53 protein-coding genes and 1 tRNA gene (2 of these 54 only partly in view) are annotated in these 57,671 nt (G+C 24.8%); 15 read left to right on the forward strand and 39 right to left on the reverse strand.

Annotation, left to right across the window (positions count from 1 at the left end; genetic code table 11):
- The 3 genes in view from abc-f to ACZ5OA_RS06820 are tightly spaced (each overlapping or abutting the next) and all read left to right on the forward strand, a layout consistent with a single transcriptional unit that may run on beyond the window.
- Nucleotides 1-1,082 carry the 3' portion of a ribosomal protection-like ABC-F family protein gene (gene abc-f / locus ACZ5OA_RS06810; RefSeq protein WP_464907117.1) on the forward strand. 850 nt of this gene lie to the left of the window's left edge, so only the last 1,082 of its 1,932 coding nucleotides appear in the window; its start codon lies beyond the left edge, outside the window; it ends in the stop codon at nt 1,080-1,082.
- Nucleotides 1,072-1,899, forward strand: a complete 828-nt coding sequence (locus ACZ5OA_RS06815) for a YihY family inner membrane protein (protein ID WP_464907118.1) — start codon at nt 1,072-1,074, stop codon at nt 1,897-1,899. The genes abc-f and ACZ5OA_RS06815 overlap by 11 nt, the downstream gene beginning before the upstream one ends.
- Nucleotides 1,880-3,094, forward strand: a complete 1,215-nt coding sequence (locus ACZ5OA_RS06820; RefSeq protein WP_464907119.1) for a YcaO-like family protein — start codon at nt 1,880-1,882, stop codon at nt 3,092-3,094. Before ACZ5OA_RS06815 ends, ACZ5OA_RS06820 begins: the two co-directional genes overlap by 20 nt.
- Nucleotides 3,095-3,099: 5 nt before the next feature.
- On the opposite strand, the gene ACZ5OA_RS06825 is transcribed toward ACZ5OA_RS06820, so the two are convergent.
- The 4 genes from ACZ5OA_RS06825 to ACZ5OA_RS06840 form a co-directional block, all read right to left on the reverse strand.
- Nucleotides 3,100-4,041 (reverse strand): LPP20 family lipoprotein, encoded by a 942-nt coding sequence (locus ACZ5OA_RS06825; RefSeq protein ID WP_464907120.1) that lies wholly within the window; start codon nt 4,039-4,041, stop codon nt 3,100-3,102.
- Nucleotides 4,042-4,045: 4 nt separating this feature from the next.
- Nucleotides 4,046-5,092, reverse strand: coding sequence for a CsgG/HfaB family protein (locus tag ACZ5OA_RS06830; RefSeq protein ID WP_464907121.1), 1,047 nt, complete (start codon nt 5,090-5,092; stop codon nt 4,046-4,048).
- Nucleotides 5,093-5,167: 75 nt separating this feature from the next.
- Complete coding sequence (nspC, locus tag ACZ5OA_RS06835) at nt 5,168-6,271, reverse strand: carboxynorspermidine decarboxylase (protein ID WP_464907122.1); 1,104 nt, start codon at nt 6,269-6,271, stop codon at nt 5,168-5,170.
- Complete coding sequence (locus ACZ5OA_RS06840; RefSeq protein WP_464907123.1) at nt 6,268-6,753, reverse strand: DNA-deoxyinosine glycosylase; 486 nt, start codon at nt 6,751-6,753, stop codon at nt 6,268-6,270. Before ACZ5OA_RS06840 ends, nspC begins: the two co-directional genes overlap by 4 nt.
- A gap of 58 nt (nt 6,754-6,811) precedes the next feature.
- Here ACZ5OA_RS06840 and moaC point away from each other — a divergent pair, with 58 nt between their 5' ends.
- Both moaC and ACZ5OA_RS06850 read left to right on the forward strand, forming a co-directional pair.
- Nucleotides 6,812-7,276 (forward strand): cyclic pyranopterin monophosphate synthase MoaC, encoded by a 465-nt coding sequence (gene moaC, locus ACZ5OA_RS06845; protein WP_464907124.1) that lies wholly within the window; start codon nt 6,812-6,814, stop codon nt 7,274-7,276.
- 5 nt (nt 7,277-7,281) lie between these two features.
- On the forward strand, nt 7,282-7,806 hold the full coding sequence (locus ACZ5OA_RS06850; RefSeq protein WP_464907125.1) for an NTP transferase domain-containing protein: 525 nt from the start codon (nt 7,282-7,284) through the stop codon (nt 7,804-7,806).
- Between the two features lie 19 nt (nt 7,807-7,825).
- Here the strand turns inward: ACZ5OA_RS06850 and feoB are convergent, their stop codons facing one another.
- The 5 genes from feoB to flgL form a co-directional block, all read right to left on the reverse strand.
- A complete protein-coding gene (feoB, locus tag ACZ5OA_RS06855) occupies nt 7,826-9,835 on the reverse strand; it encodes a ferrous iron transport protein B (RefSeq protein WP_464907126.1) in 2,010 nt (669 codons plus the stop codon).
- A complete protein-coding gene (locus ACZ5OA_RS06860; RefSeq protein WP_464907127.1) occupies nt 9,835-10,584 on the reverse strand; it encodes a FeoA domain-containing protein in 750 nt (249 codons plus the stop codon). The genes feoB and ACZ5OA_RS06860 overlap by 1 nt, the downstream gene beginning before the upstream one ends.
- 125 nt (nt 10,585-10,709) lie before the next feature.
- Nucleotides 10,710-11,585, reverse strand: coding sequence for an OmpA family protein (locus tag ACZ5OA_RS06865; RefSeq protein WP_464907128.1), 876 nt, complete (start codon nt 11,583-11,585; stop codon nt 10,710-10,712).
- A 17-nt stretch (nt 11,586-11,602) separates the two neighbouring features.
- Entirely contained in the window at nt 11,603-13,708 is a 2,106-nt protein-coding gene (locus tag ACZ5OA_RS06870; protein ID WP_464908333.1) for an FtsK/SpoIIIE family DNA translocase, read from the reverse strand.
- Between the two features lie 87 nt (nt 13,709-13,795).
- The gene (gene flgL / locus ACZ5OA_RS06875; protein WP_464907129.1) at nt 13,796-16,303 is read right to left on the reverse strand and encodes a flagellar hook-associated protein FlgL; all 2,508 of its coding nucleotides are present in this window, start codon (nt 16,301-16,303) and stop codon (nt 13,796-13,798) included.
- Between the two features lie 161 nt (nt 16,304-16,464).
- Here flgL and ACZ5OA_RS06880 point away from each other — a divergent pair, with 161 nt between their 5' ends.
- Nucleotides 16,465-16,740 (forward strand): HU family DNA-binding protein, encoded by a 276-nt coding sequence (locus ACZ5OA_RS06880; RefSeq protein WP_464907130.1) that lies wholly within the window; start codon nt 16,465-16,467, stop codon nt 16,738-16,740.
- 80 nt (nt 16,741-16,820) lie between these two features.
- A tRNA-Leu gene (locus ACZ5OA_RS06885) sits at nt 16,821-16,905 on the forward strand.
- A 2-nt stretch (nt 16,906-16,907) separates the two neighbouring features.
- Here ACZ5OA_RS06885 and ACZ5OA_RS06890 read toward each other — a convergent pair.
- The 23 genes from ACZ5OA_RS06890 to ACZ5OA_RS07000 all read right to left on the reverse strand — a co-directional run bounded on the left by ACZ5OA_RS06890 (nt 16,908) and on the right by ACZ5OA_RS07000 (nt 43,914).
- A complete protein-coding gene (locus ACZ5OA_RS06890; RefSeq protein WP_464907131.1) occupies nt 16,908-18,527 on the reverse strand; it encodes an ABC1 kinase family protein in 1,620 nt (539 codons plus the stop codon).
- Nucleotides 18,514-18,798: a phasin family protein gene (locus tag ACZ5OA_RS06895; RefSeq protein ID WP_464907132.1), complete on the reverse strand. Its 285-nt coding sequence runs from the start codon at nt 18,796-18,798 to the stop codon at nt 18,514-18,516. The genes ACZ5OA_RS06890 and ACZ5OA_RS06895 overlap by 14 nt, the downstream gene beginning before the upstream one ends.
- Nucleotides 18,799-18,812: 14 nt before the next feature.
- The gene (locus ACZ5OA_RS06900) at nt 18,813-19,088 is read right to left on the reverse strand and encodes a peptide-methionine (S)-S-oxide reductase (RefSeq protein ID WP_464907133.1); all 276 of its coding nucleotides are present in this window, start codon (nt 19,086-19,088) and stop codon (nt 18,813-18,815) included.
- Between the two features lie 18 nt (nt 19,089-19,106).
- A complete protein-coding gene (locus ACZ5OA_RS06905) occupies nt 19,107-21,776 on the reverse strand; it encodes a restriction endonuclease (RefSeq protein WP_464907134.1) in 2,670 nt (889 codons plus the stop codon).
- Nucleotides 21,777-21,868: 92 nt separating this feature from the next.
- Nucleotides 21,869-22,930, reverse strand: a complete 1,062-nt coding sequence (locus ACZ5OA_RS06910; RefSeq protein WP_464907135.1) for a Fic family protein — start codon at nt 22,928-22,930, stop codon at nt 21,869-21,871.
- 9 nt (nt 22,931-22,939) lie between these two features.
- Nucleotides 22,940-24,916, reverse strand: a complete 1,977-nt coding sequence (locus ACZ5OA_RS06915; protein ID WP_464907136.1) for a site-specific DNA-methyltransferase — start codon at nt 24,914-24,916, stop codon at nt 22,940-22,942.
- 15 nt (nt 24,917-24,931) lie between these two features.
- Nucleotides 24,932-28,183, reverse strand: a complete 3,252-nt coding sequence (locus tag ACZ5OA_RS06920; RefSeq protein WP_464908334.1) for a YobI family P-loop NTPase — start codon at nt 28,181-28,183, stop codon at nt 24,932-24,934.
- Nucleotides 28,167-28,559, reverse strand: a complete 393-nt coding sequence (locus ACZ5OA_RS06925; RefSeq protein WP_464907137.1) for a YobI family P-loop NTPase — start codon at nt 28,557-28,559, stop codon at nt 28,167-28,169. Before ACZ5OA_RS06925 ends, ACZ5OA_RS06920 begins: the two co-directional genes overlap by 17 nt.
- Nucleotides 28,552-29,280: an RloB family protein gene (locus ACZ5OA_RS06930; protein WP_464907138.1), complete on the reverse strand. Its 729-nt coding sequence runs from the start codon at nt 29,278-29,280 to the stop codon at nt 28,552-28,554. The genes ACZ5OA_RS06925 and ACZ5OA_RS06930 overlap by 8 nt, the downstream gene beginning before the upstream one ends.
- A gap of 9 nt (nt 29,281-29,289) precedes the next feature.
- Complete coding sequence (locus tag ACZ5OA_RS06935) at nt 29,290-30,558, reverse strand: AAA family ATPase (protein ID WP_464907139.1); 1,269 nt, start codon at nt 30,556-30,558, stop codon at nt 29,290-29,292.
- A gap of 111 nt (nt 30,559-30,669) precedes the next feature.
- Nucleotides 30,670-31,359: a lysophospholipid acyltransferase family protein gene (locus ACZ5OA_RS06940; RefSeq protein ID WP_464907140.1), complete on the reverse strand. Its 690-nt coding sequence runs from the start codon at nt 31,357-31,359 to the stop codon at nt 30,670-30,672.
- Nucleotides 31,349-32,338, reverse strand: coding sequence for a hypothetical protein (locus tag ACZ5OA_RS06945; RefSeq protein ID WP_464907141.1), 990 nt, complete (start codon nt 32,336-32,338; stop codon nt 31,349-31,351). Before ACZ5OA_RS06945 ends, ACZ5OA_RS06940 begins: the two co-directional genes overlap by 11 nt.
- Nucleotides 32,335-33,432: a peptidoglycan DD-metalloendopeptidase family protein gene (locus tag ACZ5OA_RS06950; protein ID WP_464907142.1), complete on the reverse strand. Its 1,098-nt coding sequence runs from the start codon at nt 33,430-33,432 to the stop codon at nt 32,335-32,337. Before ACZ5OA_RS06950 ends, ACZ5OA_RS06945 begins: the two co-directional genes overlap by 4 nt.
- On the reverse strand, nt 33,433-34,107 hold the full coding sequence (gene purQ, locus ACZ5OA_RS06955; RefSeq protein WP_464907143.1) for a phosphoribosylformylglycinamidine synthase subunit PurQ: 675 nt from the start codon (nt 34,105-34,107) through the stop codon (nt 33,433-33,435). It lies immediately after the preceding gene.
- Nucleotides 34,104-34,346: a phosphoribosylformylglycinamidine synthase subunit PurS gene (purS, locus tag ACZ5OA_RS06960; RefSeq protein ID WP_464907144.1), complete on the reverse strand. Its 243-nt coding sequence runs from the start codon at nt 34,344-34,346 to the stop codon at nt 34,104-34,106. Before purS ends, purQ begins: the two co-directional genes overlap by 4 nt.
- Nucleotides 34,343-35,050 (reverse strand): phosphoribosylaminoimidazolesuccinocarboxamide synthase, encoded by a 708-nt coding sequence (gene purC, locus ACZ5OA_RS06965; RefSeq protein ID WP_464907145.1) that lies wholly within the window; start codon nt 35,048-35,050, stop codon nt 34,343-34,345. Before purC ends, purS begins: the two co-directional genes overlap by 4 nt.
- Nucleotides 35,051-36,313, reverse strand: a complete 1,263-nt coding sequence (locus ACZ5OA_RS06970) for a S41 family peptidase (RefSeq protein WP_464907146.1) — start codon at nt 36,311-36,313, stop codon at nt 35,051-35,053.
- A 75-nt stretch (nt 36,314-36,388) separates the two neighbouring features.
- Entirely contained in the window at nt 36,389-37,465 is a 1,077-nt protein-coding gene (locus ACZ5OA_RS06975; protein ID WP_464907147.1) for a hypothetical protein, read from the reverse strand.
- Nucleotides 37,462-38,106, reverse strand: coding sequence for a uracil-DNA glycosylase (locus tag ACZ5OA_RS06980; protein ID WP_464907148.1), 645 nt, complete (start codon nt 38,104-38,106; stop codon nt 37,462-37,464). The genes ACZ5OA_RS06975 and ACZ5OA_RS06980 overlap by 4 nt, the downstream gene beginning before the upstream one ends.
- Entirely contained in the window at nt 38,072-39,643 is a 1,572-nt protein-coding gene (locus ACZ5OA_RS06985; RefSeq protein WP_464907149.1) for a mechanosensitive ion channel family protein, read from the reverse strand. The genes ACZ5OA_RS06980 and ACZ5OA_RS06985 overlap by 35 nt, the downstream gene beginning before the upstream one ends.
- Before the next feature lie 8 nt (nt 39,644-39,651).
- The gene (locus tag ACZ5OA_RS06990; RefSeq protein ID WP_464907150.1) at nt 39,652-41,520 is read right to left on the reverse strand and encodes a hypothetical protein; all 1,869 of its coding nucleotides are present in this window, start codon (nt 41,518-41,520) and stop codon (nt 39,652-39,654) included.
- Nucleotides 41,521-41,557: 37 nt separating this feature from the next.
- Entirely contained in the window at nt 41,558-42,661 is a 1,104-nt protein-coding gene (gene metX, locus ACZ5OA_RS06995) for a homoserine O-acetyltransferase MetX (RefSeq protein WP_464907151.1), read from the reverse strand.
- Complete coding sequence (locus ACZ5OA_RS07000) at nt 42,658-43,914, reverse strand: O-acetylhomoserine aminocarboxypropyltransferase/cysteine synthase family protein (protein ID WP_464907152.1); 1,257 nt, start codon at nt 43,912-43,914, stop codon at nt 42,658-42,660. Before ACZ5OA_RS07000 ends, metX begins: the two co-directional genes overlap by 4 nt.
- A 69-nt stretch (nt 43,915-43,983) precedes the next feature.
- Here ACZ5OA_RS07000 and cmoA point away from each other — a divergent pair, with 69 nt between their 5' ends.
- Complete coding sequence (gene cmoA, locus ACZ5OA_RS07005; protein ID WP_464907153.1) at nt 43,984-44,694, forward strand: carboxy-S-adenosyl-L-methionine synthase CmoA; 711 nt, start codon at nt 43,984-43,986, stop codon at nt 44,692-44,694.
- Here cmoA and ACZ5OA_RS07010 read toward each other — a convergent pair.
- The 3 genes from ACZ5OA_RS07010 to ACZ5OA_RS07020 are packed head-to-tail and all read right to left on the reverse strand — an operon-like array spanning nt 44,680 to nt 49,008.
- A complete protein-coding gene (locus tag ACZ5OA_RS07010; protein WP_464907154.1) occupies nt 44,680-46,401 on the reverse strand; it encodes an EAL domain-containing protein in 1,722 nt (573 codons plus the stop codon). The two genes, cmoA and ACZ5OA_RS07010, sit on opposite strands and share 15 nt — an antisense overlap.
- Nucleotides 46,402-46,411: 10 nt before the next feature.
- Nucleotides 46,412-48,559 carry a flagellar biosynthesis protein FlhA gene (gene flhA, locus ACZ5OA_RS07015; RefSeq protein ID WP_464907155.1) on the reverse strand — a complete coding sequence of 716 codons (2,148 nt, stop codon included), beginning with the start codon at nt 48,557-48,559 and terminating at the stop codon, nt 46,412-46,414.
- Nucleotides 48,560-48,594: 35 nt separating this feature from the next.
- On the reverse strand, nt 48,595-49,008 hold the full coding sequence (locus ACZ5OA_RS07020; protein ID WP_464907156.1) for an RrF2 family transcriptional regulator: 414 nt from the start codon (nt 49,006-49,008) through the stop codon (nt 48,595-48,597).
- A 149-nt stretch (nt 49,009-49,157) separates the two neighbouring features.
- On the opposite strand from ACZ5OA_RS07020, the gene rpsO reads away from it, so the two are divergent.
- Entirely contained in the window at nt 49,158-49,433 is a 276-nt protein-coding gene (gene rpsO / locus ACZ5OA_RS07025; protein WP_464907157.1) for a 30S ribosomal protein S15, read from the forward strand.
- 13 nt (nt 49,434-49,446) lie between these two features.
- On the opposite strand, the gene ACZ5OA_RS07030 is transcribed toward rpsO, so the two are convergent.
- Together ACZ5OA_RS07030 and hisD are read right to left on the reverse strand one after the other, a co-directional pair.
- Nucleotides 49,447-49,842, reverse strand: a complete 396-nt coding sequence (locus tag ACZ5OA_RS07030; protein WP_464907158.1) for a hypothetical protein — start codon at nt 49,840-49,842, stop codon at nt 49,447-49,449.
- Entirely contained in the window at nt 49,839-51,128 is a 1,290-nt protein-coding gene (gene hisD, locus ACZ5OA_RS07035) for a histidinol dehydrogenase (protein ID WP_464907159.1), read from the reverse strand. Before hisD ends, ACZ5OA_RS07030 begins: the two co-directional genes overlap by 4 nt.
- Before the next feature lie 88 nt (nt 51,129-51,216).
- Between hisD and ACZ5OA_RS07040 the strand changes: the two genes are divergently transcribed.
- Genes ACZ5OA_RS07040 through modA form a run of 3 tightly spaced genes read left to right on the forward strand, consistent with a single transcriptional unit; the run spans nt 51,217 to nt 53,500 of the window.
- Nucleotides 51,217-51,831 carry a tetratricopeptide repeat protein gene (locus ACZ5OA_RS07040; protein ID WP_464907160.1) on the forward strand — a complete coding sequence of 205 codons (615 nt, stop codon included), beginning with the start codon at nt 51,217-51,219 and terminating at the stop codon, nt 51,829-51,831.
- Complete coding sequence (locus tag ACZ5OA_RS07045) at nt 51,828-52,745, forward strand: cytochrome-c peroxidase (RefSeq protein WP_464907161.1); 918 nt, start codon at nt 51,828-51,830, stop codon at nt 52,743-52,745. The genes ACZ5OA_RS07040 and ACZ5OA_RS07045 overlap by 4 nt, the downstream gene beginning before the upstream one ends.
- Nucleotides 52,742-53,500: a molybdate ABC transporter substrate-binding protein gene (modA, locus tag ACZ5OA_RS07050; RefSeq protein ID WP_464907162.1), complete on the forward strand. Its 759-nt coding sequence runs from the start codon at nt 52,742-52,744 to the stop codon at nt 53,498-53,500. Before ACZ5OA_RS07045 ends, modA begins: the two co-directional genes overlap by 4 nt.
- On the opposite strand, the gene ACZ5OA_RS07055 is transcribed toward modA, so the two are convergent.
- The gene (locus ACZ5OA_RS07055) at nt 53,493-55,208 is read right to left on the reverse strand and encodes an HD domain-containing phosphohydrolase (RefSeq protein WP_464907163.1); all 1,716 of its coding nucleotides are present in this window, start codon (nt 55,206-55,208) and stop codon (nt 53,493-53,495) included. The genes modA and ACZ5OA_RS07055 overlap by 8 nt on opposite strands.
- A gap of 58 nt (nt 55,209-55,266) precedes the next feature.
- Here ACZ5OA_RS07055 and ACZ5OA_RS07060 point away from each other — a divergent pair, with 58 nt between their 5' ends.
- The 3 genes from ACZ5OA_RS07060 to ACZ5OA_RS07070 are packed head-to-tail and all read left to right on the forward strand — an operon-like array spanning nt 55,267 to nt 56,904.
- Complete coding sequence (locus ACZ5OA_RS07060; protein WP_464907164.1) at nt 55,267-55,989, forward strand: ABC transporter permease; 723 nt, start codon at nt 55,267-55,269, stop codon at nt 55,987-55,989.
- Nucleotides 55,979-56,449 (forward strand): hypothetical protein, encoded by a 471-nt coding sequence (locus ACZ5OA_RS07065; protein ID WP_464907165.1) that lies wholly within the window; start codon nt 55,979-55,981, stop codon nt 56,447-56,449. Before ACZ5OA_RS07060 ends, ACZ5OA_RS07065 begins: the two co-directional genes overlap by 11 nt.
- Before the next feature lie 2 nt (nt 56,450-56,451).
- Nucleotides 56,452-56,904, forward strand: coding sequence for a YaiI/YqxD family protein (locus tag ACZ5OA_RS07070; RefSeq protein ID WP_464907166.1), 453 nt, complete (start codon nt 56,452-56,454; stop codon nt 56,902-56,904).
- A 155-nt stretch (nt 56,905-57,059) separates the two neighbouring features.
- On the opposite strand, the gene gpmA is transcribed toward ACZ5OA_RS07070, so the two are convergent.
- A protein-coding gene (gene gpmA, locus ACZ5OA_RS07075) for a 2,3-diphosphoglycerate-dependent phosphoglycerate mutase (protein ID WP_464907167.1) crosses the window boundary here: on the reverse strand, nt 57,060-57,671 show its 3' portion. Its footprint extends 81 nt past the window's final position; 612 of the gene's 693 nt are visible here — the last part of the coding sequence; its start codon lies off the right edge, out of view — the gene reads right to left on this strand; it ends in the stop codon at nt 57,060-57,062.

Raw genomic sequence — 57,671 nt, forward strand, 5'->3', positions numbered from 1 at the left:
ACGAAGGACGAAAAGCTAGAGTTTTAGAGATGAGAGAACAGGCCCAAAAAAATCCTTCAATCATCAGAAAAATGTCTCTTGAATTGCAAAGAGAAATGATGAAAACTGATGCGCAAAAAATAAACAAACAAAAACTGCTTTTTGAACTTGAAAATATATCTAAAACATTAGGAAATAAAGTTTTAATCAAAAATTTTAGCACAAGAATTTTACAAAAAGATAAAATTGCAATAGTTGGTAAAAATGGAGCCGGTAAATCAACACTTCTAAAAATTATGATAGGTGAAATGGATATTGATGCTGGGAAAATTAAAAAAGGTGATATTAAAATTGGCTATTTTGACCAAAACAGAAAAATGCTTGATGATGATAAAAATTTAATTGAAACTTTTTGTCCAATGGGTGGAGATAGAATTGAAGTTCGTGGTAGAAATATGCATGTTTATGGATACCTGAAACAATTTTTATTTCCAAAAGAATTTTTAGATAAAAAAATTGGAATTTTAAGTGGTGGTGAAAAAAGTAGAGTTGCCCTTGCGTTAATGTTTACAAAAGATTATGATGTTATGATTTTAGATGAACCTACAAATGACTTGGATATTCCAACCATCAATATTTTAGAAGAGTATTTAATTGACTTCAAAGGTGCAGTAATTTTCGTAAGTCACGATAGATATTTTGTTGATAAATTAGCTCAAAAACTTTTTATTTTCAAAGGAAATGGAGTTATTGAAGAGAGTTACACTCAATATAGTGAGTATTTAGAAATTGAAAAAACTATAAAAGAGATTTCAAACTTTGAGAATGAAGTTGAAATTAAAAAAGAAGAACCAAAAAAAGAGAAAAAACAAACAAAATTATCTTATAAAGAAAAAAGAGAATATGAAACTTTACCAGATGAAATTGATGAAATTGAAAAACAAATAACTAAATTAAATGAGTGTCTTGCAAATCCTGAGTGTTACGAAAAAAAAGGAATTCTTAAAACAAGTGAAGAGCTTGATAAGCTTAAAAATTTACTTGAAGAAAAGGTTGAAAAATATTTAGAACTTGAAGAAAAGGTTGAAAATTTTGAAAAATAATGAATTAAAAAATCTATTTTTAAAATTAAAAAATAGAACACCAAGTTTAACAGAAGAAATAACAATCCAAGCAAGTAGCTTAAGTTTTTATACAATATTTTCTATTGTTCCAATTTTACTAATAATTTTATCTTTACTTGCATCAAATCCTATGTTTAATGAATATTATCAAAAAATAGAAAGTTTTATTCTCTCAAACATACTCCCAACAAATCAAGAAACAATAAAAATTTATATAAATTCATTTGTCCAAAATTCAAAATCTATGGGAATTACAGGAGGAATTTATATTTTCCTAACAAGTATTCTGTTTTTTCAAAACTTTGAAACTATTATGATAAAAATTTTTAATTCACAAAAAAGAGATTTATGGAATAAAATAACTATCTATTGGACAACAATGACACTATTCCCTATCCTTTTTTCATTTAGTATCTATATTTCAGTAAAAATTCAATATATTCTTAATCAATCAACTTATACTCAAAATATAAATATATTAGCACTTATTCCATTTTTTACAATTTTTGTAATGTTTTGGCTTGCTTATAATTTGGGTGCAAATAAAGAATTAAATATTAAAGCTATCGCAATTTCTTCATTTATAAGCGCAACTATATTCTCTATAGCAAAAAGTCTATTTGTTTATTATGTTATTTACAATAAAAATTATACATCTTTATATGGCTCATTTAGCATTGTTTTATTCGTTTTTGTATGGATTTATGTAAGTTGGATAATTTTTATAAGTGGAGCTCATTTATGTGAGTTTTTGGATGTTTATTTTAAAGAAAAAAATGAAAAATCTATTAGCTAAATTTAATATAGAACCACAAATAATAGATGAATATTTTTTTAACAATATATATTCTATAACTCTAAAAGCTAAAAATTTACCATTTTTTAGTAATGGAAAAGGTTGGAGCACGGAAGAAGCCCTGCTTGGAGCTTATGGAGAAATGTGTGAAAGACTTCTTACTAAAAACTATTTCGAAGATTATTATTTAGATAATCTTTATCCTGATGCTAAAAATTGCAATTTTTTAGATGAAAAATTAAAAAAATTTTATCAAATTGATAACTTAACTAAAGAAGATTTAATAGACTTTTCTTCTTCAAGTGAAGAAATTTTTTCTATTCCATTTAAAAAACTTAATTCAAATAAAGTAATCTACTTCCCAATTAATTTAATTCAAAATCTTTATGCAAGTAATGGAATGGCCTTTTATCCAAATAAAACAAAAGCCTTTGAAAATGCACTAAGTGAAATTATTGAAAGATTTGTTAAATTTGAAGTTATAAAAAATGGATACTCACTTCCTAAAATAGAACATAAACTAAATTCAGAAAATATTCAAATCTATGATGCTTCTTTAAATAGAAAATATCCTGTAATGGCTGCTAGTTATATAAAAGATAATAATATTCTTTTATCATTTGGATGTGATATAAATCAAGAAAAAGCAATAGAAAAAGCATATTTTGAGCTTATGCAAGGAAGAAAAAATTTTAAAGATATTGGAGAGTTTAGTAATAACTTAGATGAAGTTAATGATCCGTTCAATTTAGAAACTCATTTCATATCATCAAATGGATTAATTCACAATAATTTTTTAAAAAACTCAAACTTTGAAATTAAAAAATGGGAATTTAAAAACTATTTAGTTTTTGATAAAGAAATATATTATAAAAAGTATAATTATCAAAATTTTTATGCTTATCAGGTAATAATTCCTTCTATTTCCGAGATTTATCCACTTGATGACTTGATTTATAATAATAAAAATCAAGGTAAATTTTATAGAAACTTAGTTTTAAATTATAAAAATTATGATAAATATGAAATAATAGAATCTTTTGAAAGTTTAAATCCTTATATAGATTTAGGAAAGTTCATAGGAGTTATTTTCAAAACTCCTATAACTATTGAAAAATTTATACAAAATTTAGAAAATAATAGCTTAAATTTAGAATTTGATGAAACATATAAAAAAATAACTCAACTTATTTAGAATAACTATTTTAAATTTAAAAATTTTTCAAGAGATAACTCTTTAATATCATTAAATAAATATCCATTTATACTTGAATTTTGTGATGTAATAACCTTAAAAAAATTACTTCCTATTATGCTATTTTTATATTTTATATTCATATAAATTTGATATGTAACTAATCTCATATATGAAGAAGAATTTCTTTTACTTACACTTACTTCTATTTTAATATCACTTCTTCCTATTTTAATACCTTTGTTTGTTAAATATTTTTTGATATCCTCAGAAATTATATTATTATTTGAAATTATTTGTATATGAAGAGTGTTTTTTAAACTATATAATCTATTTTTAACCTTATTTATAAAAGATAAATAATTTTTTTCATTAAACTTATCATTCATTACTTTTAAAATATAAATATAATTTTCCTCTTCTTTTACTTTACTATATAACTTTTTTAGTTCAATAAATTGATTTAACAAATTCTCACGAGAAACAATATAATATTCATTATTATACTCTTTAAATCTATTATCAAGTTGATTTTTTAAATTTTCATATAATTTATTAATATCAACTTTCACTAATACAAAAAATTTATCAAAGCTCTGTTTTTCCGCTTTTTCTACATCATAATTTGATACTTCAAATTTTTTAACAGTTGCTTTTATATTATTTACACTGTTTTTACTATATAAACCTCCTCCAAATGATTTACTTTTAGTTTCAAAATTAGAAGAAATAGTAACACTATATCTTGATATAAAATTTGATAAAGCATTTAAAATAGCTTCTTTTTTGTTTATACCACTACCACTAACATATACAATTCTTTGAGTACTTTGTGGTGGATTCAAATACCAAGTAGGAATAGGTTTTGGCTTTGATTGTATATAAACTCTATTTTCTGCACAACCTACTAACAAGAGCAAAAAGAAAAAAGGAATAATCTTTTTCATTATTTTAGATTTGTCCTTTTAATTTTTGTCTTTTTTGAATAGAATTTTCTATTCTTTCGATTGCATGATCCACTAATTCACTTGGGTTTTCTCCAGTATCAGTAATAATTTTATCTGCCAATCTATATGCTGCTTGTGCCTCTTTTAATTTACCTAAAGCTTCTTCTACTACGCCTAAATCATATGCAATTTCATAAGATTGTTCTCTTGTTTGTTCGTTTAATTTTTTTAAAATATATTCTGCTTTATCTATTCTTCCATGTTCAATATAAGTTAAAACATTTTCAAACATTTTTTCTTGTATATCATTTAAATCAATACTTTTTACTGAATCCATTAATTCTACTTGCATAGTAACATAATGAGGTGCCACTCTATTTACATATTCAGTAGCAGCTTCATCTGCTAAGTTATTAAGAGCTTCATTTGCTCCTTTAAATTTTTTTGATAGTGGAAGTCCAAATAATGAAACACCTGTATCTTTACAACTATCACCTTTATAATTCTTTGTAATATCAATTGCATCTACTACTTGAGCACTATTTACATCAATTGCATTAATTGAAGCATTAAATGTAGCACTTGCAGTTTGACAAGTTATATAAACTGTTTTATAATATAAACATCCTTTTTTACCCCAACTAGCACATCTTTCTTCTGGTTTTTGATAACTTCCGCTTGCTGTACTTGTTTTAACATTACCTGCAATAAGAACTTTTGCTCCAGCTAATTTACCAAATTTAGCTGCTTTATCCCCTACTAAATCACTTGATTGAAATTTCAATTCTTTTAAAACACTACCTATTCTATCTCTATTAATGATTTTAAAATAAGACTTGTTTTTAATTCTTACATTTGCTAATTTTGTTTCTAATCTACCACTAAAATTAACATTATCATGTTTAAAAGGAAGAATTGCAATATCTTTCTTTTTTGTTAATGTATCAACCTCTGCTGGAAGTTGTGCTTTTATTGTAACCTTTTTAGCACTACATCCTAAAAATGAAACTCCTATAATACCCGTTAATACAACTAAAGCATATTTTTTCATACTTTCTCCTATTTTGTTTTTTTAAATCTAATTCTACTTATTTTTCTTTAAAAAATCAATAAAATATTTAATTTTTTACGATAACCTATTTTTATAATCTTCAAAACTAAATTCTCTAACAATCCATAATTTTCCGTTTTTTCTTTTATACCCAATTGAAGGCATTCTAACTCCATTAAAATGAGTATTTTTTACCATTGTGTAATGTATCATATCTTCAAAAATTATTTTATCCCCTATTTTTAACTCTTCATCAAAACTATAATCTCCAATAATATCACCACTTAAACAAGTGTTCCCACCAAATCTGTAAGTATATTTTTTTTCATTTGGCTCCCCTGCTCCTCTAACTTCTGCTCGATATGGCATAGCGAGAACATCAGGCATATGTGCTTCTGCACTTGTATCAAGAATTGCTATTTTCATACCATTATCCACAATATCAAGCACACTCGCAACCAAATATCCAGTTTGCCATCCTACTGCTTCCCCAGGTTCGAGAATAACCTCAACGCCATATTTTTCTTTAAATTTTTTAATTATCTTAATTAATTCATCTACATCATAATCCGCTCTTGTGATGTGATGACCTCCACCGAAATTTACCCATTTCATTTGATAAAGATATTTACCAAATTTTTCTTCTACTCCCTCTAAAACTTTAATTAAAGGTTTTGTATCTTGCTCGCAAAGTGTATGAAAATGAAGTCCATCAACTCCATCTAACAAATCTTCTCTAAAATTTTTGATAGTTACTCCCATTCGACTAAAAGCCGCACACGGGTCATAAAGTGCTACGGGAGATGAGCTAACTTCGGGATTTATTCTAATTCCAATTTCTGCCTTTCCTAAAACTCTATCTTTAAATTTCGTTAATTGATTGAATGAATTAAAAATAACTTTATCAGAAATTTCGGCTATTTCATCTATTTCATCATCTTTATATACAGGTGAATAAACATCTACTTCCCAACCTTTCATATTTGCAAGTTTTGCTTCCCAAAGACCACTACAAGTTGCACCACTCAAATATTTTTCAACTAAATCAAAAGTGGACCACATTGCAAAACCTTTAAGGGCTACCAAAATTTTACAATCTGCTTCTTTTTGTACTCTATCTAAAATTCTTAAATTTCTTTCTAATAACTCTTCTTCACAAATATAGATAGGTGTTTTCATAAAGTTCCTTTATTTTTTAATATATTAACATATTCTTTAAGTTTATCCTCATATTTCATTTTTGCATAAGCTGGCGAAGGACTTGGAAGATAAACATTTGGAAAATTTATATTTAATTTTTTAAACAAATTTTGGGCTGTTTTAGAGGTAAAAGCAATTAATCTAATATTTGGATACTCTTTTAAAAGAGATTCAATATCATTTAATTCTATATCTTTTAGAGATGAATCAAGTGAATTTATTCTATTTGCTTCTTTTACCATATCCCACAAAGCAATTTTATATTTTTTTAATAAACTTATTTTTTCATCAATTGTTATTGGTCTTTTTTCTTTAAAAGTATCTGCTAAAAGTGGAAAAAACTGATTTCTAGGATGTGAATAATAAAAGTTATTTTCAAATGATTTAATTGATGGAAAAGTTCCTAATATTAGAATATTACTATCTTTATCAATTAATGGTTTGAAAGGATGATACTCCATAATGAACCTTTTTTGATATAATTCTATCAAATTTATTTAAAATTAAAAAAGGAAAAAAATGCTAACACACATAAATGAAAAAAATAATCCCAAAATGGTAAATGTAGGAAATAAAGATATTACAAAAAGAATTGCCAAAGTAAGCGGTAAAATTTTTATGAAAAAAGAAACCAAAGAAAAAATTTTAAATGATAATCTTAAAAAAGGTGCAGTTCTTCAAACTGCTATAATTGCAGCAATTATGGGAAGTAAAAAAACAAGTGAACTTATTCCAATGTGTCATAACATTTTAATAGATGGAGTTGATGTTGATGTTAAAGAGATTGAAAATGGATTTGAGTTATTTGTAACTGCATCAACCGCTGCAAAAACTGGAATTGAAATGGAAGCAATTGTGGGTTGTTCGATAGGACTTTCAACAATTTACGATATGGCAAAAGCAATCGATAGAGAAATGGTAATAAGCGACATTAAACTACTTCATAAAAGTGGTGGAAAAAGCGGTACATTTGAAAGAAAGTGAAACTTGTGAAAGAAAATAAAATAGTTTGTGTAATTTTAGCTGGAGGAAAAAGTAGTCGTTTTAAGAGTGATAAATCTCGCCTTAGAATCGGCTCAAAAACGCTAACTCATTATCAATATAAAAAATATTCTAAAATATTTAAAAAAGTTTATATCTCTTCTAAAAAAGATAAATGGGGGCTAAAAAATATAGTTTATGATAAATATAAACTTTATGCCCCTATTTTCGCACTTATAAAACTAATTCAAAAATTTAATTATGTTTTTGTAGTGCCTGTTGATGTTCCACTTTTAAGTCAAAATTCAATAAAAAAATTACTAAAAACAAAAACAATAACTTGTAATTCCCCTTTTATTGGAGTTTATTCCAGAAAAGATTTGAAATTTTTAGTGCAAAATGTTAAAAAAAACAAACTTTCCCCTAAATTTGGTAAAAAATGTATAGAAATAAATGAAAAAGAACTAATTAATTTAAACTATAAAAATGAATATAATAAATATAGATTTGAGATTAAAAAAGAGCTTAAATAAGCTTAAAAACCAAAAGGCTTTAAGCTAAGATATGATAAGCAATAAATGCAGCTATCCAAGCAAAAACATTTGGATAAATTGTATAGAATGTTCTCCAAGCCCATTGTGGCACTTCTGCATAAAATGTTCCCATAGCTGCTAAACAAGGAGAATAAAACATAACTATTATTATCATCGCCACTGCCGTTGCAAATGAAATATTATTTTTCAATGTATTAGAAAGTGTCGCTTTACCATCTCCATGATATAAAACGGCCATCGTTGAAACTACTGTTTCTTTTGCCGCAAGTCCTGCTATCAAAGATACTGTCTCTTTCCAACCCATTCCAATAGGTCTAAGAATTGGCTCGATTGTTTTACCTATATCAGATAAATAACTATGTTCTAAAATATAACTTTGTTGATTTGCTACTGGTATTTTTTCTAGTTCTTTTTGATTTACAGGGTAACTGCTTAAAAACCATATAGCAAAAGCCGCAATGGCGATAAATGTTCCAGCTTTTTTAAGATACATTTTTGTTTTAATCCATAAATCAAATAAAATACCTTTAAGTGAAGGAAATCTATATTTTGGCATTTCCATTACAAATGGTTCCGGTTCACCTTTGAAAAGTGTTATTCTTAAAACTTTTGCTACAATAAGTCCCATCATCGCTCCACCAACATAAATTGTAAACATTACATCACCTTGCACTGCTGGTGCAAAAAATGCTCCTACTAAAAGCACATAAATAGGAAGTCTCGCTCCACAACTCATAAATCCTAAAACTAACATTGTGATAAGTCTATCTTTTGGATTTTTCAGTGTTCTTGCAGCCATATAAGCAGGAACTGTACATCCAAATCCACTAACTAACGGCACAAAGCTTTTCCCTTGAAGTCCAAAATGTTTCAAAACTCCATCCATAACATAACTTGCTCTTGCCATATAACCAGTTTGTTCAAGTAAATTAATTCCTAAAAACAGAATTAAAATATTTGGTAAAAACATAACAACTGCACCAATAGCGGGAATAACCCCATTAACTAATGCATTTTTTATAAAACCATTAGGAAGCAATCCTCCCACAAAATTACCAAAAATTTCAAATCCAGTACCAATATAATTCATAGGAATATTACCTAAAACAAATGTTGTTTGAAAAATAGCCCACATAAAAAATAAAAATATAGGAAATCCTAAAATTGGATGAATTAAAACATTATCTATTTTTTCTGTTAATGTCTCTTTTTTGGCTGTTTTTGCTATCTGTCTTGTTACACCTTTTGCTAAGGCATATCTTTCATCTGCAAATATTGTTTTTGTATCATCTTCATTTGCTTCAATTTTTAAATTATTTTTTATTTCTTTTAATTTTGGCATAAGCTCCACATACCAAGGTTTTTCATGAATAATTTTGTAAATATCTTCATCTTCTTCAATAAGTCTAATAGCCATAAATCTTTTGTCAAATTTTTCACACTTTATAAATTCAATTAAATCAACTACTGATTCTTCTACAAATTCACTATATTGAATATTTGGCAATTTTTTAGTTTCATAAGTATCAATTACTGACTCAAAAAGCTTTTCAAATCCAAATTTTTCTTTTGCTGATACATTTGCTGCATTTATGTTTGTTAAAGTTGAAAATTTTTTAGCATCTATTTCACCACCATTTTTACTAACTTCATCATACATATTAAAAGCACAAACCATTGGTTTATTCATATCTGCAATACTAAGACTAAAAGCTAAACCTCTTTCAAGTTGATTTGCATCTACAACATTTAAAATTACATCATACTTTTCTTCGAGTAAATATTTTTTAGATACTTCTTCTTCTGGTGTATAAGTATTAAGTGAATAAAATCCAGGTAAATCTATCATTTTAAAATTATAATCACCTCTTTTAAATTCAACTTCTTTTTTATCCACAGTAACACCTGAGAAATTTCCTACATGTAAAGTCGCTCCTGAGATTGAGTTAGTTAAATGACTTTTACCAACATTTGGCTGACCAACAAGTGCTATTTTTATCTCTTTCATTATTTTGTCTCCACTAATATCATTTTTGCTTCGTCTTCTCTTAAAGCAATTCTACTTTTATTGACTTCCACTTCAAAAGTATTTTTTGCCATTGTATATTTCAAAATTCTTATTTTTTCACCTTTTACAATTCCAAGTGAAAAAAGTCTACTTTTTAAAGGCTCAGTAGCAGTTATTTTTTTGATAACTCCAACTTGCCCTATTTTCATTTCACTTACATTCATTCTCACTCCTTTTGTAAAAAGTAATTTTTCTATTTTTTTACCATTTTTTATTTCAGACAATTTAACACTTATATCAATTCTTTCTAAATCTTGCAATGATGGAATTATTACTTTTTTTTTCAGATCATAATATCTATCATATTTATCTATAATCCCAAGTTCTCTTTTTAAAGATTCTGGAGTTATTTCAAGTGGTAATATTTGACATAACTCATAAAATTTAGGACTATAATGATTCTTTAATCTTGCCATTTTTACAATACCACTATTTGGTTTAAATTTTTCTAATAAAATTTTTTTGACAAGTTTATTAATTCCAACCTCAATATTTTTATCTTCAAATTTTGCCCAATTAATCCAATGAGTTTTTATATTTTGTGTTGTTATAAGCTTGGCTAAAAGTTCATTAACTCCATTTTTTTCACTAATAGGTAAATTATAACTTTTTGCATCGGGTTCTTTTTGAACTAAATAAGCAAGTTTTGACAATAAAAATATATTCTGTTGTATATTTAATACTTCCATGTGCGACCTTTTTAAATAAGTCGTTAATTATAACATAAAAAAATACATTTGTCGATATAATTGACGACTTTTTTATATTTGTCGCTAATTATATCTAAAAAAAGAAAATAAGAGAATAAAAACTCTTATTTTACTATACAATTTATATATTTACTTTTGTCTATTACAACAACTCTTCTATTTAACCTTCTACCTTCTTTTGTTTGATTTGAAGCTATAGGATAATTTTCTCCATATCCTGCCATATCAATTTTTTTAGGATTTATTTTAAATTTATGAATTAATATTTCTCTTAATGCGTTTGCTCTTCTTACAGATAATTTTTGATTATACTCATAAGTACCTATCTCATCGGTAAAACCTTCTATCTCGATTTTCAATTTTTTATTATTTTTTATAATATTTGCAATTTTTTTAATTTCAGGATAATATTTTTTATCTATTTTATAACTATCAAATTTAAAATTAAATCTAAATATTTTTAAAATAGGACACCCTTTAAAATCAACTTTTACACCTCTTGGAGTATTTGGACATTTATCTAAATAGTTAGGAACACCATCTTTATCACTATCAATCGGACATCCTTTAAAATCAACTTTTACACCTTTCGGAGTATTTGGACATTTATCAAATAAATCAATTATTTTATCTCCGTCACTGTCTATAGCACATCCATTCTTATCAACTTTTGCACCTTTTGGAGTGTTTGGACATTTATCAAATAAATCAATTACCTTATCATGATCGCTATCTATAGCACATCCATTTTTATCAACTTTTGCACCTTTTGGAGTATTTGGACATTTATCTAAATAATCAGGGACTTTATCTTTGTCAGTATCTTTTTTATAATCAATCCATCCGACAACTTTTTCATTATTTGTCATTTGAACTACTGATGTAGGTTGATTTGGAAAAGCATTATATGTATCTTCTCCACATCCGGATAAAAATAAAACTACTCCAATACTAACAACTCCTATAATCGTTTTTTTCATATTTATTCCTTTACAATTTAATTTTTTAAAATTTCTCTTTGACCTTTTGAATTTGGCTGAGACAAAAATCCACTTGCTTCTAATTGTTCTATAATATTTGCTGCTCTATTATACCCAATTTGTAATCTTCTTTGCAAGTAACTTATTGATGTTTTGTTCTCATTAATTATAATTTGCTTAGCATCTTCATATAATTCATCTTTATTCTCTATTTCTTCACTTATATCAGTCTCTACTGATTCAGCTAAAAAATGTTCATCATAGTTAGCACTTCTTTGTGCTTTTAAAAACTCAACTATTGTTTCTATCTCTTCTTCTGTTGTAAAAGGTGCATGTAACCTAACTAATGTTGAGCTTCCAGGAGGAGTAAAAAGCATATCCCCTCGCCCAAGTAAGCTTTCAGCTCCAAATGTATCAAGCACTACTTTACTATCAATTTTCTGTCCAACTTTATAACTGATTCTACTCGGTAGATTTGCTTTAATCAAACCTGTTACGACATCAACACTAGGTCTTTGAGTAGCTACAATTAAATGAATTCCACTAGCTCTTGCCATTTGAGCAAGTCTTGCAATAGAATATTCTACATCTTTACCACCAGTCATCATCAAATCAGCTAACTCGTCAATAATCACAACAATATATGGCATTTTATTTTCTGGAAATTTTATATTATAATTTTCTATATTTTTCACTTTTCCATCACTCATAAGCTTATATCTTCTCTCCATCTCTTTTACCATATTTCCAAGTCCTGCAATTGCTTTTTTGGATTCAGTAATCACAGGTGTTAATAAATGAGGAATATCATTATAAATAGAAAATTCAAGCATTTTAGGATCAATCATCATAAGTTTCAAATCATCAGGTGAATTTCTATATAAAAGAGATAAAATCATAGCATTAATCCCTACACTTTTCCCACTTCCCGTAGTTCCAGCAATTAAAAGATGAGGAAGCTTAGCAAGGTCAGTAACAAATGGTTTACCTACTATATCTTTTCCAAGAGCTATTAAAAGAGGTGCTTTTGAGTTTTTAAACAAATCAGTTTCAAGTATTTCCCTAAGATAAATAGTTTCTATTTCATTGTTTGGTATCTCTATTCCAACTACATCTTTTCCAGGGACAGGTGCCTGTATTCTAATAGTGCTAGCTTTCAAAGCCATTGCCAAATCATCTTGAAGATTTAAAATTTTACTCACTTTAATATGAGCTAATGGTTTAAATTCAAAAGTTGTAACAACTGGCCCCGTATAAGTTCTAACTACATCTCCTTCAATTTTAAAATTTCTAAGTTTATTGAGTAAAAGATGTACTTTTTTATCTATTTCCGCTTCGTTTATATGTTTTCCTCTTTTAGGTGGGACTTTTAGAAACTTTAAACTTGGAAGCTTAAAATCTTTTGGTTTTACTATTTGACCTTTTTCTATATCTTTTAGTAATTCTTTATTTTCATCTAATTCAGAAACAATTTGAACTTTTTTATCTGTTTTATCTGTTTTTTTTAATGTTTCTTTAGCTTCTTTTTCTTCAAAATCTTCAGTTTGTTCTCTATTTTCATTAGATACTACTTCATTTTTATTTATAATATTTTTATCCAAATCAGAAGTTGCTTCTATATTATGAATAGTTTCCAAACTAGTTTTAATATATTCTTCCACATTTTGTTCTTTTTCATTTTCTTTATTTTTTATCTCTTCTTTATTTTTATCTTCTTTACATTCTTCTTTTTTAGTATTATTTAATAATTTATTTTTTTTAGGTAATTTAATAGTAGGCATATCAAATTTTAAAATTAAAATAGAAATAACAAATAAAAATAGTATTATTAAAACAACTCCAACCGTTCCAATAAAAGGTTTCATGGTATTCACAAAAAGATTTCCAAAAACACCTTTTGATAAAAATAGAGATTGTATAATCGAAAAAGAGATAAAAAGAATAAAAACAGCAAATATTCTTTCAAAAACTTCTCTTTTTGAATCTTTATAAAATGCATATAAAAGCCATATTATATAAAAAGGAGACAAATAACTTAAATATCCAAATAGTGCAATATTACTACTCCCCAAAAATTTTCCATATACACCAACAAAATTATTTTCTGGGAAAATTGTAGCTATAAGTAAAAATATAGAAAAAACAAATCCTAATAAGTAAATAATCTTCTTTATAACAAATCCTTTTTTAAATGAAATTCTACCATAATTTTATCTCATATAATTAACTAAAGAAAGTCCATTTACTTTAGAAATAGTTGCAAGCATTGCTTGATAATTTAATTGTAATTTTTGAAGTTTCATACTCGCCTCAGCCATATCAACATCTATAACATCACTTTTTAATGTTTGAACATGTGTTACTAATGTTTCATTTCTTTGCTGTGTATGCTCTAATGATTTTGAAATAGATCCAATTTTTGTATGATTTTTATTAACATGATTAAATATATGATCAATCAATTCAATACCATTTTCAATTCCTGCATTTCTTGGATCATCTGAGTCTCCATCTGCTCTCATTTTTCCTTCTCTAACACTTTGTATAATCGTATCTAACTGATGGAAAATATCTACTTTTGGCTCATCTACTGTAAGTGCATTATTTGAATTAAATGTAAAAACTGGACTATTTCCATCATAACTATCAGTGTCTGTATCATTCATCTCAAATTTCATTTTTGTAACTGAATTATTTTTATCTTCTATAAAAAGTTTTCCAGCTTGAAGCCCTACGGTTACATCTTTTTGAGACACAGATACTGCATTTTTATAACTTGTAAAATCATTATTTGCTGGAATTTGTCCACTCATAAGCATTCCTATTACATTATCAACTTGTTTATAACTTATTCCTTTTGTTGTATGTGTTTTATTACATAATTCACAAGTTTGAGGATCAAGCTCTTGTGTAGTAGTCGTTACATCATGAATAGGTGTTTTTTCACCTTTATTATCAAAAATATCATAAGTATTTCCATCTACTGTAAATGTAGATAAATGACCATTAATATCTGGAGTGTCTCTTAAAGTAATAGTAGCTTCTTTAATATTTCCATCTTTATCAGTATAATTTATATCTAATTTTTTACCATCAATATTATCTTTTCCACTTACATCAATAAGTTCTGAATCCTCTGTAGCTGGTAATTGAGTATTTTTATCTATCTGCGCAACATTTGATGTTAGCTTTCTACCATCTACTTTAAATTCTGTTTTATCATCTGTAAGTCCATCCATTCTAGCAAATACAGGAGAGTTTGCATCCATAGTGAAGCTTAAGTTAGATTTTTCATTTTTATCAATTGTATTATCTTTAATAGATAATTTACCATTATCCAAACTAACATCTACATCACCAAAATTATTTTTAACCGCATCCATTATATCTTGCATAGTTGTGTTGTTACCAATATTAACTGTTGTATTTACATTATTTCCATTAGTATCAGTTCCAGATAAATTAATTGAAGAAATTGTAGTGCTTAACACATTATGCACTTTATCAGTTGGCTTAGCAAATTCTTCTTTGTCAATAGTTCTAAATTCTGAATCTAAATTAAAAAGGCTATTATCAAAATTTTTATTGTGTGCTGATATTTTAGACAAATCTCTGAGTGGAGGAAAATTACTTTTTGTAAAACTAACAGCATAATCACCATTTTTCACAATATCATCTATATTATTTTCATCCGTGTCACTTGCTACCATAGAAAAATCTGTAACCATTTTACCAGTTGTAGCATCTTTTATAGAAATTTGTCCAAATTGATTCATACTTACATCTACTGCTTTTGTAACTGCATTATTTCCAAAAGCTTCTCCTATTTTACTCAGTAAATCATCTATTTTAGCACCATTTGTAAGAGAAAATTTTTCACTAAAAGTTTCTCCTGTAGGTTTCCTACCCTTTATATAGAAATGACTAGTCCCATCACTATAACTATCTGTAGCTGAATTATAAATATCATTTACTCCTGTAAGCTGTCTAATTTCTGAATCACTTGAAAGTGAAACTTGTGTAGGATTATCATCTGTAGCTACTGTTTGATTATCCTCTTTTATATTTTTATCTATATAATATTTTCCATTTTTTTGCACTACAAATTCTGGATTTGCTTTTAAAGCATCAAAATGTTTCACATTCGTTTCTATGTGTTTGGAATAATCTTTATCAATTCCTTGAAACAAGGTTGCCCCATCAATATTATATTCTTGTTCTACGAGTGAACCAAGCTTTGCTTTTATATGTTTGTCATTCCCATTATAATTTCCAGCATCATCAATTGGTTTAGTTTTAAATGCAGTTCCTGAAAAAAGAAATTTGCCATCAATTGAAGTATTTGCTAATTCTTGTAAATGCTTTTTAAGCCCATCTAATTCATCTGCTAAAGCCGTATCTGAAGTGCCATTATTTACTGCACTTGCAGATTGAAGTAATGTAGTTTTAAAAGAAGTAAGAGTAGTCATCATATCATTCATAGTTGTATCTGTATTATTTGTAAAATTTTGAGCAGTTTTTGATGTATTAACTACTTGTGTTAAAGTAGTACTTTCATTATCAAGTCTTAGTGTATCTGTAAAAATTTTGGCATTATCACTCATTTTTGAAATTTTCATACCCGTTGAAAGCTGATCAGTTACTTTATTTAAATTAGTATATGTTGTTTGCTGATCATAAATAAATTTTGAATACAAACTATTCGTAGTAACTCTCATAATATATCCTTCTTTTTATAATAAAAATAATAAGCAAATTATATTCCAATGGGTAAAATACTTATATTTACCTAAATAATCGGTTTTTTTTCAAAAAAATATTGTTTTTTTTCAAAAAAAAAGATAGAATATTGAAAATTCACAAAAACAAGGAGAATAGTATGAAAAAGTCAGAATTAATTGATGCTGTTGCATCAAAAACTGGTCTTAGTAAAACTGATGTAGATGCACTAATTAAAGCAACACTTGAAACTATAACTGAGGCTGTAGCAAAAGATGATAAAGTATCTTTTATAGGATTTGGTAGTTTTGAGAGAACAACAAGAGCTGGAAGAAAAGCAAAAATTCCTGGAACTGATAGAATTGTAGATGTTCCTGAAAGTAAAAGTGTAAAATTCAAAGTTGGTAAACAATTTAAAGAAGCAGTAAATAAATAATTTATTTACTTGATTTTATACTATTTATTTATGTATAATTTCACTCCCCTTTTTTTAGAGATTGATTTTTCAATCTCTTTGCCGAAGTGGTGAAATGGTAGACACGACGGATTCAAAATCCGTTGAGCTTTGCTCATGAGGGTTCGAGTCCCTCCTTCGGTACCAAATTACTTCTGCTTTATAATCGCGAACATTAATAATACTCCCAAAATAAAAGCAAAAATAAATCCTCCAAGTCCTAAAATAGAAATATTTCCTATTAAAGGTGGAACATAAAAAGAAAGAAGCATAGATGAACCAATTAAAATAGAAGCAATAATTATAGATAAAGAAAGTTTATTAAAAGAATTTTTAGCAGTTTTTTCAATATTATCAAGTCCAATATGCTCAAATTCTATTTTTAATTCTCCATTTTTAATTTTATCTATTATTTCATTTAAATCAGAAGGTGTTTTTTGAAAAAATTCCATTATAGATAAATTTAATTCGTGAGATTTTTTGAAAATATTCGAAATAGAAAATTGCTGTTTATAAAGTTTAACAATAAAAGGTTTTATTTCTTCAACTGCATTAAATTCAGGATATAGCTTTTTCCCAATACTTTCTATCATAACTAAAGATTTAACAATCAAATAATTATCTTCTTTTAAAAAAACATTAGATTTACTCATACTTATTAATAAATCTTCCATTATGTTTTTTAACTCTATATTTTCTAAAGAAGAATAAAAATAAGTAGAAATAATATCAGCGACTTCTTTTTTAAAAGATGAAACATCTGTATTTTTTGAAACTTTAGATAGTTTTAATATATATTCAGCTGCTTTTTCTTCTTCATTTTGAATAACATACCAAACAAGCTCAACAACATATTTTCTATCTTCTTCACTTAATCTTCCCATAAGACCAAAATCTAAAAAAACTATTTTATCTTCATACACCATTAAATTACCTGGATGTGGATCAGCATGAAAAAATCTATGTATAAAAATTTGCTCACAAATTAAATCAAAGCCTTTTTTTGCAATCTCTTTTACATTATAACCTTTTTCTTTTAATTTATCTATATCAGAAATTTTTATTCCATCAATATATTCCATAATAAGTAATTTCTTAGATGAAAAGAAAAGATTTGGAACTTTAATATTAGGATTATTTTGAAAATTTGTTGAAAATCGTTTTAGAGATAAAGATTCTATATTGAAATTCAACTCTTTTTTAATAGATTTTGCAAATTCTTCTACAATTTTTACACTATCAATCCCATAAATTAAAAGTTTATTTCTTAAAAGTTCAGCTAATCTTTGTAATATAACAATATCTAATAAAATTTTTTCTTCAATTCCTGGTTTTAATACTTTTACCGCAACAATCTCTCCTGTATTTAATGTAGCTTTATATACTTGACCAATTGAAGCAGTTGCTAAAAGAGTAAAATCTCCTATAAAATAATCATTAATAGTTTTACCTAATTCTCCTTCAATAACACTCTTTATTTCTACAAAAGGTAAAGATGATACATTGTCTTGAAGTTTTTCAAACTCTTTTGCTAAATCTATTGGAATTAAATCTGGACGAAGTGAAAGAATTTGGGCTAATTTAATAAAAGTAGGGCCCAATTCTTCTATAGCTTTTCTTATTCTTTCATTTCTTGATATTTTTGGCTTATTTTTTTTAAAAGGAACAGAAACCCCTAAACTTTCTATTAAATCTCCAAAACCATATTTTGTAAGAATAGATATAATATCTTTTGTTCTTTTTAATTCATAAACACTATTTTTTAACATTTAATTTATCAAATTTTTCTTCAAGTTTTTTAATATCTTCTTTTGTAGCAACTCCAAGCTCTTTTAATTGTTTTTTGATTTCTTCTTGTATCATTTTTCTTATTTCTTCCATTTTTTGTTCTGATTCTTTTTTCATATTATTAATAATTTCTTCTGTTTCTTTTTCAGTTAATTCCCCTCTTTTTTTAGCTTCTGAAATTAATCCCTCAACTTTTTCTTTTGTTAAAAAAGCACCCCCTACACCTATTTTTACTAAATCTTCAATTTTCATCTTCTCTCCTTTTTTTATTTTTTATTATTATACAAAAAATTTTCTACTTTAGATAATATAGCATTTTGAAAAAATATATCAAGTATTTCATCAAAACTAATCTTGTTTTCATCAAATTCTATCATTATAACTTCAGCATGACCTGTAACACCAGTACAAACTTGTTTATAACTAGGATTAGCTCTTTTCCCTCCGGCATATCCACATACAACATTTGTTATACCATCAACTTTTCTAAAAATAGCATCTAAACACCAAAAACACCCTCCTCCTACTACTGCTTTAGCCATTAATTTTCTTTGTAATTTTTACCAACTCTCTTTGAAACTTTTAAAATCTTTTTTAACTACATATTTTAAATCATTAGATAAAGCATTAAAATGATGTTTAGCACAATTAATTTTATAATTCTCTTTTGCTCTTCTCTCTTCTTGGTTTTCACTCCCTTTACTTTCGAGGACAAAATATAATTTTTCTTCTCCATCGACATCAACAACAATTGCAAAATCAGGATTATAAAACCCAACAGGGGTATTTATTCTAAATTTAGGAGGTAATTTTGCAAAAAGTTTTATATTTTTACTTTTATTAAATTCATCTACAAACTTTTTTTCAACTTCACTATCACAAATTATAAAATCATAAACACTTTTTTGAGACTTTTTTAAATTTCTCATATAAGCAACTATTTCACTTTTATCAAAAATTTCTTGAAGTGAATATTCAGAGTTTTGAATCTTTTCATATTTCACTCCATCAATAATTATTTTATTCATTTCTTCTTTTATAATTTTTAAAACTTCTTCAATAAATCGTTCGGGGTTCTTTTTGAAATAATTTAAATTTTGTATTTCTATTAAAATTTTTATAATATCTTCTCTTTTTAAATTTGTTTCTTCTTGCAAAATATTTACAATATTTGGTAATTTAAAATCCAAAGTAGCAAATTCTTCTGTTTTATTTTCTCTATTTGAAATATCTATTTCATCTTTTTTTATATCAATTTTAGCTTTTTCATATTCATATCGAATAGTAGAAATTTGGACTTCGTTATCAACTCTTTTTATACACTTTTCTATAAGTTCATTTACATCAAATTTAATTTTATAAATAGTTTTATCTTTTATTTTATCCCATAAATTCAAAAATTCTTTGCTTAAAAATACCTCTTTTTTAAGTTCAACATTTTCTCTGTCACTTGTATTTTCAATTTTAATTTTTTTAGCAAATTTAATTCCATCTTCTTCATACTCTTTTTGTAACTTTTTAGCAAAATCTTCATAACTTTCATTTGCTATAACTGTTAATCTATTGATATCAAATCCATAAACTCTATTTCCATTTTTATCTACACAAATTCTAAGTCCTCTTCCTATTTCTTGCCTTTTTTTCATTATAGATTTTGTTTCGTTTAATGTGCAAATTTGAAATACATTTGGATTATCCCATCCCTCTTTTAGTGCTGAATGAGAAAAAATAAATCTCAAAGGCTCCTCTAAACTCAACAACTTTTCTTTATTTTTCATTATTTTTTCATAAGTTGTCTCATCTGCTTTTGAGTTACCTTTTGTATCTTTTAGTTTCCCTTTATTATCTTGTGAGAAATATCCGTCGTGAATTTCATCTAAATTTAAATTATTATAAACACTCTCTTTCAATTCTTTAAATTTTGGTTTATTGATAAGCTCATTAAATGACTTTTCAAAAAATCTAACAAATTTCCCTTTTTGTGAAGTTTTGTTTTCATAATTTCTATAATTTGCAACTTTATCAATAAAAAAGAGACTCAAAACTTTAATCCCTTTTTTTAGATATATTTTTTCTTTTTCTAAATGCTCTTCAATTGTCTTTTTTAGTTGCAAAAATTGACTTTTTTCTTTATCAATTTCACCTATTGTTTCGCCAAGTCGTAAAACTTTACCATTTACAAATTCAATATATTCATGTCCTTCTTCGATATAAATTTCTCGAACTAAATATTCATTATAAATATCTCTTTTCGTTATTTCAAAAAGGTCATCATTTCCTTTTATATTTTGAGTTTTTCTTTGCACTTTTCCAGTTTTCAAAACTTCTATTTCAATTTTTGCACTAATTGGCTTTTCTTTATAAGAAATAAATTTGATGTAAGGTAAATTTGAGGTATCACTCAATTTAATAGATGCCACTTCAATCTGTTTTACTAACTTTTTTTCATATGCATCAACTGCATCTAATTTATACATTAAATTATATTTTTCTTTGTGTGTAGCTGAATATCTCAAAATAAAAAGAGAATTTAAAGTTTTCATTGAATCTTTAGCTTTCTGGGTAGAATCCACACTTTGCGGTTCATCAATTATTACAATTGGATTAGTTCCTGCAATTAAATTTATCGGTTTTTCTCCTAATGTAGCTTCTTGCTTTTTATTTATTTTATTAATATCTTTATTAAACGCATCAATATTGATTATCATAATTTCGATATTATTACTTCTTGCAAATTCATTAATTTGAGTTAATTTGTTTGAATTATAAATAAAATAGTTATAAGGGACATTATCATAAAGAGCAGAAAAATGCTCTTTTGTAATGTCTAAATTTTTTTTAGTTCCTTCTTTTATTGCAATACTTGGAACTACGATTATAAATTTTTTGAAGTTATATTTCTTATTTAATTCAAAAATAGTTCTCAAAAAAACATAAGTTTTACCCGTTCCGGTTTCCATTTCCACTGAAAAATTTAAATTCTCTTTATCAATTGTTGTAGAAAGTTCTAAATTATTTCTTTTTTGAATTTTTTGTATATTTTCTAAAAGTTTATCTTCATTCAATAAAAGGTTATTTCTTACCCCTTTTTCACTCTCTTCACTTCCTACAATATTTGTTTTTTGCATTCCAAAAATAGTGCTTTCTATCTTTTGAGAATGAAAAATATCAACAATTGAATCTATTGCTTCAAGTTGATAATCTAAATCATCATAAAATTGAATTTTCATTTTTTACCTTTTTTATATTTTTATGTGTAAATTTTTAAGTTTTTTACCCATATCAAAACAATATGAGTAAATTTTTAAGTTTTTTACCCATATTATCCATTAATAGCTTTTTTAAGATATTCAAATAGTTCTATATTTACAAAATAGCTACTTCTTCCTATTTTTATATTTTTTAAAATTTCTATTTTTTCTAACTCTTTTAAATATTTTGAAGCTGTTTTTCTCGTAACATTCAATCTCTCTACTAAAAATTCAATTTTTGTATAAGGATGTAAAAATAGCACCTCAACTAAATCTTTACTATAAATTTTGGGGAGTTTAATTTGAATAATCTTTTGAGTTTTATTCATTATTTTTTCTATATTTTCGATTAATTCACAACTTTTATTTGCAGTTTCTTCAACCGCATCAAGCATAAACAAAACCCATTCTTTGTAATTTTCCTTCGTTCTTACTTCTTGCAAAAGTCTGTAATAATCATTTTTATGTTTTATAATATACCTGCTAATATAAAGAATTGGGAGGTCAAGTAACTCTTTTAAAGCTAAATATAAAACATTCAAAATTCTTCCACTTCTACCATTTCCATCATAAAATGGATGAATTGATTCAAATTGAAAATGAATCAAAGCCATTTTAACTAAATAGTCATAATCTTCTACACTATCATCATTTATATAATTAAACAGATTTTCTAAAAGATTCATAATTTCATCATAAGTTTGAGGTGGAGTATAGACAACTTCTCCTGTTTTATCATTTTTCAAAACAGTTCCCAGCTGTTTTCTAATTCCTGCACTATTTCCAGCGGTAATTGATTGAATTTTTATAATATCGTTTATAGTTATTATTTTCTTTTTTTGAACCTCTTCAAATCCAAAAATTAAAGCTTCCTTGTAATTAATAACCTCTTTTGCTTCTCTTGAAAATTTCTCTCCCATATTTGCTAAATAGAGTTCATCGTGAGTAGTGATTATATTTTCAATTTCGCTACTATCTTTTGCCTCTTGAAGAGTTAATGCGTTTATCAAAATCATTTGATTTGGAATAATTTTTGAAACTCCATTTAATTTTGACAAAGCACTATTTGCTTTTATACATTTTTTCAAAATTTTTTTTGTTTCAATATCTTTTTTTAGTGGTAAATTAAGCATTTTTATCCTTTAAAAAGTAACAATTCTATCAAAAATATTCATCTGTTTAAAAAGTTCTTTTATATTTACTTTTTCTTCACTTGTAGAAAAACTTTTATCTTTTAAAAATAGAATATTTAAATCATCTTTTTTATCTTTTAATAACTCGACAATTTGTTTTGCTATTTCAATATTAATTTCATCAAAAAATAGAGTAACTTTCCCATTTTCTACGATATAAAGTTTTTTACCTAAAATTTCTTTTATTTCAATTTTTGAATTTAAAGCAATTCCCTGTTTTAATAAAATTTCATAAAGTAAATCTTCATCACTTCTATCACTTTTAATAACATCTCCACTTTCAAGAATATCTTTTTTTAAATCGTCAACATTCGTGTCCCATTCGATAATATTTGTGCTATCAAGTTTAAAAACTTTAAATCCAATATCTAATTTTCCATTATCCATTTTCAATTTTTCATTAATTATTTCCCCTGCTCTTCTTATTCTCTCTTTTCCAATTTCACAAATATTTTTATAACCTGCTTTGTAAGCTTCACTTTTTTCATCTGTTGGTTCGGGAATTTGCACTAAAATAAATTTTCTATTTCCACCATCTTCGGCATTTAATTCCATAACTGCATTTGCAGTAGTTGCTGAACCGGAGAAGAAGTCTAATACTAAAAAATCTTTTTCTGCTAAAAGAGTAATCAATAATTTGATATAATTAACATTTTTAGGTGCTTTAAATAAATCTTTTATACCAAATATTTTTTTCAAAAGCTCATTAGCAGAAGTGGTTTTTAAATCAATTTTAAATTTTTCTTTTTTATTATTAATAAGTGCATCATAAAAAATATTTTTTAAAATACTTTTTATTCTAATTTTGTTATTAAAATTCTTTTCAAAAATTTTATTTTCTGTAAAAATTAATGCATTATTCTCAAATAATTCCAATAATTTTTTAAAAGTATAAGTATTATCAACAAACTTATTTTCCTTAAATGAAATAAATCTTTTATATCCTTTATCTGTCAAAAATTCATTTATTTCATTAATTGAATTTTCATTTTTTATAATTAATTTATTTTTTACTTTATTATAATAAACACTATAATGTTTTTCTGAATTGAAATTTAAAACTTCTTTATTAAAACTATTTTCCCCTACTAAAACTCTTTTCCCACTATTATGAATATAATTCCCATTTTCATCTAAAGACATATCATTCATATTTTTAGGTATATTTTCGATAAAATAACTTATTTCTTTATTTTTAGCATAAACAACACAATATTCACTACTTACAGAAATAAACTTAGAGTTTTTTCTACCTTTTGGATTATTTTCTACTGATAAAATTCCAACAAAATTCTCTTCCCCAAAAATTTCATCCATAACTTTTCTTAAATTTGCCACTTCATTATCATCAATAGAAACAAAAATAACACCATCAGCTTTTAGCAAATTTCTTGCAACTTTTAATCTTGGATAAATCATATTTAGCCAATTACTATGTTTTCTTCCGCTTTTTTCTGTGTTTGTAGTAAGTGGATTACCCTCTTCATCAATTTGCCCCGTCATTGATAAATAATTTTTTAAATTATCAGAATAATCATCTTCATATATTACATCTGCATTTCTATTATAAGGAGGGTCGATGTAAATCATTTTTACTTTTTTGTAATAAGCTTTTTGAATAACTTTTAAGACTTCTAAATTATCCCCTTCAATATAAACATTTTCTGTTTCATTCCAACTTTTACTTGAATTTTTATCCACTCTCAAAGTTGCACTTGTCGGAGTTAAAGCAATTTTATTTGAATCTTTTTTACCAAACCAATTAAATTGATACTTTTCTTCACTTTCTTCTATAAACTCCCCTAAATTCTCTTTTAATTTTTCAAAATCAATTTTATCTTCACAAAAAATATCCGGAAAAATTTGTTTCAATTTTGAAATATTCTCTTTTGTTAAATCTAAGCTATTTTTATTGAGTTTTTGCATTTTTGTCCTTTTTTCTTATTTTTTTTTCCTATAAATAATAAGTTCATTTTTATTTTTCTTATTTGGAGGATAAGATGAAATACAATTCTTTGATTCTAATATGTCTAAAAATTTTCTATTTTCATTATTATTTTTTAAATATAAAGGATAATTACTCTTTTTACAAAGTTCATTATAAGGAGAATCGAAATTATTTAATAATTTATCTATTTCTTCACAATTCAACTTCTCATTTAAATTTAATTGAGTTATTAAACAATCAAATTTTTTATCAAAATCTAAATATTTAAAAAGTTCATCTAATAAAAGAATATCCAATTTTTTATTATTTTTTGTAAAAATTTCATATATAATATTTGACAACTCTTCATTATAATTATTTAACGAAATTTTTTCAATAAATGAAATTTTTTTCTCTATATCTATTTTTTCATCTTTTAATATTTTAATATAATCTTCTTTGCTTAAAATAGAAAATAAATTATCTAAGTTTTTAAAAAATTCATCAATATTTTTTAAAATAAATTCAATATGTAAATTTTTATTTGTTAAATTTTTTAAATTTTCTTGTGTAATTTGAAATTTTTTAGTTTCTATCAAAATTTTTATCTTTTCATTATCTAAATTTTCTATATCAATATTTTCATACCAATAAGGATTATTTTCAAGTAATAATTTATAATTTTGATTATTAAATTCATTTGATAGAATTATATCATCTAAAATATTCTTATTAAATTCATATTTTTCACAAAATTCGTCATCAATTTTAATTTTTGATAATTCTTCTGAATTTGTAGAATTGTTTAGGAAGTTAAATAAATATTCATCGATTTTTTTAACTTTTTTATAATAATGTCCTACATTTTGCCAAGTGGCTAAAACTTTATTATTTTCTAAGAGAATTTTCCAAAGACTTACATCTTTCACATCTGATAAATTAGAAATTTTATTTTCCTCTTTTTTAATTATTTGATATTTTAATTCATTTTCTATTTCTTTATTATTTAATAATTCAACTATACTTTCTTCACTTTCTTTTGTATTAGTTTCAATATTTAAAAATACATTTTTTATATATTCATTTATATTTTCATTTATATAATTTAGTAAAGTTTCCGCTGACTTCTTATTAAATAATTTATTAGTTTTTATAGTAGAATAATGCTTTATTTTTAAGTCATTTTCAACATTAAGTTTATTTTTTGAAACACAATGAATAAATATCATATTATTTATCATTTTTTCACTAAGTTCATAATAATTATTTTCTAAAATGAAATTTGAAATTATTATATCTCTTATTGAATTTAAATTTCTAAATTTGATATTGTTATCTTTAATATATTTTTTAACTTTTTCTCTTCCATTTTCATTAAATTCTTGGATATAAGATTCGTTTTCAAAATATTCTTTAAAAGATTTAAGTTTTAAAATATCTTCATAATCCGCTAAATAAAATATATCCCAACAATAAATATATAATTTTTCTTCTTCACAAAAAGTTTCTATAATTTCCCATACATTAGGATTATATTTTACAATTAAATTAAAAAATTTACTCTTATTTAAAAGATTATCAGCACAATAAACTATAAATTTTTTAACTCTTTCACTATCAAAAGATAACAATTTAAAAAATAGATGTTTTTGAGTTTTATATTTATTTTTTTTATCATTTAATATAAATTCAAGTAAATATGTATTTAAAATCCCATTTTTAGAAAAATCATTATTATTTAAATAAGTAATAAGTGTTTTAATATTATTTATTTTAAAATCGAATCCTAATTCTTTATTAATTTTAACTGCTTTTAAAAATTGTGTATCATTTGGAGTAAGAACATTTTTCATATCATAAGATATAAATAAATAATAATCTTCATCAATATATCCGTTTAAAAGAAAATATTTTAATAATTCTTTATCTTTTAATTTTTCTTCTAAGTCATTATTTATACTTATTTTTTCTAAAATATTTTTTAATTTATAATTTTCTGTTTCACTTTTTAATTCATCAATTTCATTTTCTAATTGAATTATTTTTTTATTTGTTTTACTTAAAATTAATTCTTCTCTTTCATCATAAGTAAGATTTGAATCTACTTTTTTTTCAATATCTTTAAAAGAAATTGAATTATTATAATAATTATTATCTTTTTTTAAATTATTTGAATTTTTTATTTTATTAAAATTATCATCATCAATTGCTTTAGAAATAGATATTCTAATATTATCTAAATATAAATATTCATTTATATTTAATTCAGTTATTATTTCATAAATATAAATCTTTTTTAATTCTTGAACATCAATATTATTATCTAAATCTTTTTTTAACTCAATAATTTTTCCCTCTTTTAATTCAATTTCTTTTTTTATATATTCATATTTTTTACTAATAATTCCATTAATAACGGATTCACTTTTATGAAGTTTAGAATAATCTTGAGGATCAAAATTTTTATAAATTATCATAGCTAATAATTTTGTTTTATCAAGACCTTTTCCAATCTGCAATTTAAAAACTTTATATTCATTATAAATATTTTTTAAAAGTCGCATATCATAAATATAAATTGATATATCTTTTAAAAAATTTTCCATTTTTTCTTCTTCTTTAAGTTCTGTTTTGAAATATTCTGATAAAGTATCAAAAGAAGTTTTAGTATTTACATATGGGATTATAGGAATAATTGCATCAAAAAATTTAACTCTTTCTTTTTCATCTTTAAATATTTCATCTTTTAAAACATATATAAAAACTATTCGTTTATTTATTTGTTTAGAGTTATTTATTAATCTATTTAATTCTCTTAGTTTAATAAATATTTCACTCTTTTCAAACCTATCTAAATCTTGAAAAACGACAATTTTATAATCAGTTTTTTCGAAAAAATATAGTATTTCGTCAAGATATTTATTTAATAAAGAAGTTTCATCTATTTCTTTATTAGTTTGTATCTCCATATTTTGAAGATTAAATTTTTCTAATACAAAACCATTGAAATTTTTTACAAAATATCTTATAACAAAATATAAAACAACTAATAAAACTCCTATTGCAGAATATTCAAATTCTTCAAGATGATATTTTATAAAAATTTGATAAATATGTAACTCAGTGATAAATTTAGGTTTTAAAAGAAATAGTATTGAAAATAGTGTTAATATAGTAAGTATTGTATTTATCTGTAGAAAAATCCATTTATGTGAATTTATTTTTTTAAATCTTGATTGTGGAATCTTATCATACAGGTTCTCTATAAAAAATTTGCTCTAATATAGATTTTTCAATAATTGATATATCTTTTTTTGTTTCATTATTTTTTATTTCATCAAATGTAGCAAGTGAAATATCTAAAAAATTACATTCAGGATATTTATATTCAAAACTTTTAAGAAAACTACTTTTACCACTTCCATAATCACCTGTAACAGCAATATTCTTAACTTCTCTATTTTTTCTTAATGCTTCTAATAAAAATTCTTCATAAGTTTTAATATTTTTTGCATTTTTTTCTGGAATCATATATTTAAAATTCCATTTTTTCACATTTTCATATTTGCTTAATAAATAGCAATGAATTTTACTTAATTTTCTTATAATTTTGAGTAAAATTTTATCTACTATTTCAATCATTCTCTAACTCTAAAAAGATTTCTATCAATTTATGAATATTTGTAGAAGGATTGTCTATTTCTGGATTATGAAAATTACTATAACTTTCTAAAAGTCTTTTAGCATTTTCAATAGCCGTAGATTGCAACTCTTTTAAAATTTTAAAAATTTGTTCTTGATATTTTGCTTGTTTAAAATTATCTTCATCTAAATAACGAAAAATATTTTCATCTTTATTTTTTAAAGATTTTATTATTTCTTTTATAATTTCATCTCTCATAATGGGAGTATTTCTATATGTAAAATGGAGAAGATACCACAATTCAAAAGAATCATTTGCATATGCTATTTTTATTTCTCTTTTTGCTTTTTTAAAAGCATTATTAAAATCTTCTTTTGTATGTCCTCCTCCTTTATAATTTACATCTCTATCTATAACTATCCATTTTTCGTCAAAATCTTTATAATTTATTCCATTTTTATCATAATTTTTTAAATTCTCTAAAACTCCGGTCGGATGAGTTTTTCCATTGTGTGGAACAATTACAACTGAAGATGGAGAAATATGTTTATTTAATATTAATTCATTTATAATTTCTTGAAAATATGTTGGAGCAGAAATACTATCTTCACACGCTATAATTAATTTAGCTTTTGTTTTTTTAGTTTTTATTTTTCTTTCTAAGTCTTTTTTATTCTGTTTATTTTTTTGAAATAGTTTATCCCCTCCTCTTCTTGCCATAAAATTCCTTTAAAATTCAAATTTTCCCATATAAGGAATAGCTCCATATTTACCTTGAATATACTGTTTTTCAAAATCTTCATTATTCCTTACCCCTTTAAATTCCACTAATGAATAAAGCTCTGTAGAAGAAAATTTATTTTTTTCACTAAACCAAATTTGATCTCTTCTAAAAATATAAGGCTTTAATAAATTTGTATCGTGTGTAGTAAAAATCAATTGAGCATTGTTTTTATTAATATTTTCATCATTAAATAATTGAATTAAATATTTTGTTAAAATTGGATGTAAATTTGCTTCTAATTCATCAATAACTAAAATTTTACCATTTCTTAAAGTATCAATTATAGGTACGGATAAAGCAAAAAGTTTTTTAGTTCCTGTTGATTCTTCATTTAAGTCAAATTCTTCTTCTCCTGCAATATTACCATTTTTATCATATTTTTTATGTTTTGTATTAATTAAAATTTTTGAAACTTGTGAAATTTTTTGAAGATTAATTGTATTTTTTACTTCAAAAGGTAAATTATCGAAATTTTTTACCTCTTCTTCCTCAACTGAGATATTATCAATACTTATATCAGCTATTTTAATTAAATTTAACACTTCTTTTGTTAAATTAAGCTCTTTAATTAAATTCAAGGTTATATCTTCTTTAAGTTCAACTCCACTTAATACATTAAAATTTTTAAACCATTTAAGGATAGATTGAGAAATTTTCCCACTATTTTGATCACATTTCCAAATAAACAATTGATTTTTATTAATATTTATTTTTTTATTTTTTTTATCAAAAAACGTATAACCTTCTTTAAACTTTTCTCTATTTACATAATCTTCTTCATCAAGATCTCTTACAAAAAATTTAGATTCTTTTCCTTTCTCATCAGCAAAAAGCCATTCAGAATAAATAGTATTATTATCATATTCAAAGCCATATCTATATTTAATCTCACCTTTAAAAAAAATAATTTCAAAAGTAGTAGAGCTATTTTCAGTTTCATTTGATAATTTAAAAGGATAATGAAGAAGTTTATCTGTTGATTGAATAATTTTAAATTTGTTTAAAACAAAATTTTTCATAAAATTCATAGATTTAACAATGTTACTTTTACCGCTAGCATTAGCACCATAAATAACTGCACTTTTTAATAATTTATAATCTCTGATAGAAAAATAATTTTTTAATTTATCATTTTTAGAATTTGAAGCTTTCATATTTAAAGTAATAGTATCTTTAATCGAACGATAATTATTTACACTAAATTGGATTAACATATAATTCTCCTATTGATTTTGAACTATTATAACAAAATAAAACAATAATTTGTAAAAAAAATACAAATTTTATATATATTTTATAAATATTTTCTATTTTAGTTTAATTTATTATTTTCCTTCATAATACTCATCAACTGTTTTTTGCATCTCTTCTTCTAATTCTTTATACCAATTAGTCTTTTTTTTAGGTTTCTTAGTAGGAAGTACAATTACTGTTAATTTACCTTTTTTTACTTTTAGAGGATCAAATGTTATAATTTTATCTATACCAAGCAATAATAATGGTTGCACTTTTAAATTATATTTTTCAGCTAAAAGTTTTGCACCTGCTTTAAAAGGTAGTAGTTTTTTAGGATTTTTATTTCTTGTTCCTTCTGGAAAAATAATAAATTGTTTACCTTTTTTTAATCTATCATCTGCCTTTTTTATAAGTTCAACTAATGATCTTTTATTTTCTCTTTCAATTGAAATAGCACCACTTTTACTAAGTAAATTACCAAATAAAAATAAATTTTCAACTTCTTTTTTAGCCACCCAACATAAATCAACATTTGGCAATAAAAATTCAATAATATCTGCATCTATCATATTCTGATGATTAGCTATAAAAATATCAGCTTTTTCATCAATATTTCCCTTAATCTCTATTTCATTTATACATGTTGGAATAGAACTTCTTGCAGCCCATTTTCTTAATTGAACATTATACTTAGGAAACAATTTCATTAAAAATGCCGTAATAGCAAAAACAATAAAATTTCTTACAAAAATCCAATACATTTTAATTTTATCTATCATTTTTTACCCATCCTATTTTATTATTAAATAATATTTCTTTATATCCATTTTTTTTATTAAGCACTTTTACTTTTGTAGGAATTCCTATTACTAAAAATACAGTTGAATTATTAAAAGGTAAAATATGTATCTGCTCTCCTTCTTCTAGAATAATTTCTGGTTTTGGCCAATTTAAAAATATTAAACAGCTTATAGCTAATATAATTAAAATAATATAAATTAATTTTTTTCTATAATAATATAGCAATAACCATAATAAAATTAACGCTCCTAATATTGCATTTATAATGTATATTCTTGTTTTATTTACAGGATTTAAATCTACTTGTGTTGAAACTTTTTCATCATTTAATTTTACATTCAAAGGTATTTTTTCATATTTGTTATTTGTTATATTAAAATAATTTATAATAAAAATATTTTTATTCTTAGGAACTAAGGCAGAATATGAATATATTGAATTACTACCATTTTTATCTTTTAAAGTAAAATCAACTTTTTTATCAAAAATAAAATCTTTTACATTAGCATCTTTGAATGAAACATCAAAATATAAAATATTTTTATCACTATTATAATCAGATAATATTGGGTTTGTAATATTGACATCTTTTGCTAAAATTCCACAAAAATTATTAGGAGGAGTTAAATTTCTGATTTTAGAATTTATATTTATACTTATTTCATCTAATTTAATACCATTATTTTCTAAAGAAACATTAAATTCAGGAAAAGTGTTATTTAATTCAAATGAAATATCACTAAAATATGTAATATTATCATCTGTTGAAGTATTAACTTCTATTGGATAATTACTTGAAATAACTATATCCCCATTTTGAGCAGAAATAGTTTTAAGTTTAAGATGAACTATTTGATTATTATAATAAAATTTTTGCAGATTTTGAAATTTAGATAAAATTAAATGTTCATCTGCAAAAACAAAGACAAATAAAAATAAAAATATTATTTTTTTCATTTACTTGCTAATCTTTCTTTTAGTTTACTTTGTAAACTTTGAGCATATACAAAAAAGTTTTTTCTTCTTTTACCATACAAAATAATTTTTGCAGATTTTCTAATTTTTATCGGATTTATCCACTTGCCATTATGCATAACTCCAAAATGTAAATGTGGGCCTGTACTCATTCCTGTAGTTCCAAGATAACCTATGACTTTATCTTGTTTTATCCATTCTCCTCTTTTAATGTGTCCAAAACCTCTAAGATGAGCATATAAAGTCATATATCCATTTCTATGTTTCACTTCAACAGCATTTCCATATCCTCTAATCCAACCTTTATAAATCACTTTTCCATCGGCTACTGTATGGATAGGAGTTCCTACTCTATTTACAAAATCAATTCCATCATGCATTCTCCACTTATGTAAAATTGGATGAAATCTCATACCAAAAGGAGATGAAATTCTTGTATATCTAAGAGGTGCCGATAAAAACATACCTTTCAGACTTCTAGCATTTTGGTCATAATATCTACCATCTGTCCATTTATAAGCTTCAATAGTATATTTTCTATTTTTTATTTTCGAATATAAAACATCTATTTTCACTAATTTTCCAAAACGACTTTTTGTTTTATAATAAACATCTATATTTGTATTTTTGGGTAAAGTTCGAAAATTGATTCTATCAGAAAATATATTTACAATATGCCTAGATAAATAAGGATTTTTTGTAACACTATAAACATCATAAGAAAGAAAATTATTTACTGTTATTTTTGCACTATGCTCTTCTACCCCATAATGAATAGGAATAACTTTTGTAATCCATTTTTTATTGTCATTTACTATTTGCAATTGTCTTTTATTATTTAATGGAATTAATGCCTGTTTTATTTTATTTCCATCTTTTAAAAGATAAATATCATCACCTCTGGCAATTTTTTTCAATTCTTTTTTTATATTTTTATTTAATGAATAATATAAGCTAAATGGTATATGATTTTGTTTGAAAAATCCCCACACTGTATCACTTTTATGCCATGTTTGTATATCCACTCTATAAGCAAAAAGAAAAAATGGAATAAGTAAAAGAAGAAGCTTTTTCATTTATTTATCCAAAAATGATGTAATCATTTTTACACCATCCACGCTACCTAAAATTGACTGCATAGCTCTTTCTGGATGAGGCATAAGTCCAAATACATTTTTTGTTTCATTACAAATTCCAGCAATACTATCTGCACTTCCATTTGGATTGGAAATATTTCCAAATTCATTCACATATTGAAGTAAAACTTGTCCATTATTCCATAATTTTTTCAAATCATTTTCACTTTTTGGAGTATAATTCCCTTCTGCGTGAGCTATTGGAATATTTACAATTTCTCCAACACTCAAATTTCTTAAAAATTTATTATCATTATTTACTACTTTTAAATTATGATATTTAGAAATAAAATGTAGATTTTCATTTCTTTTCATAGCACCTGGCAAAAGATGGCTTTCAAGTAATATTTGAAAACCATTACATATACCCAAAACGAATCCACCTTTGTTGGCATACTTAACTATCTTTTGCATAATTGGTGAAAATCTAGCAATTGCACCACTTCTTAGATAATCTCCATAACTAAATCCACCTGGTAAAACTACTAAATCAGGATTTTTTAGATCATTTTCATTATGCCAAATAAATTCAACATCTGCACCAATTTGTTCAAATGCCCATTTAGTATCCCTATCACAATTTGTTCCAGGAAAAACTACAACTGAAACTCTCATTTTTTTATTTCCACTTCATAAGTTTCAATTACAGTATTTGCAAGAAGCTTTTCACACATATCTTCAACTTCTTTAATTGCTTTTGTTTCATCTTCCGTGTCAAGGTCAATTAAAATTTGTTTTCCAATTCTAACATCTTTAACACTTTCAAATCCAAGAGCATCAAGGCTATGATGAACTGCTTTTCCTTGAGGATCTAAAACTCCATTTTTTAAAAATATATTTGCAACTACTTTCATTTAGCTATCCTTTTCAAAACTTCTTGATATGCTGATTTTAAATCACCTAAATCTTGTCTAAAAATATCTTTATCCATTTTTTTACCAGTTTTTTTATCCCATAATCTACAGCTGTCTGGTGTTATTTCATCAGCTAAAATAATATTTCCTTTGTCATCTTTTCCAAACTCAACTTTGAAATCAACTAAAGTCATTCCAGCTTTTCCAAAAAATTGGGCTAAAAACTCATTAATTTTTCTTCCATACGCTCTTAATGTATCCAATTCACTTCCATTATCAACTAAATCTAAAATCATTGCATGGTCATCATTGATTAATGGGTCATTAAGTTCATCTTTTTTATAATAAAATTCAACTATTGTAAAAGGTAATTTTTCACCTTCTTTAAGCCCAAGTCTTTTAGCCAAACTTCCAGCTGCAATATTTCTTACAACAACTTCAATTAAGATAATATCCACTTTTTTTACAAGTTGCTCTGTATCACTTAGCTTTTTAATCAAATGTGTTGGAATCCCAACTTTTTCTAATTCTTCAAAAATTAAAGTTGTAATTGCTAAATTCAGAGCACCTTTTCCCTCTTCACTTGATTTTTTCTCACCATTGAATGCAGTTAAACTATCTTTATATTCACAAATAACCTCATCTATTTTATCTGTTGCATATATTCTTTTAGCTTTTCCTTCATAAAGTAGTTCTTTTTTCACTTATTCTCCTTTTTTTGATATTATTATTGCTTTCAAGGCTGACACTGCAGTTTGAAGTTGATTATCTTTATCTACAACTTTCTCTTTTATTTTTTTGTTATTTATTACTTTTTTATTACTTTTTTTTGTTTTTAGTTCAGCTTTTAAATGGTCTTTTAATTCACTTTCTTTAATATCTAGTCCACTATTTTCCAAAGGAACAATCTTAGCAGGTTTTACAACTATATCGGGAGTTACGCCCACTGCTTGAATTGTTCTACCACTTGGAAGATAATATTTTGCAATTGTAAGTCTAACTGCTTCTGATTTATTGATAGGAATAATTGCTTGAACACTTCCTTTTCCAAATGTTTTTTCACCAATAATTACAGCTCTTTTTCTATCTTGCATACCACCACTTACGATTTCACTTGCACTTGCACTTCCACCATTTACTAAAATAACTATAGGAATATTTTTGTATGTACCTGCACTATGAGCATACCAAGTTCTATTATTTCTTTTATCTCTACCTTTTTCACTTAAAAGTTTTCCATCATCTATAAACATATCTAAAGTTCCAAGCGCTTGATTCAACAGGCCACCTGGATTATTTCTAAGGTCAATTATGATACCTTTTTTATTTCTCATTTTATTCATAATCATTTTGAGTGAAGTTACTACATTTTTATCAAATGATGAAATTCTTATATATTCAATATCTGGATAATTTTTTAAAGTATATTCTTTTACAGATTTCACTTTTATAATTGCTCTAATAATTTTAACTTTTATCTTTTTTCCATTTCTTACAATTGTTAAGTTGATTTTAGTACCAGGCTTTCCTCTCATAAGCTTAATATCTCCATCCAATGTCATATCAAGTGTAGCTTTATCATTTATTTTCAGAATAATATCTCCAGCTTTTATTCCAGCTCTGTATGCAGGTGTATCATCAATTGGAGAAATAACTGTTAATACTCCTTTTTTCATACTAATTACAATTCCAAGCCCACCAAACTCACCATTTGTCATAACTTTTAAAGATTTATAAGACTTTTTATCTTCAAAAGATGAATGTGGGTCAAGTGCAGAAACTCCACCTTTTAATAGCTTTTCAATAATTTGATCTAGTGTTAGAGGTTCTACATAGTAATTTTCAATAATATTAACTACTTTCATAAATTTAATATAATCGGCAAGTCTTGCATTTTTAGTTATATCTACATTCTTTGCATTTACAAATGAAATAATCAATAAAATTGACAACAATATTCTTCTCATTTTAATCCTTTTTTTTCGTAATTATACCAAACTTATATTGATAACTACAACTAATTATTATCTAATTAATTGTAGTTACTTTATTTCTATAAATCCATTATCTAATACTCTATATAATTTAGTTTTATAATTTACTTGATTATTAAAAATATAAAGGTTAAAATCATTTAAAAAATAAGGATATTCATTCATTTCATCTATGTATACTTTATTTAATAATACACTTGTCGTATAATTTAACCAATTAAATTTTAAGTCACTTCCTAAATTCATATTAATATCTAATAATTGTATATCTGGTAATGATAAAGAGTTTGCAACAATAAAATTTTTAACATCTTCAGGATTTGTAAGAGAAAAAAGTAAAGGATTATAATTAATTTGAGTAGATAAAATAAGTTTTGGCTTAATTTTATAATATGTAAAATTTGATAGAATTTGGGCTGTATGGACAACCTTTGTATTTGCAAAAACATAAGAATTATTTAAATCTTTTAATTCTCGTTTATAATTAATTGGATATGTTAATATTTCTTGAGGATTTATAATATTTTTTTCAATATTTGTTGTTAAATTCGAAAGCATATTATATTCTTTTATAATATAACTTTCATCTGTTACAAAATTATTTAGTTCTTTTACTTGCTTATAAAAATCTAATCCTCCAAAAAAAATATTTTCAGAGATATCATCATTTACTTGATTTCTATTAATTATAGGTAAAAAAAAGTTATTCTCTGGATAAATTGAAAGTTTATTTACTATTTTAGGATCAATAGAATATATAAATATATTATTATATTTTTGTGTAATTTCATTTAAAGAAGTTAAATTACCATCCATATTAAATACTTTTACTTTAAAATTTATATCTTTATTTAATAAATAAGAATCTATAGAATCTATCAGACTTGGTAAATATTTAAAAAATTTCTGTTCATTGATAAGAATAGCTATATCTAACTCTTCATTATTATTATTATTATTTTCACCAATATTTGTTAAATTTTCTTCATCTATTTCTTTTGGTAATACAATTGTTGTTTTATTTTCACTTACATTATTTAAGGATATATTTTTATCTATTGTTATATTTTTTCCATCTGCCATAACTATATTTAAAAACAGTATTATCAACAATAATATCCTCATAAAAACTCCTTAATAAATTTTAAATCTATAAATACTTCTTTTTTCTTCGATGGATTTCTAAGTAGAAAACTAGGATGAAATGTTGGTATAACTTTAATTCCTTTAAAACTGTATAAATTACCTCTAGCTTTTGTAATAGGTGTTTCGTTATTTAATAAATATTTAAAAGCAATTCTACCAAGTGGAACTATAACTCTGGGATTAATTATTTCTATTTGTTTTAATAAATAAGGTTTACAACTTTCAACTTCTTCAATCTCAGGGTCTCTATTTTGGGGAGGACGGCATTTTACTATATTTGTAATATAAATTTCTTCTCTTTTCATATTTAATACATTTTCTATCATTTTGGTTAAAAGTTCCCCACTTCTTCCTACAAAAACTCTACCTTGTAAATCTTCTTCTCTTCCTGGAGCTTCACCAATAAACATTATTTTTGAATGTAAATTACCTTCTCCAAACACAACTTTATTTCTACTTTTAGAAAGATTGCACAAATGACAATTTAATACCATATTTTCTAATTCTTTAAAACCACCTGGTATATTATAATTTTCATCACTTGCACTAAACCCTTCAAAATAAGAATCTTCAATTAGAGATAAATTATATAGATGTTTTAGTTTCAAGAGTTTGTTCATGATTATTTTCTTTTTTTATTATATTAAATGTATTATATGTAACAGTTATATCATCTTCTTTAAGAAAAGCTTCTAAAATATCTGTTGAAATTTTACTTCTTAGGGCTAAAGGAGAATAACTATTTAAATACCAACAACTAACTACTATTCCATATTCCCCTATAAAAGTAAATATTCTAGGATCTACATTTGTATTTCTAATATTATAACTACTTCTTAGTTTATTTAACTGAATTCTTGTCATATCAGTATAACCCTTTGCATACTTTTTAACAACTTCCTTAGCTATATATTCAGCTTTTCTAAAATTAGAGTCATATGTAATAACAATATCAATACCATCCCATATAGTTTTCAAACCAGAATGTGTATAATTAAATATAGGATTTGTAAAAACAACATTATTAGGTATAAACACAATTCTTCCTGCTCTTCTATTTTTATTATAAGTTGTTAAAGTTACATCTTCATGCATAACAATTCTTGTCATAGTTATATCAACAACATCTCCTACAATCTCCAAATTACCATTTTGTAATGTAATTTTTATTCTATCACCTACTTTAAAATTTCCTGTCGTAAGAATAACAAACCATCCAAAAAGATTCATAAACCAATCTTTCATAGCAATAGCAATACCAGCTGATGCAAATCCTAATATTGTTACTAAATATGTCGCATTATCAATATAAAAAAACATTATAATCAAAACTGCTACTGTAAAATTCAATAAATTTAAAATCTTATTAATAAGATAAATATTTTCAATGTTTTTGGGATACTTTTTAAAGGCAAATTTAATCATTGTAAAAAATAAAATAGAAATAAAAATAGTAATAAGAAGAGTTATCAATTTTTTAAATTGATAATTTTCTTCTTCTCGCATTTTTTGAGTATAAAGAAGTGCCTGAGTTTTGATTTGTTCAAGTTTTGATTTATAAATATCTTTTATAAGATGAAAATTTTCTATAATTTTATCAATATTTTTATTACTATCATTTAATAAAGATAACAAATGTTTTTTTTTATTTAATAAAGAAATAATAACATCCATTTCTTTATATTGTAATTCATATTTTTTTATCATATTTCCAATCTCTTTTTTATAATTAATTACGCTTACTATTTCAAAAGGATTAGTAATATGAAAAGGCTTAGGAAGAGGCTTAACAAAAATAACAACATCAAATAAATTATTTTTACCCAATCCTATTATTTCAATTTGTTGCTTGTAAGCTGTCTTTTCTAATTCTAAAGAAGATATCTCATTTTTTTTTGTATGTCTTTTATATTTTTTTAAATATTTTAATTTTTTTTCTACATTGTTTAATTTAGTTTTTAATTTTTCTAATTTTTGATATTGCTCATATTTAATAAAAAAATCAATTTTATTTAATTGATTATCTATATCTTTAATTTCATTTCTATATAAAACAGTAGTTTTATTCATATCTACTACTGAAGTAATATTATTGTCTATTGCTTCAGGCGCTGCATATAAATAAAACGAAATCAATAAAATAATAATTTTTTTCAAAAATTCTCCTATTTTTCAATTGCAACAATTGTAAATAGATCTCTGTTTTGATACTCTCTATACTTATCAAAATGTGATACTGATACTTTATAAGCTACATTGTCTATTTCTATATCTTTAATAACACCATCTTTTAATTCTATGTCAAATAATTTTTCTATTATATCTTTAGAAATAGTAGATGATATTACTTCTCTTTTTTTATTTACTATTAAAGAAAAACCTTTTATATTGAAAATAGATCTTAACATATCATTAAATTCTTGCATATCAAATACAACACCAATTCCACCTACTACTTTTTTATCTTTTATAATAGAACTATAAAATATATATGTTGGATTATTGTCATAAAATTTAGAAGATTTATATTCAGAAACAAAATATCCATCTGCATCATTATTTGATAAGACTGATTTATCATCTATTTCTAAACCTTCTCCTGATTTAGATGCCCCAATAACTTTTCCATTGTCATCATATATAAATATATTATAATAATTAGAATAAATATTGTTTATTTTTAATAATTCATTTTTTATAAAATCTATATTAGGTTCTTTTGAAGTTAGTTCATTTACAAAAACTTTATTTAAAGACCACCATCTAACATCATTTATTGTTTTATACATATTTTTAATTACACTAAACATAGTAAATTTTGAAATACTTTTTATATCATTAGAAAAAGAATCGTTTATTACTTTTTGAAGAGATGAGATAGAAACTTCTATTAGTTTCACAACTCTAAAACTAATTTCCCTTAAATTATCTAAAATTGGTATTAAAATATATTTTTTACTTTTAGCTGCAATAAGTTCTCCATTTATAATAACATCTGATAAATCTTCTAAAATAGAATAAGCTTCATTTGTTAATTTTTTTAAATCTTTATTTTTTACATTAATTTCAGTTAATTGTTTAATATTATTATTATTTTCATTTTCAGAATTTAATAAAATATTCACATCAACTTCTTTTTTTAAAGATATAATACCATACCAATCATCTATAGAATATTTTTTATAATTTTTAGCTTTTAATTTAAGATTAAATCTATTATTTAGAATAACAGCTTCATCAGTTTTATTTATACCTTTTAAAAATTTTTTATTAATTCCAGATTCACTAGAAGTAATAATGTTGTTAAATTTATCTACAATAGAAAATGTTTCATTTTTTTCAAGTATTTTTTCAAAAACAGTTTTCATTTCATTTTCCAAATCAAAAGATATTACAACTGCTCCTATCACATTACCATTATTATCTACAACTCTTTTTGCAAAAAATAGAGATTGTTTTTGAAAAATTATCATATCTGTTTTTTTATAAGCTTGCACATACGTTTCACTTTTAAATACTTCATCAATTATTTCATCTTTTGTTCTTAATGCCTTATTTTTAGAATTTATATTAGCTATTATTTTTTTATTAGGAGATATAATTAAAACTTCATTATAAATAGAATATTTAGTTTTATATTCATTTAAGAAACTATTTATTTCATTTTTCGAAAGATCTGAATTTAAAAAATCAATAATATATCCATTTTGACTCAACAATTCAATATTTTTAGATATTTCATATAAATTTTTTACTAAAATAGTTAAAATTGATTCTGATTTTAATTTAGCTTTTACTTCAATTGATTTTTTATTTTCATCAAGTAAATTTTCTATCAACTTTTTTTGTAAAATAGCAAATGTATCAGCTGTTTTTTCTGTAAAATCAAAAAGATTCTCAGCTATTGAAAGAGCATTTATTTTACCTGTTAAAACTATTTTATTAAGCATAGCATTTTGATATTCAAAAGCTTGTGTTATAGTTTTTATAGCTGGAAAAATCTCAAAAAAACCATTATCATTAATTTGTATCATATAATTTCCTTTTAACTAATTATTTATAATTTTACTATTATTTTTTCAAAATATCTACAATAATATTTTCAAATTTATCCACTTCTACCAAAAATGAATCATGTCCATAATTACTATCTATTTCAAAATAGTTACAAAATTTACCTAATTCATCCATAGTTTTTTTTATTTCAGACATTTCTTCTGGGAAAAAAAGTGTATCACCTTTAAAACTTATTAAATGTAAATTATCTTTTACATTTAATAAAGCCTCACTTAAGCTAATATAACCTCTTGATAAATCAAACAAAGATATCGCTTTTAAAATATAAATATAACTAAGTGGATCAAACCATTTAGGAAAATTTGCACCATTATATTCTAAATAACTTTCAACCTGAAATCTTCCAAAAAGTTCAAACATACCATCCGTTTTAACATACTCTCTACCAAATTTTTTATCAAATGTTTTAGGATTTAGATAACCTAAAAACCCCATCATTCTAGCAACTTCCAAACCTTTTAGACCATTTTTCGTAATTTCAATTGGGTCATAATTACCATTTTTAAAATTAGGGTCAGCTAAAATTGAATCTTTCATAATTGTATTAACAGCTATTACAGCTGCGCGCGTTTTATGAGTAGTAGCAAGGGGAATAATATCTTTTGCAAATCCTGGATATTCTACTGCAAACCTAAGTGCTTGCATTCCCCCCATACTTCCACCAATAATTGCTTTTAATCTTTGAATACCTAATGAATCAAGTAAAATTTTTTGAGCTTTTACCATATCTTTAATAGTAACTACTGGAAATTTAAGTCTATATTTTTCCTCGCTTCCTGGACTAATCGGATGAAGTGGAGAGGTTGAGCCAAAACAACTGCCTATTACATTTGTAGAAATTACAAAAAATTTAGTTGTATCAACTGCTTTTCCATCACCTATCAAATCATCCCACCATCCTGGTTTTTTATCTTCATCTGAATATTTTCCAGCCGCGTGATGACTTCCACTAAGAGCGTGAGTTATTAAAATTACATTACTTTTATCTTCATTTAACTTGCCATACGTTTCATATACAATCTCCCACGGCTCAAGCAATCTTCCACTTTCTAAATATAAAGGTTGTCTAAATTTTGCTTTCTTCGTCTGAATTTTCAATTTTTACCTTTTACCTTACTTATAGCTTGTTTTAAATCATTTATTAAATCTTTGGGATGTTCAAGTCCTATACTAAGTCTTATAAGTCCTTCTGGCACTCCTGCTTTTTTAAGTTCATCTTTATTTAATTGCTGATGAGTTGTACTTGCTGGATGCGTTACAATTGATTTGGAATCACCAATATTTGTAACTAAACTAAATAGTTTTAGATGTTTTACCACTTCTTTAGCTTCTTCAAAACTATCCATTTCAAAACTAACAATTCCACCTGCATATTTTAAATATTTTATTGCATATTTATAATTTTCATCACTCTCTAAAAATGGATAATTTACTTTATAATGTTTAGCCAAAAATGTAGCTACTTTTTTGGCACTTTTTGAGTGTTGTTTAATTCTAAGTGATAATGTTTCAAGTCCTTGAATCAAAAGCCAAGAATTAAATGGAGAAATTACCGCACCAAAATCCCTAAGAAGTGCTAATTTTGCTCTAGCAATAAATGGATTATCAAATTTATCTAAATAAACTAATCCATGATAACTCTCATCTGGCTTTGAAAAATAATCATTATTTTTTAATTTATTTTTAGCTTTTTTACCTTCTATAATAACCCCTGCAATAGCACTTCCATTTCCAACAATATATTTACTTGCACTATGCACTACAATATCTACTCCAAGTTTTATAGATTGACATCCATAAGGAGTTGCAATTGTATTATCACAAATTGTAATCACACCTTTTTTATCAGCAATTTTTGTAATAGTTTCAAAATCAGGCACACTAAGCGCTGGATTTGCAACACTTTCAAAAATAATAGCTTTTGTATTTTTATCTATTAAATTTTCTAAATTATGAGCTTCGTGGACATCAAAATATCTAACTTCAATCCCAAAAGGTTTAAGTGTTTGAGTAAGAAGTGTAATAGTCCCACCATAAAGTTTAGTAGAAGCTATTACATTATCCCCACTTTTTACTAAATTTATAATACTATAAAAAACAGCTGCCATTCCACTAGAGAGAGCCAATGCAGACACTCCACCTTCAAGTTTTGCTATTCTTTTTTCAAAAACTTCTGTTGTAGGATTACCAATTCTAGTATAAATATTACCTTCTTCTTCAAGATTAAAAAGTCTTGCAGCACTTTCAATACTTTCATATTCATAAGCAGTTGTTTGATAAATTGGGACATTCATGGCTCGCTGATTATCTTTTTCATACCCATAATTTACAGAAATTGTCTCTTTTTTCATTTTATCCCTTTTAATATTTTTCTACTTTTTTCTTTTTGATATAATTATAGCAAAAAAAAGGTCTCTAAATTGAATACAAAAGATAAAGTTTTTGCAAAAGAGATAGAAAAACAATTTGAATTTGACGAAGAAGTGGCAAATGTTTTTGATGATATGATAGACAGATCCATTCCCTTTTACAAAGAAAACTTATTTTTAAGTATAAATATTGTAAAAAATTATTTAAAAAATGAGGATAAAATTTTAGATTTAGGTAGTTCTACTGGAACATTTTTAATAAATTTAGCAAAAATAAATCCAACTTTAAAATTAACAGGTATTGACAATTCATCTGCTATGATAGAAAAATCAACTAATAAAGCAAAAGCATTTGGGGTAAATATTAACTTTAAAAATGCTGATTTTATAAATTATATTTTTGGAGTAAATAAATTAATTGTAGCAAATTATACAATTCAATTTATTCGTCCAATTAAAAGAGAAAAATTAATCTCTAAAATCTATAATTCACTCGCGGATAATGGAATATTTTTAATGAGCGAAAAGTTAGTTTCAGAAGATAAAAAACTCAATAAAATTTTAATAGATGAATATTATGATTATAAAAAGAAAAAAGGATATAGTGAATATGAAATTTCTAAAAAAAGAGAAGCTTTAGAAAATGTTCTTATTCCTTATACTGAATTAGAGAATAAAGAGATGCTCAAAAATGCTGGGTTTAAACATATAGAAACTATTTTTAGATGGTGTAATTTTGCTACTTTTTTAGCTTTCAAATAATTTTTTTTCACCTATTTCTAGTATATTTTCATCTTTATATCCAAGAGCTATAAGCTCTATTTTCTTATTTTTAGTAATCAATTTTAGTCCATCTAGAAACTTTTTAGCTTCTGGATTTTGTTTTATATATTCTATAATATTTTTATCTATTTCTATATAATTAACCTTCATTTCATTAAAAAATTTAAAATTAAAATAACTATTTCCTATATTTTTTAAAGAAATTTTAAAGTAAGCTTTTATCTCTTTTAAAATTTCATAACTAAATTCAAAGTAATTATTTATATTTATATTAAAGATTACTTCTAATTGATTATTTTTAAGAAATGTAAGAAGTGTAAGAAGTGAAGTAGTAGATATCAAAGAATAAGAATCTAAATTTATAATTATTTTTTTATTTTCTAAAACACTTAAATATTTTACAAAAATTTTATGTAAAATATTTATATATAAGTTAAAATCTTTTAAATACTCTTCTAAATTTATACTATTAGACAATGCTCTATCTGCTTTTAAATATGGCTCAATCATTATCATATCTTTTACTTCTCTATATGAAAAGCATATATTATTATCCAAAATATAATTATTTATTAAATTAATATAAGCAAAAGAATATTTTATATTATCTTTTATATTTGATTTCAAATTTAATGATGATTCAAAAATTTGTTGTTTTGCTTTTTCATAATTAACCCCTGCACCTAAAATAACAATAGGATTTAAAATAAACCTATTATCAGAAAGTTTAACAACTGTTTCAGATTCTAGTTCACTTTTTAAATAATTCATATCTGCATAATCATATACAGCATAAATATCTCTATCTATTTTAAATATTTCTTTATAACCATTTTTTATCAAAATTTTTACAAAATTAGATTCAAATCTTTTAAGAATAGCATCATCTAAATATGCAGCATATTTATCATAATTTAAAATTCTAATAAAAGTTGTTTTTGTAAATTTATCCATTTTTTTATCTGTAAATACATTATCACTTGCTTTATAAATAGTTGTTTTTAGTGCATTGTTTTCATTTTTATATTTTGTAATATCAACCATTCTAACAAAAAAGAAATTTTCTGAAGATGATTTTACAATATATATTAAATAATATTTATTTAATATATTAACTTCTATTTCTTTATTTTCTAAAGATTCAATATTACCTATCTTAGATGTAATAATATTTTTTAATGAATCAAATTTTTTATTAAAATCATAAGCTAATTTAACATTAAAAGCCTTTTTAGCAGTTTCATTTAAACTTATAATTTTCCATTCTTTATTAACTATTAAATATATTATATTGGAATTATTTATTATATATTGACATTTTTTATTTTCTAATTTCAATTCATCTATTATAGACTTAGTCTCTTTTTCTTTTTCTTCAAAAATTTTTATATGTCTATTAATCATAATAAATAAATTATTTAAAATTAAAAAATTATTACTTCTATTTATTGGCTCGATATTATTATTTAATATTGCTATTAAATTATCTTGTTCTTTTTTAAATTGTTTATCTTTATAATTCAAAATAATAAAATAATAAATAACAACAAATAATGAATAAATAATGCTACTTATAATTATATGTTCATATTCAATAGGTAAATTTATATCTATATTAATTTTTAATAAATATGTGTTTATAATTCCTGCAACTAATGCAAAAAAAATTCCTAAAATTAATAACATCTTAAATCCTTTAAAAATTAATGTTTATACTGCCTAATACTTCAAATTTAGCATTTGAATCAATCTCTGAATGAGATAAAACTACCACATCAAGGCCAAATCTTTCAAAAATTTCTGAAAGTGATTTTCTAATCATTGGGTCAACTATCAAAATAACTGGTGCTACACCTTGTGAAATTACTTGTTTTGCTGCTTTAGTAACCTCATCTACAAGCTTATTCATATCATTTACACTAAGCATAAATTGTCTGTTTTCACCTTGTTGTTGAAGTTTATCAAGTAAATATTGCTCCGTTTGAGTATCAAATGTAAGAAGTTTTATAACTCCACTTTCATCTTTATACAAATTTGTAATAACTCTACTTAATCTACTTCTAACTTGCTCTACAATTATATCAATATTTTTCGTAATTTCAGCAGTATCTGTAATAGTTTCTAAGATAGTTATCATGTCTTTAATTGGTATTTTTTCATGAAGTAAAGCTTTTAATACTCTTTGAATAAGTCCAATAGAAGCCACTTTCAAGCAATCATCAACAATTGCTGGATAATCTTTTTTGATTCTATCAAGCAATTCTTGCACATCTTGACGAGTCAAAAGCTCTTCTGCATATTTTTTAACTAATTCACTCATATGAGTTACAATTATTGTAGATGGATCAATCACAGTATAACCAGCCATTAAAGCATCTTCTTTTTTATCAGCATCTATCCAAATAGCTTCAATTCCAAAAGCTGGCTCTTTTGTAGGAATACCTTCTATCTCTTCTGTTACCATAGGAGAGCTCATCGCCATAAATTTATCTGGATAAATTTCACCTTCACCTATAGCAATACCTTTTAATAAAATTTGATATTCATTTGGTTTTAATTGTAAATTATCTCTGATTCTCACTTGTGGCATCAAAAATCCAAAATCTGCTGCAATTTTTCTTCTCATAGTTTTGATTCTATCAAGTAAATCTCCTCCTTGATTTGGATCTGCTAATCTAATAAGTTGATATCCAATTGCAAGCTCTAATATCTCTATTTTTAATACATCATCTATAATTTTTTCTTCTTTTGCTGCTTTTTCTTCTGGAGTTTCTTCTTTTTGAACTACTTCTGTTTGTGATTTATCTTTTTGCTCTTTTACTTTATTTTGCTCAGAATCTTTTTGATTAAATGATTTTTTTCTAAATTTATTAAATAATTCCAATATAGGATTTACTCCATCACTTGTTACTTTCATCATATAACCACTTACAAAAAATATAAGCCCCACAAAAATCAAACTAAGCGTTGGAAAGCCTGGAGTTAAAGAAAATATAAACAACACAACACCAACAATCATCAAAACTTTATAATCATTTGCAAGTTGACTTATTACACCTTCAGCAAAATTACTTTTATCTTTACTTGCTCTTGTAATCATAATACCAGTTGCAGTTGATACCATAAGTGCTGGAAGTTGACTTACAAGCCCATCACCTACTGTCAAAATAGTATAAGTACTAGCGGCTGTGCCTAAATCCATATCATGTTGGAAAACACCTATCAAAAATCCAGCAATTATATTTACAAGTGTAATAATAATACCAGCAGTCGCGTCACCTTTTACAAATTTACTTGCCCCATCCATTGCCCCGTAAAAACTTGCTTCAGAGATCAATTCTTGTCTTCTTGTTTTAGCTTCATCTTCCCCAATAAGCCCAGCATTTAAGTCAGCATCAATAGCCATTTGTTTACCTGGCATCGCGTCAAGTGTAAATCTCGCTGCCACTTCTGCAACTCTTGTTGACCCTTGAGTTACTACCATAAAGTTAATAACTACCAAAATAATAAATACAATTACTCCAATTACATAATTTCCACCTACAACAAATTCACCAAAAGCAGTAATTAACTCACTAACATGATTAGCTCCTTCTTGAGCTTTACTCAAGATCATTCTTGTAGTAGCTATGTTTAGTGAAAGTCTATAAAGAGTTACAATTAATATTAAAGTTGGAAAAGTAGAAAGGTCTGTAGGTTTTGGAATATATAAAGAAATTAATAAAATTAAAACAGAAACTGCTATAGAAATAGTAAGAAAAAAATCTAAAAATCCACTAGGAAGAGGAATAATAATAATTAAAAGAATTGCAAAAACAAAAAATACAACTCCTAAATCAGACATTCCTCCAATTTTTTCCTTTAAATTAGAAAGTTTCTTTAGCAGTTTCTCATCCTCAAAACATCTTCAAGAGTAAACTTTTCTAAATATTTAGCAATATCATCTTCAAGCAAATTTAAAAATGGCCAAATTGAGCATACACCTGCCTTGTTTTTGGGACAATCTGATTCTTCTTGGGAACATTGATAAACCAAAAATTCTCTATCTTCTACACATTTAAAAATATCAATAACTTTAATTTCATTTGGTTGTTTGTTTAAAATAAATCCACCATTTACACCTTTAAATGATTTAACTATCTCTTTTTTAGATAAATTTTGTAAAAGTTTAGCAAGAAAATATTTACTTACACTTATTTTTTCAGATAAATGATTGGTATCTATTGCTGTATCTAATGTCGCAAGCTCGCTTAAAGCCAAAAGCGCATATCCTGTTGAACGAGTAAAAATCATAAAGTCTCCCTATTAAATAGTTTATATTTAAATAAGAGGAATTCTATCAAAAATTAAAGAATAATACAATTTTTGACATTATTTACAATTTAAGCTATAATTCTAACTCACAAAATTGTGAAAATTAAAATACCAATCAGGAGGCAATTATGGCTTTAGATACGGCGAAAAAACAAGAAATTATTTCTAAATTTGCTAAAGATGAAAAAGATACAGGTTCACCAGCAGTGCAAATTGCACTTTTAACTGAAAGAATTAACTATCTTACAGGACATTTAAAAGAACACAAAAAAGATCACTCTTCAAGACTTGGACTTTTAAAATTAGTAGGTCAAAGAAGAAGACTTATGAGATACCTTAGAAAAAAAGATTTTGCAACTTACAGCAAAACAATTTCTACTCTTGGATTAAGAGACAGAGTTTAATCTCTTCCTTCTCTTAATTTAACGCTTTCTTTTCTATACTTTCAAGTTCACTTTTAAAACAAAGATTTTTAGGTTTTATTTCATTATGAAAATATTGAAATATATTTTTATTTTTATTTGGATGAGTTAAAGCTTTACTTAAAAATAAAAAATATTTTCTACTATCCTTTTCATCAATTCTAAAATTTTCATTAAAATAAATCAAAGCATCCAACACCCCACTACTTGAAGTGTTTTGACTTTTAACTATATCCATCAAATCATCCAAATCAAATTTATCATTTTTTATTTCTGTTTTTTGAATATTTGAAATCTCTTCTTTATATGATTTTTTCAAAGCAACAATTAATCCAACAATAGCTACAATAAATCCTATAATTACAATTGATATTATTAAAACAGGACTCATTTCAATCTTTCTAATACTGATTTTTGGTGAGCTGTTAGCATTTCAGTTTTTGCTAAAAGTGCACATTTATCACCCATTGATTCAATTGCTTCTTTGCTAAAACTAATAATAGAAGATTTTTTCATAAACACTTCTACATTTAAAGGTGAATAAAATTTAGCACTTCCACCTGTTGGTAAAGTATGATTTGGTCCAGCAATATAATCTCCAATCGGTTCTGGTGTATTTTCACCTAAGAAAATTGCTCCTGCATTTTTAATCTTTGGTAGCAAGGCAAAAGGATTACTTGTAACTACTTCTAAATGTTCAGGGGCAATTTTATTCATTAAATTAATTGCTTCATCTAAATTTTCAGCAATAATAATTCTTCCTCTTTCTTTTATAGATTTACTTGCAATCTCTTTTCTATCTAAAGTTTCCAAAAATTTATAAATATTTTTTTCAGTCTCTTTCGCTAAACTTTTCGAAGTTGTAATCATAATTGAACTTGCCATTTCATCATGTTCTGCTTGAGAAAGTAAATCAATTGCCATATAATTTGCTTTTGCTGATTCATCTGCAATAATCCCAATTTCACTAGGCCCTGCAATCATATCGATATTTACTTCACCATAGACCATTTTTTTAGCAGTTGCCACGAAAATATTTCCAGGCCCTGTAATTACATCTACTTTTTCAATACTCTCAGTTCCATAAGCCATAGAAGCAATAGCACTTGCACCTCCAACTTTATAAACTTTATCAATTCCACAAAGATGACAAGCTGCGAGTAAAAGTTCATTTGGCTCATTTGAAATTACAGGAGTTGTAACGATTATATCTTTAACCCCTGCTACAAGGGCAGGAATCACATTCATCAAAAGTGATGAGGGATAAAAGGCTTTTCCTCCTGGTACATAAATCCCTGCTTTTTCCACTGCTGTTACTTTTTGACCTAAAATAGTCCCATTATCTTCAAAATCAAGCCAAGATTTTGGAAGTTGTTTTTCGTGATAAGCTTTAATTCTATCAAAAGCTAATTGAAGAGCTTCTCTCAATTTGGAATCAATATTTTCATAAGCTTTTTTTATTTCATCAGTAGAAATTTTTAAATCATTTCCACTTTTAGGAGACCATTTATCAAATTTAGAAATATGTCTAATTAAAGCATTATCCCCTTCATTTCTAACCTCATCCAAAATTCCTTTTACAATCGGTTCAACTTTATCAATATCCATTGCACCTCTTTTTAGAATTTCATTAAATTCAGTGTCAAAATTATTATCTGTTGTTTGTAATATTTTCATAAAAAACCTTTTTTATTGTAATTATATCAAAATCACTTAAATATATATTTGCTTATGCTATAATTATAACAAAAAAAAGGTATCAAAAATGAAAAAATCATTTATTTTGATTGGAGGCTTAATTACACTTGGATTTTCTGCAAACTATCAAACAAAAGCTATGAACTATTTCAATCAAGGTAATTACAAAAAAGCTATTCAATATTATCAACTTAGTTGTGAAAAAGATAAAAATATAGATTCTTGCTTGATAACTGGAGATTTATCAAGAAATGTACTTAAAAGTGATAAAAAATCATTAATTTATTACAAAAAAGCTTGTAAATTAAATAATAAAATTGGTTGTGCTATGAGTGGAAAAATTTTATATAAATTTAATCATAAACAAGAAGCAAAAAAATATTATGAAAAAGCTTGCAAATTAAATTCACCAAAAGGGTGTAATGCCATAGGAAATTTCTATTTCAAAGGTGAAACAGTTAATAAAAATTTAGAAACTGCTTTTAATTATTATAAAAAAGCTTGTAAATTAAATTCACCTGAGGGTTGTAATTCGTTAGCAAATGCATATGAAAAAGGATTAGGTACTAAAATTGATCTAATACAAGCTAGAGAAACTTATGCAAAATCTTGCAGATGGGGATATCAAAAAGGGTGTGATAACTTCAATAAAATATCTCAAAACAAAAAGTCACATAAATGAAAAAATTAATATTTTTTATTTGTTGCTTGATAAATATTTATGCTTATACTCCAATTACACCGATAAATGAAGTTATGGTAAATAAAGCAAAAGCAAAACTTGGTATGAAACTGTTTTTTGATTCAAAATTTTCTGCAGATGGAAAAGTCTCTTGTAGAACTTGCCATACTCCAATGGCTGGATGGGCAGATATGCGACCTGTTTCAAGAGGTGTTTATGATAAAAAAGGAAATTTAAACTCACCTACTGTTTTGAATGCTGTTTATAATTTCAGACAATTCTGGAATGGTAGAGCAAAAGATTTAAAAGCACAAATTGACGGACCGATTAATAATCCAGTTGAAATGGGAATTAATCCAAAATTTGTAGAAAATATCATAAATAAGCCTCCTTACAAACAAAAATTTGCAAAAGTATTTTATGGGCAAAAACATTTTACCTATAATGATTTTAAAGATGCAATAGCAGAGTTTGAATATGTTTTAACTACTCCAAATTGTAAATTTGATAAATATTTAGAGCACAAAGCCACTTTATCAAAAGAAGAATTAAAAGGTTATAAACTATTTAAATCAAGAGGATGTATAGAATGTCATGATGGACAAAATATAGGTGGAGACAAATATGAAAAATTTGGAATTTTTAAAAAAGAAAAAAAATGTATAGATGATAGATATTCCATAACTCACAATCCAGAAGATAAATGTGTTTACAGAGTAGCGCCTCTGAGAAATATAGCTTTAACAGCTCCATATTTTAGTGATGCTGGGACGTATTCATTAAAAGAAACAATTAGAAAAATGGCTTTTATGCAATCTGGCGAAAAATTAACAGATGAAGAAGTAAATGCAATAAATGCATTTTTACATACTTTAACTGGTGATTTTCCACATTTAAAAGAATTAATGAAATGAAAAAATTAGTTTTCTTTTTGACTTTAATGAGTTCATTATTTTCAATGGATTTAACTAAATACGGTATAGTTATTTCAGCATCAAATATGGAATTTGTAATGACTAAAATATTTGAAAAGTTTTATCAAAAATATCCAAACAACCATATTTTAGTTCAATATTTTTCATCTGGAAAAGCAAAAGAAAATATTTTGAACGGATATGATTATGATATGTTTCTTTCAGCAAATAAAAAAGATGCTATGGCAGTATATAAAATCAATAAAGCAGTTACAAAGCCAAGACTTTATACACAAGGTTCTTTAATTATATTTTATAAAAATTTAAAATATGATAAAAATTATAGTTTTTTAAAAAATAAAAAAGTTAAAAAAATATTAGTTGGAAATAAAGAAAATGCTGTTTATGGAAATAGAACTATTCAAGTATTAAACAATTTACATATTTATAATAAAATAAAAAATAAAATAATCTATAAAAGAAATATAGCAGAAGTCGTAGATAATGTACTTTGGTCAAAAGATAAAGTAGGATTTATACCAAAATCTGCTACTACTTTATTACCAGATCAATTTAATAAAGAAGGAACTAATTGGATGGAAGTTGATCCAAAATTATATTCTCCTATTAAACAATATTTTATAATTTCAAAAAGAGGAATAAAAAAACAATCTATTATAAATTTTGCTAACTTTTTACTTTCAGATGAAGGTCAAAAAATTTTAACATCTAATGGATATTTATCTATTAGATAGTATTTAAAATTTCTTCTTTAAGTTTTTTATCTAACTCTTTTAATTCATAATCAATAGATAGTATGGAATCTATAACAATATTATTTAATTTTTTTTCATATAATTCTATTTTTCTTTTACTTAAAATTATAAAATCATCACCCTCTTTTCTAAAAATAGTTTCTTTTATAAATATATTTTGTAACTCTTTTACAATTCTTGCTAACTCTTTATCTCCATTTTTCCATCCATATTTTTTATTATATTCCCCAAAATTATGTAAATAGATAAAAACTATATATTTATAATTAAAGTTTTTATCTTCTTCATTATTAGATAATACAAATTCTAAATATTTTTGATTAAAACATCCTGTAACTTGATCTTTGAAAAAATATACAAATCTTTCCATTTCAAGTTTTGTTTTTGGAAGTTGTGAAATATTTTCGATTTTTACATTTTTTAAAGCTATTTGTGCCGCCTCAGCTACTTTTGGATGAAACTGTTTTCCAGATAATTCTTTAATCTCTTTTATAGCACTATTAACATCCTTTCTTCCTTTATAAATTCTATTAGTTGTCATAGCATCAAATGCATCAGCCACTGTTTGAATAGCAGATAAAATAGGAATCTTATCTCCTTTTATACCTTCTAAATAACCACTTCCATCATATCTTTCATGATGATATCTTATAATTTCAGCTATATTTATATATATATCCATACTTTTTAAAAATTTATATCCACTTGTAACATGTTCTTGAATTAATTCAAATTCAATTTTATTTAATCTTCCTGGTTTTAAAAGTACAGCATCTGGAGTTGCTATTTTTCCTATATCATGTAACATCCCTGCTTTATACAATAAATCTAATATATCTTTCTTATATCCCATTTCTTTTGCAATCATTACAGAATACTCGGCTACTCTTTTGGAATGCCCTGCTGTATAAGTATCTCTTTGTTCTACCAAATCAACAAGTCCATAAATTCCTTCTTCATACATTTTAATTTTTGCCAAAATAGATTTTTTTAGTTTGCTATACCCCATTAAAATAAAAACTAATCCAGCTATCCATAATAAAATTAGTTCTAATATATAATTTTTATTTATTAAAATATATTTACTAACAAATGGTTCTGTATCTACTGTTACAGAAATAGCCCCTCTAATATCTCCTAGTCTATATCCTTGAAAGGCATGACATTTTAAACAACTGTTATCTGTTTTTAAAGGAGACATATATCTTAAATAGCTATCCTTTTGAAACTCATAATATGGCTTTTCACTTTTAATAACTTTGTTTAATGCTTCTTTTTCCCACATATCTGGTGCATTCTTAGGATTTAATAAAATATTACTTGTAATTTTATCTTTATATTTATTAGAATAATATTTTGTTAATAATTGTTTAAGTGAATAAGCTGGATTCATAAGTGTTAAATGTTGATTATCAAATGTTTCAATATCTCTATTTTTTAAATGTGCTAAGTATGGATTTGGTGGAGTGTTTTTATCAATCGGTACATAAACTCCTCCATGTGAAGCAATCCAATGTCTAAAATTCATATCATTTTGTACTTTTAATTTTGCCTGTAATAAAGCTTCATTTTTAGCATATTTATAACTATTATATAAATCATAAAATATAAAAAATCCTATAATAAAAGACCAAAATAAAAAAGTATAAATAGTCCATCTTTTTAAAAGTTTTATTTCATTAAACACAATATTCCTTTTATTTATTTATAATTATATTATAATTTGCAAAAAAATTGGAGAAATTATGAATTACTCTTTTTTAGTTAGTTTTATTTTAGTTTTAATTCCTTTAATTTATTCATACAAAGCAAAATTAGGGATCGAAAAACAACTTTTAATAAACTCTTTTAGAGCCTTTATCCAGCTTTTAGCCCTTGGATATTTTTTAGTTTTTATTTTTAAAATTAATAATCTATTTTTATTGATTTTAGTTCTATTTTTAATGATTTTATACTCTTCTTATATCGCAAAAAAGAGAGTAAATACAAACTTTATAATTCCATTTTTGACTATATTTTTATCCACTTTTATAGTTCTTGGAATAATGGTATCCACTCAAATAATTTCAACAAAACCAAATGAATTTATTCCAATTGGAGGAATGATTATAGGTAACTCACTAAATTCATTTACATTAGCTGTGGAAAGATTCAAAAGAGAAACCGAAATACAAACAGATTTGATTGAAGGATTTATATCACTTGGAGCAACTCTAAAAGAAGCTTATAAAACTATGCAACTTCAAGCTATAAAAGCTAGCTTAATTCCTACAATTAATATGCTTCAAACTATTGGAGTTGTAGCAATACCGGGGATTACAACCGGTATGCTTTTAGCTGGAGCTAACCCTTTAACTGCAGTTAGTTATCAATTAGTTATTATTTATATGCTTGTTAGTATCAACCTTTTTAGCGCATTATTTGGTATAATGTTTTTTATGAAATATAAGGATAAAAATGAAATTTAAAGATTTAGACAAAGAAACAAAACAAAAATTACACGAAGAATTAAATGAATATGCCGAAAAAGTTGGTGGTACAAATGCCTTTTTGACCATGATAGAAGATATTAAAAGTCTCAAGAATCCACTTTTAAAAAAGACAAATTCACTGCATTATGATTCAGGAAAACTTTACTGGAATAAAGCAATATTCCAAGATAAAAATGATCTACTTTTTCAAACAATGAAAAAAATAGAAACTGAAGGTTCTATGACAAAAGGTTTAAATGATTATAAAACTAAAAAAATAACAAATATGCTAAAAGCTTTGAAACCGGTTATGTTTGAAGTAGTTCCAAATAATCAAGAATTAGAAGGATTTGATTTTTATATAATTACAAGTAAAAATGAAATTGATAGAGTTTTTAAAATAATCTTTTTTTATAATATTGGATTTGCAAAAGAAGTATTAAATTATAAAGGCTAATAATGCAACTTTTAATAGATGCTGATGCCCTTCCAAGAGCCATAAAACCTATAATTGAGAGAGCTATTGAAAGACTATCACTTCAAACAATAGTTGTTTCAAACAAAAAAATAAGCTTTAATAAAAGTCAATTTATTGAATATGTTATCGTTGAAGATGGGCTTGACAAGGCAGATGATAAAATAGTCGAACTCACTCAAAAAAATGATTTAATTATCACAGCAGATATTCCATTGGCTGACAGAATTGTAAAATTAAATGCCGTTGGATTAGACCACAGAGGCACTATTCTTGATGAAAATAATATAAATCATTATTTAAGTATAAGAAATTTAATGACTGAAATTAGAGATGCTGGAGAAATTACCAAAGGCCCAAAACCTTTTGGTAAAAATGATATGCAAAAATTTGCAAATAGTTTCAACAAACTACTCACAAAATTAAGCACTAATTAAATAAACGAAACAACTACAAATTTTAACGAAAAAAAGCGTTTAAAAAAGTGTGCTTCAAACCCGAAGGGCGCTTGCGTTGACACTTTTTAGCTTTTTGTAGTGTTAAGAAATTTGTTTTATTGTTGAGTATTTTAGATTAGTGCTTGATTTTAACCCTACTCATCAATATTATAAACTTTTAATACTTTCAAGTCATCATCAAATTCATAAACTCTTGGAATTCCTGTTTGGATTTCAAATTTTGGGATGTCTTCATCACTAATTCCATCAAGTTCTTTAACCATTCCTCTAATTGTATTTCCATGCGCTGTAATTAATACATCTTTCCCTTCTACAAGTAAAGGTGCTATTTTTTCATGAAATGCTGCCATGGCTCTATATTGATTATCTTTTAGGCTTTCAGTTGAAGGAAGTAATTTAGGATCAACATTTTTATATTTACTATCGTGAATCGGATGCCATTTACTGTCAGTTGATAGTGCTGGAGGCGGAACATCATAACTTCTTCTATATACTAAAAATTGTGCTTCACCAACTTCTGCTTTTACCTCATCTTTATTTTTACCAGTTAATTCACCGTAATGTCTTTCGTTGAATCTCCAATCTTTTAAATGATCGATATGAAGTAAATCAAGCTCTTCTAAAATATAATAACCAGTTTTGATAGCTCTTTTTAAATAACTTGAAAAAGCTATATCAAAGTTAAGACCAGCTTTTCTAAGTCTTTTACCAGCTTCAATAGCCTCTTCTACACCTTTTTCACTTAA

The organism is Thioreductor micantisoli, from assembly GCF_055392745.1.

What these genes read in the sequence shown, in the direction of transcription:
- ACZ5OA_RS06820 (WP_464907119.1), top strand. Translation starts at nt 1,880, where the DNA reads ATGAAAAATCTATTAGCTAAATTTAATATAGAACCACAAATAATAGAT.
- ACZ5OA_RS06825 (WP_464907120.1), bottom strand. Translation starts at nt 4,041, where the DNA reads ATGAAAAAGATTATTCCTTTTTTCTTTTTGCTCTTGTTAGTAGGTTGT.
- ACZ5OA_RS06830 (WP_464907121.1), bottom strand. Translation starts at nt 5,092, where the DNA reads ATGAAAAAATATGCTTTAGTTGTATTAACGGGTATTATAGGAGTTTCA.
- nspC (WP_464907122.1), bottom strand. Translation starts at nt 6,271, where the DNA reads ATGAAAACACCTATCTATATTTGTGAAGAAGAGTTATTAGAAAGAAAT.
- ACZ5OA_RS06840 (WP_464907123.1), bottom strand. Translation starts at nt 6,753, where the DNA reads ATGGAGTATCATCCTTTCAAACCATTAATTGATAAAGATAGTAATATT.
- moaC (WP_464907124.1), top strand. Translation starts at nt 6,812, where the DNA reads ATGCTAACACACATAAATGAAAAAAATAATCCCAAAATGGTAAATGTA.
- feoB (WP_464907126.1), bottom strand. Translation starts at nt 9,835, where the DNA reads ATGAAAGAGATAAAAATAGCACTTGTTGGTCAGCCAAATGTTGGTAAA.
- ACZ5OA_RS06860 (WP_464907127.1), bottom strand. Translation starts at nt 10,584, where the DNA reads ATGGAAGTATTAAATATACAACAGAATATATTTTTATTGTCAAAACTT.
- ACZ5OA_RS06865 (WP_464907128.1), bottom strand. Translation starts at nt 11,585, where the DNA reads ATGAAAAAAACGATTATAGGAGTTGTTAGTATTGGAGTAGTTTTATTT.
- flgL (WP_464907129.1), bottom strand. Translation starts at nt 16,303, where the DNA reads ATGAGAGTTACTACGAATAGTTTGTATTCAAAATTTATTTATGATCAG.
- ACZ5OA_RS06880 (WP_464907130.1), top strand. Translation starts at nt 16,465, where the DNA reads ATGAAAAAGTCAGAATTAATTGATGCTGTTGCATCAAAAACTGGTCTT.
- ACZ5OA_RS06890 (WP_464907131.1), bottom strand. Translation starts at nt 18,527, where the DNA reads ATGTTAAAAAATAGTGTTTATGAATTAAAAAGAACAAAAGATATTATA.
- ACZ5OA_RS06895 (WP_464907132.1), bottom strand. Translation starts at nt 18,798, where the DNA reads ATGAAAATTGAAGATTTAGTAAAAATAGGTGTAGGGGGTGCTTTTTTA.
- ACZ5OA_RS06900 (WP_464907133.1), bottom strand. Translation starts at nt 19,088, where the DNA reads ATGGCTAAAGCAGTAGTAGGAGGAGGGTGTTTTTGGTGTTTAGATGCT.
- ACZ5OA_RS06905 (WP_464907134.1), bottom strand. Translation starts at nt 21,776, where the DNA reads ATGAAAATTCAATTTTATGATGATTTAGATTATCAACTTGAAGCAATA.
- ACZ5OA_RS06910 (WP_464907135.1), bottom strand. Translation starts at nt 22,930, where the DNA reads ATGCTTAATTTACCACTAAAAAAAGATATTGAAACAAAAAAAATTTTG.
- ACZ5OA_RS06915 (WP_464907136.1), bottom strand. Translation starts at nt 24,916, where the DNA reads ATGCAAAAACTCAATAAAAATAGCTTAGATTTAACAAAAGAGAATATT.
- ACZ5OA_RS06925 (WP_464907137.1), bottom strand. Translation starts at nt 28,559, where the DNA reads ATGATTGAAATAGTAGATAAAATTTTACTCAAAATTATAAGAAAATTA.
- ACZ5OA_RS06930 (WP_464907138.1), bottom strand. Translation starts at nt 29,280, where the DNA reads ATGGCAAGAAGAGGAGGGGATAAACTATTTCAAAAAAATAAACAGAAT.
- ACZ5OA_RS06935 (WP_464907139.1), bottom strand. Translation starts at nt 30,558, where the DNA reads ATGTTAATCCAATTTAGTGTAAATAATTATCGTTCGATTAAAGATACT.
- ACZ5OA_RS06940 (WP_464907140.1), bottom strand. Translation starts at nt 31,359, where the DNA reads ATGATAGATAAAATTAAAATGTATTGGATTTTTGTAAGAAATTTTATT.
- ACZ5OA_RS06945 (WP_464907141.1), bottom strand. Translation starts at nt 32,338, where the DNA reads ATGAAAAAAATAATATTTTTATTTTTATTTGTCTTTGTTTTTGCAGAT.
- ACZ5OA_RS06950 (WP_464907142.1), bottom strand. Translation starts at nt 33,432, where the DNA reads ATGAAAAAGCTTCTTCTTTTACTTATTCCATTTTTTCTTTTTGCTTAT.
- purQ (WP_464907143.1), bottom strand. Translation starts at nt 34,107, where the DNA reads ATGAGAGTTTCAGTTGTAGTTTTTCCTGGAACAAATTGTGATAGGGAT.
- purS (WP_464907144.1), bottom strand. Translation starts at nt 34,346, where the DNA reads ATGAAAGTAGTTGCAAATATATTTTTAAAAAATGGAGTTTTAGATCCT.
- ACZ5OA_RS06970 (WP_464907146.1), bottom strand. Translation starts at nt 36,313, where the DNA reads ATGAGAAGAATATTGTTGTCAATTTTATTGATTATTTCATTTGTAAAT.
- ACZ5OA_RS06975 (WP_464907147.1), bottom strand. Translation starts at nt 37,465, where the DNA reads ATGAGGATATTATTGTTGATAATACTGTTTTTAAATATAGTTATGGCA.
- ACZ5OA_RS06980 (WP_464907148.1), bottom strand. Translation starts at nt 38,106, where the DNA reads ATGAACAAACTCTTGAAACTAAAACATCTATATAATTTATCTCTAATT.
- ACZ5OA_RS06990 (WP_464907150.1), bottom strand. Translation starts at nt 41,520, where the DNA reads ATGATACAAATTAATGATAATGGTTTTTTTGAGATTTTTCCAGCTATA.
- ACZ5OA_RS07000 (WP_464907152.1), bottom strand. Translation starts at nt 43,914, where the DNA reads ATGAAAAAAGAGACAATTTCTGTAAATTATGGGTATGAAAAAGATAAT.
- ACZ5OA_RS07010 (WP_464907154.1), bottom strand. Translation starts at nt 46,401, where the DNA reads ATGTTATTAATTTTAGGAATTTTTTTTGCATTAGTTGCAGGAATTATA.
- flhA (WP_464907155.1), bottom strand. Translation starts at nt 48,559, where the DNA reads ATGTCTGATTTAGGAGTTGTATTTTTTGTTTTTGCAATTCTTTTAATT.
- ACZ5OA_RS07020 (WP_464907156.1), bottom strand. Translation starts at nt 49,008, where the DNA reads ATGATTTTTACTCGTTCAACAGGATATGCGCTTTTGGCTTTAAGCGAG.
- rpsO (WP_464907157.1), top strand. Translation starts at nt 49,158, where the DNA reads ATGGCTTTAGATACGGCGAAAAAACAAGAAATTATTTCTAAATTTGCT.
- ACZ5OA_RS07030 (WP_464907158.1), bottom strand. Translation starts at nt 49,842, where the DNA reads ATGAGTCCTGTTTTAATAATATCAATTGTAATTATAGGATTTATTGTA.
- hisD (WP_464907159.1), bottom strand. Translation starts at nt 51,128, where the DNA reads ATGAAAATATTACAAACAACAGATAATAATTTTGACACTGAATTTAAT.
- ACZ5OA_RS07040 (WP_464907160.1), top strand. Translation starts at nt 51,217, where the DNA reads ATGAAAAAATCATTTATTTTGATTGGAGGCTTAATTACACTTGGATTT.
- ACZ5OA_RS07045 (WP_464907161.1), top strand. Translation starts at nt 51,828, where the DNA reads ATGAAAAAATTAATATTTTTTATTTGTTGCTTGATAAATATTTATGCT.
- modA (WP_464907162.1), top strand. Translation starts at nt 52,742, where the DNA reads ATGAAAAAATTAGTTTTCTTTTTGACTTTAATGAGTTCATTATTTTCA.
- ACZ5OA_RS07060 (WP_464907164.1), top strand. Translation starts at nt 55,267, where the DNA reads ATGAATTACTCTTTTTTAGTTAGTTTTATTTTAGTTTTAATTCCTTTA.
- ACZ5OA_RS07065 (WP_464907165.1), top strand. Translation starts at nt 55,979, where the DNA reads ATGAAATTTAAAGATTTAGACAAAGAAACAAAACAAAAATTACACGAA.
- ACZ5OA_RS07070 (WP_464907166.1), top strand. Translation starts at nt 56,452, where the DNA reads ATGCAACTTTTAATAGATGCTGATGCCCTTCCAAGAGCCATAAAACCT.